The organism is Candidatus Symbiopectobacterium sp. NZEC135 (assembly GCF_025962695.1).
Genome location: NZ_JAGFPF010000005.1, coordinates 115,344 through 173,014, shown reverse-complemented (window position 1 = coordinate 173,014; position 57,671 = coordinate 115,344). Strand labels below are relative to the sequence as shown.

Sequence of the window (57,671 nt, the reverse complement as noted above, 5' to 3'; positions counted from 1 at the left end):
CCAACCGCCATCGATGAACCGGCACAACACTTCCCGGTGATTTACGTTTCCGGCGGCAAACGCGGGCTGGATATCGGGCTCGCCCCCTCCGATTTGGCAAAACTGCTGAAAGCCTCATTTAGTGATATTGCCAAGCGGGATTAGGGAAGGAATGCGAAATAATTCGCGTTGTGGCAAGGCAGCAAGTGAAGGGCAAATTTGTCTGGAACAAATTTGAACAGCGCCTGCGCTGGCCCGTAGGGTGAACCTCAGGGATGAGGTTCATTCATCCCGATGAGCTTACATCAGTAAGTGATTCGGGGGACTGAGCGCAGCCAACGCCGCCACAGCGTGAAGTATGAAGCGTAAAAGAAGCTGATGGCAGAGGACTCCACGGCCAGTGTGTCCCCTGCCACCGCTTCAAAACGGGTAATTAATCGACCTTGGCCCCTTTTTCGACCAACAGCGTCGGCCCTTGCTTCACGTTAAGGGTTAAGCCTTTGGTTTGCACTTCGGCGTTACGCACGCGGATCCCCTGATCGGCATCGATACGCACGTTATCAAAGTGGAAACCGCTCAAGGGTGCTTCTGGTACACCAATGATGTACGCAGCGGCTTTGCTTTTGCCGGTGGATTCCAGATTCTCGATCGTCACATTGCTGAAATGCGGCGTCTTGTATTTATCAAACGGCTGTTTGGCATCGGTATCTGGCGGGTAAATTTGTTCACCCATGGTGAAACCGCCTTCTGCCAGCAGTTTGTCCACTTCGGCTTGCACAATGGGAGCCGCCTTGTAGTAGCCTGCAAACACCAGCGGAATATCAACATCGACCATTTTGGTGTTGCGATAAGTGATGTTTTTCACCTCGCCGCCTTTACCGCGCAGCGTTTTGATACGAATACCGTACATCGAACCTTCGAACTGGTTATTTTCCACTAGCACGTTATTCACGCCGCCGGAGGTTTCGCTGCCGATAGAAATACCGCGTCCTTGACGCAATACGTTGTTCGCAATGTAGATATTGTCGACGACGCCTTCAGGGAAACGCTCATCGGGCTTCTCGGCCTTGATGGCTATATGGTCGTCGTTACAGTCGATAAAGTTATTGGTGATACGAATGTTCTGGCTGTCGATAGGATCGATGGCATCGGTGTTCGGTGCGTGCCAAGGCGACAGGATCTTGGTGTTGTTGACGTTAACGTCATGCGCGTAACGCATCACCACGTGGAAACTCGGCGAGTGCGTCAAGGTAACGCCATCCACCAACACATTGCTGGAACGGGTGATGTAGATCAAACGCGGACGATCGGTGCCGCCTTTCTTACCCGTAGCACGGATATTGGCACGCCAGCGCTCCCACCACACGGCACCTTGTCCATCAATGGTACCTTCACCGGTGATAGCGACGTTCTTGGCATCAGCAACGCTGATAAACGGCAACCAGCCATTTTCCGCCTCGGCGTATTTGGTCTGTTCTGTGGCACGATAGGCAGCTTCTTCTGTCGATGCCACAATGGTGGCGTTCTTCGCCAGATTCAGACGCACATTGCTTTTCAGGAACAGTGGGTTGACCAGATAGTTGCCTTCCGGCACCAACACCGTACCGCCGCCTGCAGCCGAACAATCATCGATAGCGCGTTGGAATGAATCCGTATTCAATGCAATTTGCAGGCGATGACCTTCCGCGCCATATTGCGTGACATCGCACACTTTGCCATTATCGGTAAAAGTGACAACGGCAGGTAAGGCTGCGGCACCCGCCTGAGAACTGACCGCAATACATGCGCCAAGCAATGACAAAACAAACCCCTTCTTCATTCCAACTCCCTCTATTGAAAAGATGTTTTAATAAAATATCAAAGGCTTTTCAATAAAAAACAACGACAGATCACGTTTGCAACGATAAGCACTGTAAAAATGTTAGCGCTAACAATTTATCTTTAGATCATGCACAATGGCAGGGCAAAAGCAGAAGATTACAATCCCTTAACATATCACAAACCTTATATTAGATAATTTGATATGTAACATAGAAATCCATGTGAAATATTATATATCCCTCATAAAGATTAGATAGAATGACACAAACATTTGCATTTGTACAAAAAACACAGTCAACACATCAAAGTTCATTATTGATTTTAATTAATTTTAATTTTCAAAAAAACATTATTAAACAGTGTAAATAATTAACAAAGAAATCATTCAGATTACATTTATTATAAAAAAATAATATTTTAAGAAAAAGAGCACACGCACAAAAAAAACCAATAAAAACAACAAAACCACACAATAAAAACATTTTTATTGCCAAGGGATTCATTTATACAAATTGACATAAAAAAAATAAATCTACATTGAAACTGAAGTTAAAAAAAATAACCATTGAAGTCTGGCTTATGTTTTAAATATATTTAAAGACCAAAAGAAAAGCGTATTCATCAATACATATAAAACCAGATGAATTCATTCCCATAAAAAATAGCTCAAACACCAATCCCAGACATAAAGTCAGGCAATCCCTACCATCAAATGAGGATATTAACATGAGCACTACACATCCAGTAATACCCGCATCATCTCCATTTAATTCTGACGCACCAGGACCTCGCGTCACATCAAGTTTTAGTAATGAATATGCAAACTTGCTCTACGTGGAACAATTAATCCCACAACAGGGGAAAATAGATGTTCCAACTTGGGCTGGATGTTCCTTCGAAATGCGAGGTCTTTATGGAACCGCCAGTCTTCGCTATGGACCTAATCCTATAGATAAATTGCCTGATCCTATAAACAATACACCTTATAGTTATTTATCATTTTCTGGTCAGATATACATAACTCACTCGCTACCACTTTCAAAATATTCCTCTAGCACGGATGCCGATGGGACACAGCATGTTATCGTAGAAACCCCTTATGCATGGACGCCTAACAGTTGGTATACAACCGTCATCCGTAGTTGGGTTTCTGACCTATTACCTGAGAGATATATTGCTGTTTTTATATATTCATACAGTGCGAACAAATGGACGCATTGCCTATCTGGGCAATCTCCATCAATAGAGGATGAAAATCCTCTTCTAATAGGAAAAAATTGCACATCTGCAATTTTTAATGCTCCAGAGGGAAATTCCACCACTGGTGTATTCGGTCAGCATTATTTCATGGACATGAATGGCTCTTGGGTAAGACCGAATTATTACACTGCATGGGCAAATACAGAACCACAAAATTGGAATGCTGAACTTTATCAAAACGTGAATATTTTATTAAAATCAGAAGAAAACAGTGGGAATAGTGAGCATCAAAAAACATTTTTCCCAAATCAATATAACTCCAAACCAAAACCTGTTGTTTCTCCACACTTACAATCACTTGAAAGTTGGTATGATTTTACTACTGGAAAAATAGAACTTAAATGGAAAATTTCAGAAAACACTCCTCCACAATTTAAGGTATTCATAAAAATACACAAAGATAGTGTTTATGGGCCTCTTCAATTTGAAACTTCAAGTTATTCAATTGATGCGCGAGAGACATCTATCCACGTCGGGAGCATTGAGGCCGGCCAGTATTTCGCAACGCTTGAATTCATAGACATATTCAACAACAAATCAAACTTTGGATATAATGGATTCACCGTACCTTAAAATCATCAAATCGATCATCATAATCACAATCTGAAGTGGAAAATTAATACCACATGTGAAAAAAAGCTGCATTCTTTTTTTGTAAAATAAAAGTAATGCAGCTTTTTATTTTTAAACCATTACTTATAAATGATTTCGCCTTTTGGCGCATAGGCCGCTGCATCAAGCGGTGAATGCTGCTCGATATACTGCTTCAGCACCTCGGCATCGACAAAACCGGTGTTAACGTAGGTGGGTAATCCATCCAGACGCGGATAACCATCACCGCCCATCGCATTGAAGTTCAGCGTAGCCATACGGTAGGTTTTATCCGCCTGCAACGGTTCGCCCTTGATTTTCACATCCTGCACGCCTTGTCCATCCGCCACCAGGCTGACGTTCAGGAATTGGGCATAGGCACCGGAATCCACTTTCTTGTTCGCCACCGCAGCCAGGTATTTCTCAACCTCGCTACCTTTCATATCGACATAGACCAAGGTATTGGCGAACGGCTGCACTTTCAGCACCGTTTTATAGGTGATATCACCGGGCTGAATAGAATCACGTATGCCACCACCACTCATCACAGCAAAATCCGCATTGGCACGTTCGCGCTGGGCAGATAGCAGCAGATGCCCCAGATTGGTTTGATAGAAGCGCACCTGTTTGCGATCGCCATCCAGCGTGCCATTGACGCTTCCCACCTTCACCTCTAACTGCGCCTGGCCTTTCTCCTGGAACGGCGTCAGCATTTTCACCACGCCATCATCCTGTTTGATCTCCTGGGTGTAATAGACGCGCTCGGTGCCGCCACCGGTCTTCTCCACCTTTTTCTTCAGGTTGACAGGGATAAGTTGGTAATGGGCCAGCGTCAGCGTGCCATTTTTGAACGTGAAATCAGCGCGCCCAACATATTTACCCCATTCGTGGGCCTGAACAATCCAGGTGCCATTTTGCCGATCCGGCGCACAGGGTGTACCCGGTACATAATCCACCTGTTTCTTGTTTTCACTCGCCATGCAGACCGGGTCTTGTGAGTGACCGCCCACAATCATATCCAAATAGCCCGCCGGCAAGCTGCGCGCCATTTCGACATCCCCTGGCGCGTTGGAGCCGTGCTGACCATCGTCATAGTGTCCCATATGGGTTGCGGCGATAATCACGTCGGGCTTTTCGGTGCTACGCAGTTGATCAACCACCGATTTCACTTCCGTCGACGGTTTGCGGAACTCGATATCGGTGAAAAATTCCGGGTTACCCAATTTTGCCGTGTCATCCGTGGTCAGGCCGATAACGGCAATCTTGACACCTTGCTTATCAAACAGCGCATAGGGTTTGAACAGACGCTGTTGTGTACTCTTTTGATAGATATTGGCGGACAGCAACGGGAATGTTGCCCACTTTTCCTGCTGGCGCAGTACCGAGAGCGGATTATCAAACTCATGGTTGCCAAGCGCCATGGCATCATAGCCCACCATATTCATGCCACGAAAATCGGGCTCTGCATCCTGCAAGTCTGATTCCGGCACCCCGGTATTGATATCTCCGCCGGACAGCAGCAGCACGCTACCGCCTTTAGCGGCCACTTCCTGACGAATCTGATCTACCAGCGTTTTCTGCGCCGCTAGCCCATATTCACCGTATTCGTTATGCCAGAAATGGCCGTGGTGATCGTTGGTGTGGAGGATAGTGATGTCATAGGTTTTATCTTTTTCCCACGCCAGCGCCCCTGCCGAGGTAAAAACCAGCGACATCGCAATAGCACGTCCTAACGCTTTCGTTGCAAAACGCATGGAAATTCTCCGTTAAATAAACAACCCTTGTTAAAAGAATGCGATAGCAGCCCTCCACCCGTCCTGGTCTTAGTCAGGTACGCGCAGATTGAGATCTTCCTCCAGAATAGCGCACTTTTGCTCAACGCTCGATTTCATTTGCAACCTGTGACTTATATCACAAGTAAAATCGGCGTTATGCGCATGAATCCCGAGAGAAAGCTGATGAAAATGGTCAGTTCATTTGATTCTGTTGTATTTATGTCATTTACCCCCGCTATTCTAGGGTTTTTAACACAGAGAAACCGGTCCCCCTCAGCGCACAGGATAAAAATGCGGCATAACAGGCATGAGAAAGTATCTTCATGAGAGCAATAACGTTGGTTTATCAATGCTTATCTGACGAAAGTATCATGAAATCTATGTTAGACTTAGATTCAATGAGTAAACGAAGATTTTTACTAGAATACCCTCATTTTTCCAAGCAGGATTTCTTTAAATGAAATAGAATTTGTTCAAGAAGTCTGCTCATGAACGTTTTTCAACAATGGTAAAAGGAGTCGGGATGCATGCAACCACACCACTAATATCCACCATTGCCGTAGGGCTGGTCCTCGCGTTCTTGCTGGGGATTCTGGCCAATCGACTACGCATATCCCCTTTAGTCGGCTATCTGGTCGCTGGGGTTCTGGTGGGGCCGTTTACCCCAGGTTTTGTCGCGGATACCGCGTTAGCGCCTGAATTGGCTGAACTTGGGGTTATTCTGCTGATGTTTGGTGTCGGCCTGCATTTTTCGCTAAAAGACCTGATGGCGGTGAAATCCATCGCTATACCCGGTGCCATTGCGCAAATCGCCGTTGCTACGCTGCTGGGGATGGGCCTTTCCTCTCTGCTCGGCTGGAGCCTGGCAAGCGGGTTGGTGTTTGGGCTGTGCTTATCCACCGCCAGTACCGTGGTGCTGCTGCGCGCCCTGGAAGAACGGCAACTGATTGATAGCCAACGTGGACAAATCGCCATTGGCTGGCTGATCGTAGAAGATTTGGCGATGGTGTTGACGCTGGTATTGCTGCCCGCGTTCCGTGACATGATAGGCGCAGAGCATGCCGATCCCGGTAAGCTGATTCGTGACCTGGCCTGGACCATCGGCAAAGTGGTCGCCTTTATCACACTGATGATTGTGGTGGGCCGTCGTCTGGTGCCTTGGGTGTTGGCAAAAAGCGCCGCCACCGGCTCACGGGAACTGTTCACCCTCGCGGTGTTGGCGATGGCGCTTGGTATCGCCTTCGGTGCCGTGAAACTGTTTGATGTTTCATTCGCGCTGGGTGCCTTCTTTGCCGGTGTGGTGCTGAACGAATCAGAACTCAGTCAACGCGCCGCCCACGACACACTGCCGCTGCGTGATGCCTTCGCCGTACTGTTCTTTGTTTCAGTAGGTATGCTGTTCGATCCGATGATTCTGGTGAATGAGCCGATGGCGGTCATCATTACGTTGGCCATTATCGTGTTCGGTAAATCGGCTGCTGCTTTTATGCTGGTACGGTTGTTCGGCCACTCCAAGCGTACCGCGCTGACCATCTCGACCAGCCTGGCGCAAATTGGCGAGTTCGCCTTTATTTTGGCCGGATTGGGCGTTGTGCTCGGTCTCTTGTCCGAGCAGGGGCGTAATCTGGTGCTGGCCGGGGCGATTCTCTCGATTATGATCAACCCGCTGCTCTTTACGCTGCTGGAACGCTATCTGGAGAAAACAGAGACCATTGATGAGCAAATCGTGGAAGAAGCTATCGAAGAAGAGAAGCAGATCCCGGTTGATATGTGTAACCACGCACTATTGGTCGGCTATGGCCGCGTTGGCAGCCTGATCGGTGCCAAACTGCATCAAGAAGGCATTCCTATCGTGGTTATAGAGAATTCGCGTGCACGGGTGGATGCGCTACGCGAGCAAGGCATCAAGGCCGTGCTGGGAAATGCCACTAAGGTGGAAATCATGGAGCTGGCTCGATTGGATTGCGCCCGCTGGCTGTTATTGACCATTCCTAACGGCTATGAGGCAGGGGAGATCGTGGCAGCGGCGCGTGAAAAACGCGCTGATCTGGAGATCATTGCCCGCGCGCATTATGACGATGAAGTCAGCTATATCACCGAACACGGTGCCAATCAGGTCGTGATGGGTGAACGCGAAATCGCCAATAGCATGATTACCCTGCTACAGCTTGAGCAGGTAAAAGCCGAAGAATTAAAAGAGTGCCCGATTTGATACCGATGCGCAGCGGTAACCCCGCTGCGCGCTTTTAGCAGTACTGTTTTACCTACTCGTCACGCACCAGCGTTTCAAACAAATCAATGTGCCGCGCATCATCATTTAACGCCGAAATATAAGCAAACCGCTCACCACCAGCATGCAGAAAAATCTCCCGGTTCTGTTCCTGAATCTCTTCTAACGTTTCCAGACAATCGGCTGCAAATCCCGGGCAAATAACCTGAATATGTTTGATCCCGTGCGCAGGTAATCCCTTTAATGTTTCATCCGTATAGGGTGTCAGCCAGGGTTCACGGCCAAAACGCGATTGAAAGGTCATTTGCGCCTGTTCCGGTGCCAATCCCAACGCCGCAATCAGTGCCTGTGCCGTTGCCTGACAGCGCAGCGGATAGTCATCCCCTTCTGTAGCATACCGCACTGGAATGCCATGAAACGATATCATCAAACGGTCTGGCACGCCGTGCTCTGCAAATGACGCTTCCACACGCTGCTTTAGCGCGTCGATATAGACCGGGTGCGTCGCATAATCACGGATAAAACGGACACCTGGCACTTGACGGCGCGTGCGCAGTGCGTCAGCCAACCCATCCCATACGGCACCCGTGGTGGAGCAGGAGTATTGCGGATAGAGCGGCAGCACCACCAGTTGCGTGACACCTTGTGACAACAGGCTATCCAACGCCGATGGCAAGCTCGGCGAACCATAGCTCATGCCAAGCGCCACCGGAATATCGTCGCCTAAACGGGCGGAAAGCGCGCACTCCTGACGTCGACTGAATGCCAACAATGGGGAACCGTCAACCGTCCAGATAGACTGATACAGTTTGGCGACACGGGGGGAACGAAAAGGCAGGATCACACCATTCAACAACGGCCACCAGAGCCAGCGCGGCGTATCCACCACGCGCTTATCACTAAGAAACTGTGCCAGATAGCGTTTCACCGCCTGCGTCGTCGGGGCTTCGGGCGTCCCCAGGTTCACCATCAGTACGCCCACTTTTTGTTGACTCATCGTCTGCCCTCATAAAAAGTCTGCTCGCCGTACACATAGGGTACAGCGGGAAGCGATTATCGTTACCAGCGCTGAGTGTAGCGAAAATGTTGCCCGGACGGGATAGGAAAAGCGATGTTATTACCGATACTTGCCATTGAAGTCGCGAATGGCAGACGATAACACCGGATGCAGATAAAAAAAAACCGGCACATACTGTACCGGCATTTTCAGGCAACGCAGCGAGAGATTAACCCAGGATGGATTCCAACTCAGCGCGCACTTGTGCTACCTGACGGGTTCCGTCTACTTTGTGGTAACGGGTGTTGCCTGCCTTGGCTTCTTTCTGGTAGTAGTCCACCAGCGGCGCCGTTTGCTGATGGTATTCCACCAGACGTTTACGCACAGTATCTTCGTGATCGTCTTTACGGATGGTCAGCTCTTCACCCGTGACATCGTCTTTACCTTCAACCTTTGGCGGGTTGTACTGCACATGGTAAACACGACCTGATGCGGCATGCACACGACGGCCAATAATGCGATCGACAATCAGTTCGTCAGGCACGGCGAACTCAATAACGTTATCAACCTGAATGCCCGCGTCTTTCATGGCATCCGCTTGCGGAATGGTGCGAGGAAAACCATCCAGCAGGAAACCGTTACGGCAATCATCCTGGGCGATACGCTCTTTTACCAGGGCAATAACCAATTCATCCGTGACCAGTTTACCTGCGTCCATGATTTCCTTGGCCTGTTTACCCAGTTCGGTACCGGCTTTCACCGCCGCACGCAACATATCACCCGTGGAAATTTGCGGAATGCCATACTTTTCCATAATGAATTGTGCTTGAGTGCCTTTGCCTGCGCCCGGAGCGCCCAGCAGAATAATACGCATTGCGTAAATCCCCTTGCTATGTAGATTTTTTAAAATAAAGTTGAAAACGCTCAACCATACCATTCCAGAGGCTTATCCTCAAGGAACGGGCTCGCTTCAGCGTGTCGCAAAACGAAAAAAAACCCGGTTAAAAACCGGGTTTTCGGGAAAGTGTGAGCGGTTATGCACTCAGCAGTTGGTTCATACGGCGGATAAACTGGTTAGGATCTTCCAGCGTGCCGCGTTCAGCCAGCAGCGCCTGTTCCAGCAGCAGTTCAACCCACTCACCAAACTGCACGTCATCGCCGGTGTTTGCGGCGCGTTTCACCAACGCATGCTCCGGGTTGAGTTCAAAAATATATTTCACTTCCGGCGCATTCTGCCCGGCGGCGGCAAACAGCTTCGCCATCTGCGTGCTCATGTCATTGGCATCGGTAGTGACGATGGCGGGGGTATCGGTCAGGCGATGCGTCAGGCGCACCTCTTTGACGCGTTCACCCAGCAGCGTCTTCACGCGCTCAACAAACGGTTCCAGGGATTTTTCCGCTTCTTTGCGCGCTTCGTCATCGCTGGCATCATCCGCCAGCTTATCCAGCGCTTCATCCGCTTTGCTGACGGATTGGAAGGACTTACCGTCAAACTCGGTCAGGTAGCTCATCATCCACTCATCGACGCGGTCAGAAAGCAGCAGCACTTCGATGCCTTTCTTGCGGAACAACTCCAGATGCGGGCTGCTCTTCGCCGCGGCATAACTGTCGGCAGTGATGTAGTAAATCTTCTCCTGCCCTTCAACCATACGGCTGACATACTCTTCCAACGATACCGTCGGGGCGGAGCTGTCGCCGTGGGTGGAAGCGAAGCGCAGCAGTTTGGCAATGGCTTCACGATTGCCACCGTCTTCCGCAGGCCCTTCTTTCAGCACCAGACCAAACTGTAGCCAGAAGGTTTGGTATTTTTCGGCGTCGTCTTTTGCCAGTTTTTCCAGCATCTGCAACACGCGTTTGGTCAGCGCATTACGCAGATTCTGGGTAACGCGGCTGTCTTGCAGGATTTCACGCGAGACGTTGAGCGGCAGATCGTTGGAATCGATCAAACCACGCACAAAACGCAGGTAGTTCGGCATGAACTGCTCGGCATCATCCATGATGAACACGCGCTGAACATAGAGTTTCAGGCCATGTTTATGATCGCGGTTCCACATGTCCCATGGTGCCTGAGAAGGGATATAGAGCAGGCTGGTGTACTCCTGTTTCCCTTCCACGCGGTTGTGGCTCCAGCTCAGTGGGTCGCTGAAATCATGGGCAATATGCTTGTAGAATTCTTTGTATTCCTCTTCGGTTACATCCGCTTTACTACGCGTCCACAACGCCTGCGCCTTGTTGACCTTCTCCCAAGTGACTGTCGGCTCACCGCCCTCTTCTTCACTCGGCGTATGGGTTTCAATTTCCACCGGCAGCGCGATGTGATCGGAGTATTTGCCGATAATGGAACGCACGCGCCACTCATCGAGGAATTCATCTTCCCCTTCGCGCAGGTGCAGGGTGATCTCGGTGCCGCGATCGGCCTTGACCACATCCGCTACGGTGTACTCACCTTCACCCGCCGATTCCCAGAATACGCCCTCTTCTGCCGCCGCGCCCGCTGCACGGGTACGCACCGTCACTTTATCCGCAACGATAAACGCCGAGTAGAAGCCTACACCAAACTGGCCGATAAGCTGGCTGTCTTTGGCCTGATCGGAGCCGATAGACTCCAAAAACGCTTTGGTACCCGATTTAGCAATGGTGCCCAGATTATCGATAACTTCATCGCGGCCCATCCCGATGCCGTTGTCCGCGATGGTCAGGGTACGTTGCTCTTTATTGGTGGAAACGCGCACGCGCAGTTCCCCATCCCCTTCATAGAGCGCTGGCGAAGATAAGGCGCGAAAACGTAACTTGTCGGCCGCATCGGAGGCGTTGGAGATCAATTCACGCAGGAAAATTTCTTTATTGGAATACAGTGAATGGATCATCAAGTGCAGCAATTGCTTCACTTCAGATTGAAAACCGCGCGTTTCTTGGCCCTTCATGTTCATTGTCACTTACCTCAATCCTAATAGTTAGTCAGGCTGATAATGTTCAATCCCTGTAGCGGGTATGGGAATGGTGCCGATATTTCCGGCCAGTAGGCAAAAGGTGGGGATAAGACGAGGGATTTTCAAGAGCAAAAAACAATTTATCCCCAGCGCAGCGTCAGATGAAGACGACACCGCACTGGAGAAAAGGCTGCACAGCCGCCGCTACAAACGGATAGGATGACGCCCTGCCAGCGAATGGGAGAGCGTGGTGCCATCGACCATTTCCAACTCACCGCCGACCGGCACGCCATGCGCGATACGGCTCGCCACCACGCCGTGCTGGGCACACAGCTCAGCAATGTAGTTGGCCGTCGCATCGCCTTCCACCGTCGGATTGGTGGCAAGAATCACTTCTGTCAGGGTTTCCTGCTCGAGGCGCTGTTCCAGCAGATCGAGCCCGATATCATCCGGCCCGATGCCGTCCAACGGCGACAGGTGCCCCATCAACACAAAGTAACGTCCGGCAAACTGTCCGGTCTGCTCAATCGCGTGGATATCTGCGGGGCTTTCCACCACGCAGATCTGCCCTGTTTGCTGACGACGCGGATTGGCACAGATCGCACAGCGTTCCTGCTCGGTAAAGGTGCGGCAATCCACACAGTGACCGATTTCAGACATGGCGCGCGTCAGAGCCTGCGCCAGACGCATACCGCCGCTACGATCGCGTTGCAGCAGTTGAAACGCCATGCGCTGTGCTGATTTTGGCCCCACGCCCGGCAAGCAGCGCAGCGCCTCCATCAATGACTCAAGGAGCGGACTGGTTTGCATCAGAACGGCATCTTGAAGCCCGGCGGCAACTGCATGCCGCTGGAAACTGACGCCATTTTCTCTTTCTGGGTTTCGTCGATGCGGCGCGCTGCATCGTTGAATGCGGCAGCGATCAGATCTTCCAGCATCTCTTTGTCATCTTCCAGCAGGCTGGGATCGATTTCGACACGGCGGCAGTTGTGTGCACCGTTGATGGTCACTTTGACCAGGCCTGCGCCTGATTCACCGGTCACTTCCAACTGCGCAATCTCTTCCTGCATTTTCTGCATTTTGTCTTGCATCTGCTGGGCCTGCTTCATCAGATTGCCCAAACCACCTTTACCGAACATATGCTTCTCTCTATTGCATGGCTGCAAGAATTGCAGCGGTTAAACGGGGCGGATACTCTCTTCGTCCAGTTCCGCATCAAAGAAACGCCGCAGCGTTTGAATCGTTTTGTCGGTCATCAGAGACTCGCGCGCCTGCGCCAGTTTCTCTTCATAAATCGTCTGACGCCACTCCAGCGGTGTTAACGTGCTGGGGTCGTCATCCTCTACCACCACCAGGGTGATAGGCTTTCCATAATGTGCTGCCAATGCATCCATCAGCGTTTTTTGGGCCGACGGCGAATTCAGGTGACGCTGCGATGAGCGTAAATGCAGCGTCACGGTTTCGTTATCCGTATCGACTTTGAACGCGTTAAGCGCCAGTTGCTGAACCAGTTTCGGTAGCGGTAAACGCTGAACCTCTGCCGCCCAGGCATCGCGCGCTTGCGCTTCTTCCGTCAATTTAGCCGCTAATTCCGGCGTTTTTTCATATTCCAGCACCGTGCGTAACGCTTTCGGCGTGGCGGTGTTTTCTGTCACAACGGTCTGCTGTTGCTGCGCGCGCCAGCGGTACGCCTCAGGCTTTTTCTGCGCCTCGCCGTTCTTATCAGCCGTCTGACGCTGCTGACTGCGTTCCGTCACCGAAGCCAGGCGTTCCAGTGCCGATACCGCCGTGCCCGGCCGAGCGCCGTCCTGCGCTGCCGGTTCAGGCTTTTTTGGCGGCGGCGTACCCTGTCGCTGCAATAACTGGCTGCGCGCTTGCAACAATTGCGACGTCGCGTCCGGCAGCGGCGCGGCGGGCGCAACAGGTTCCTCTGGCGCCGAGACCAGCGATGATGGCGCAACCGCAGGCGATGGCGGCGCAACGGGCGCCGTTGCCTGGCGCGCTGGCGCAATGTGCGCCTGCGGCGCGGCAGGTGCACTCGCCGCCACGGGCACGCTTGCCATAGGCGCAATCACCGCCTGCGGGTGAAATGCCAAGGCTCTGAGCAGCGTCATTTCAACGCCCATACGCCGGTCTGGCGCATAGGATAATTCTTTTCGTCCCACCAGCAGCGTCTGATAGTAGAGCTGCACATCGGCAGGCGGAACGGTACGCGCCAGATCGCGCAAGCGCGACGCAATGGGGGAATCTTCCGGTCCGAGCGCCGTGGGCAGCAACTGTACCATCGCAATACGATGCAATAGCGTCAGCATCTCAACCAACAGCGCTTCCCACTCAACGCCGCGCGACGCCGCTTGCTGAAGCAACGTCATGGTCTGCTCACCGTTAGCATTAACGATAGCTTCAATCAGCGCCAGCGGTTGTTCATCATCCAACGTACCCAGCATACGCGCGACCGCGTCGGTCAACACCGCGCCCTGCCCCATGGCAATCGCCTGATCGGTCAGGCTCAGCGCATCACGCAGGCTGCCCTCTGCCGCACGCGCCAGCAGTTGCAGGGCGCGCGGTTCGGTTGCAATCGCTTCGGCTTGCAGCACCTGCTCGAGGTGGTGACGGATTTGCTCCACGTCCAGCGCTTTGAGATGGAATTGCAGGCAACGAGAAAGAATGGTGACCGGCAACTTCTGTGGATCGGTGGTCGCCAGCAGGAATTTAACGTGTTCGGGGGGCTCTTCCAGCGTTTTCAATAGCGCATTGAAGCTATGGCGGGAGAGCATGTGCACTTCATCGATCAGGTAGACTTTGAACCGACCGCGCGCAGGGGCATACTGCACGTTATCCAGCAGTTCGCGGGTGTCTTCTACCTTGGTGCGTGAAGCCGCATCAATCTCTATCAGGTCAACAAAACGCCCTTGCTCAATTTCCCGGCAATTCGCGCACTGTCCACAGGGCGTGGCGGTAATACCGCTCTCACAGTTCAACCCTTTCGCCAACAGACGCGCAATACTGGTCTTCCCCACGCCACGCGTGCCGGAAAACAGATAGGCGTGGTGAACCCGCCCCATAGAGAGACCATTGGCTAATGCAGTCAACACGTGTTCTTGACCGACAACATCAGCGAAAGATTGAGGACGCCACTTACGGGCCAGTACCTGATAGCTCATCAATACCGCAACGGTTGTGTGATTGAGGAGGCCATGCTAACACAGCCTCGCCGGACACGGCGAGACTGTTTATTAGGATGGCCAACAGATTAACGGCGGAAAAAAGGCAGGATCAATGGCCTGGGAAATTCACCAGACTGTAGCAGTTGATACCGAGGTTGTTCAAACGCTGCTCGCCGCCCAGATCGAACAGATTAATGATAAATGCCGCATCGGTGACCTCTCCGCCCAGACGGCGAATCAGCTTAACCGTGGCTTCAAGGGTGCCACCGGTGGCCAGCAGATCGTCGATGACTAACACTTTGTCGCCAGCGCTGATGGCATCGGTGTGGATTTCCAGGCTGTCAGTGCCGTACTCCAATTCATAGCTTTCTGAAATCGTCGGGCGCGGCAGCTTGCCAGGTTTACGCACCGGCACAAAACCCACACCCAATGCCAGTGCCACTGGAGCACCGAACAGAAAACCACGCGCTTCCGTACCCACCACTTTTGTTACGCCGGTGTCACGAAACCGATTTGCCAGCATCTCGATACTGGTCGCATACGCAACGGGCGCTTCCAGCAGACTCGTGACATCACGGAACAAGATCCCCGGTTTGGGATAATCGGGAATGCTTTTAATGCTGTTTTTGATTAATTCTGACTGCTGTGCGGTTACGCTCATCATCTTTTGCCTGATAGTACGCTTTAAAAATCTTACCCATGACCGCTGCTGCTCCTTTCCTCTCATCAATACTGAGAGAGCCGGAGGCAAACGGCACACGAAAACGCTCAAATCTAGTCAAACTGACGATCAAATGCAACAGCCTGCGGTGGGTTTTATTGTCGCGGATCAACAACCGGCAGGCGCAACATAAAGGTGAGCAAGACCGCCATTATCGTTAACAGCAGCACTCTGACCCACACCATATCCACCAGCCACAGCGAAACGGCGAAGGTCAGCACGATCATCGCCACCGCTTTGCCTTTCGCGCCGGGCGGCAACGCCCGGTGATCCTGCCAGTGCCGCAAATAGGGGCCAAACCAGGAACGGTAGAGTAACCAGGCATGAAAACGCGGTGAGGAACGGGCAAAGCACCAGGCGGCCAGCAGCAAGAAAGGGGTGGTTGGCAACAACGGCAACACAACGCCTAACGTCGCCAGCACAACCGCTAACCATCCCAATACCACCAACCCGATACGATACATCACCGATCATCCTCTTTACATTACGCCCTGGCACTCTAGCATCCCGCCCTTCACTGACGTTAGTTAAGATGCGCTCATCTTTCTTCGCCACGCGCAAAAGGCTTGTACCTGCTGACAATCCCGTGCAAGCTTGGCTTTATCATTTCATTATGTGGGTCAATTCGTGAACCGCCACCATTTTCTTCAGGCGTTGGAACACCAACTTGCCCTGTTGGCGCAGGCGGTCGCTCCGCTGGCAGACAGGCCGTTGGCCTATTCCCGTTTTGACAGGCAGCTGTTTCAATCACATGGCACGCGTTTACGTGATTACCTGAGTGAAGTGGAGCAAAACTTTCAGTCCTTGCGCCATCTGGTCACAGAAAACCGTACCGAACGCGTCGCGTTCATGACGGAAAAGCTGGTCGCGCAGATCGGCGCATTACAGCGAGAACTCTCCACACAAGCACTACGCCGTCAGGAGGAGAAGACGCCCGTCGCCATCGCCAGCGATTTGTATCAAAAGCTGGCTGAGCACCAGGACTATGAACGACGCTTGAACCTGATGATTCAGGACCGGGAAAGTCAACTCGACAGAGCGGCAACGTTGAGCGCACAGCAACAGTTACAACGAGAGATAGCCGCGCTCGAAGGCCGCTTGGCGCGCTGTCGTCAGGCACTGGCGCGCTTAGAACGTCAAGTGGAAAGGCGTGAACAAGGGCAGTAACCGCAACAAAAGGACCTAATGCATGTCGCTGGAAAATGCCTCGCCAGAGGTCAAACTGGCAGTAGACCTGATTATGCTGCTGGAAGAGAGCGCTATCGCGCCCGATGTGGTGCTGGCTGCATTAGCCATTGTGCGACGTGATTATGAATCCAAAGCGCATGCTGCAACCCAGCATGCGCCCAACAAACAATGAACCCGCTTAGGCGGGTTCACCTGCCGCGTTACCGCCCAACGCGCGGTTGATCTCCTGCACTTCACTGCCCTGTTTGTTATGCAGGTAGACTTCAAGCTGATTAAACGCGATATCAATATTATTTTCCCGACACAGCCTGTCGATACTGCGGTTTAACTCATCCACCGTATAGCTGCGATCGCGCAGTTCACGCACGTAAAGCCGCAGTTCGTGATCCAGCGAGCTGGCACCAAACGCCAGGAAGAACACCTGCGGCTCAGGATCGGTCATCACGCGACTGTTCTCATGCGCCGCCTGCAACAGCACCGCTTTCACCTTGTCCAGATCGGAGCCATAGGCCACGCCAATTTTAATCAGCACGCGCGTGATGGTGTCCGACAGAGACCAGTTGATCAGCCGCTCGGTCACAAAGGCCTTATTGGGAATAATCACTTCTTTGCGATCGAAATCCGTAATGGTGGTGGCACGAATACGAATTTTGCTCACCGAACCGGAGTAAGTGCCAATGGTGATGGTATCGCCAATGCGCACCGGACGTTCGAACAGGATGATCAGGCCAGAAATAAAGTTAGCGAAAATTTCCTGCAAGCCGAACCCCAACCCCACCAACAACGCGGTGACCAGCCACTGTAACTTGTCCCATGACACCCCGATAGAGCTGAGCGAGGTGGTGGTGCCTACTGCCATGATCAGGTAGCTCAACATGGTGGTGATGGCGTAAGAGGTCCCCTGACGCAATTGCAAACGCGACAGCACCAGCACTTCCAGCAAGCCCGGCAGGTTGCGCATTAGCACATAAGCCACCACCGCGACAACAATAGAAAGCATCAGATTGCCCAGCGTCACCGCCTGCAACACGGCATTGCCCGCGACGGTGGCGTTGTAATGCCACAGCGTAATGCTGTCCAGATAGGACATCACCGTGACCAAATCGGACCAAATCCAATAGAGCACGCCGGAGAAAATCAGCAGCAGCACCATGGTCGTCAAACGCAACGATTGCTGACCAATCTGATCCAGCGCCAACGGCGGTTCCGGTGCCGGTTCGCTGCCTTCAGCCCCTTCTTTATTCAGGCTCTGACGCCGCGCTACCGCACGACGGTATGCCAATCGACGCGCCGCCACGCTCAAACCGCGAATAGTGGTGAGATAGACCAGGTTCCACACCAGTAACAAATACAGGCTTTCCACCCAGCGCCCCAGCAGTCGCAGCGTGGTGTAGAAGTAGCCGCACACCATCAATCCCAACAGCACCAACGGCAGGATCGCCATCACGGTAATCACAATCAGCCGGATAGTGTGCGTCTCTTTTTCCCGCCAACTGTCACGACAGAGCGGAAACACCAAAATGCCCAACAGGATCAGGTTGCAGAAAATCACTATCTGCCCAATAACGTCATCCACCAGATAGAGCGGCGCTTTCTCACCGATAACCGACCAGAAGATCAACGGCAGCAGCGCGCCCCCCAGCCGCAGCGCTTGACGGCGGTAATGCGCTGCAAGTGAAACGCTAAAATTGAAGTGCCGTTCACCGATACCGCCGGGTTTCATCGCCCGATAGAGTAAACCGAATACCAGCCACAGCAGCGCAAACTGCTGGCTCATGCCCCACACCGCATCCCCGACGGCATTTTCGGCGTAGTGAAAGCACAGACCAAACGCCAAGATCAGCATAATCCCCGGCAGCACCATCACGGTTTCCAACAGCAATGCCTGTGGCGTGTGACGCTGCGAGTCCCGTTTTAGCTGCCCGACATCATTCGACAAGCGCTCGACATAACCAGCGATAAGACGTCGCCGCCAATAGATAAGCCCGCTCAGCAGCAGCATCGGTATGATAAAAATGAGCGCCCGTAAGGCGCCCTGACGCCAGTCATCCCACTGGAAAGTCAGGCTGGAGTGACGCACTTGCTGTTTCAATCCCCCGGGCAACTCTTTCAACCAGGTCCAGTCCATTGGTTTATTACTGCTGACCCAGAAAATCTGCTGTGTCAGCGTATGCTGCAATGACGCTGTGACGCTGACTAACTGCTGGCGGTTGATTTGCAGGTTAATGGCCAACATCAGTTGGTTGCCCAGTTGCTTATTAAGCTGGTCGAGCAGTTCACGTCGCGTATCCAGAATCTGGTTCAGCGCATCGTGTACTTCGTCATCCAGCACAACGCCCTTGTTGGTCGCCATCAGTTTGCTGATATATTCGTCGCCACGAAACAGCACATCACGCTGCTGATTGATCTCAAACTGCTCCAGACGCAGATCGGCAATCTGCGTGCTCATATCATTCATGGAAGAGGCGGAGGGCAGGTTAAGCTGCTGCTGATAGAGGATGCGTGACAGCAACAAACTGCCTTTGAGCACAGTAACTTGCTCTTTAAGGTTACGTTCGGATTGCAGGGTGCGATCGAGCCAGTTCTTCACCTGAATGCTTTCCTGCACCAGGGTATTGCTCGACTGCGTCGCCGTAACCAGGCGCTGGCTGAGCTGATGGTTGGTTTCCATCTCCGCTTTCACCAACGGATTATCCTGAATGCGCTGCGTGTCTTCCGAGGTTTGCGCCTCTTTGGCGGTTTTCTCCGACAGCGTTAGCCGTTTGCCGTTGAGCACCCCTTGTAACGCCTGCACCGTTTTCTCTAACTGATTAATCTGGGCAGAGGCATAGTCACGCTGCTTCTGTAGCAAATCTTGCAGCGTGGTGTTCACTTCCAGGCTTTTACGCTGTTGCTCCATTTGCAAACCCACCAAGGCCTGCTCGGTTTGCAGCAGCGCTTGCTGGCTGGAACGCAGCGCATTCTGGCTGGCTTCCACACCGTTAAGCTGATTACGAATCTTCTGGCTGCGCTGTGACAGCGCGGTTAATGCACTTTGTACGCGCTCCGGCTGGGTTTGCAAAGAGATCAACTGACTGTTGTAGGTAGAGAGGTTTTCCTGCGCCGACTGCAAGTTATCCAGCGATTCATTAAGGCGGGTTTCCAATTGGCGCAGTGAGAGTGCCTCCAGCGACGCCGTGGCCACAGCGTTATTGCTTAACGCCGCCAGATCGTCTGCCGCCTGACGCAGTTTGGCAGGCGCTTGCGTCGCCTGCTGCTTTAATTGCGCGGTCTCCTGACGTACCCGATCAATGGCATCCAGATACTCAAGCGTGTGCGTGAGATCCTGCTGCGTCAGCTTATCGACTTCCGTCAGGCTTTTCTGTTTGCCCAGTGTGTCCAGTCGCCCCTGAATCTCACTGCGCGTGGGAATGTCATTGCTGGTCGCAGCCTGTACAACAGATGAAAATCCAATGAAAAATAGCACTAAAAGGGCAACGCAGCGGGAAACAATCGATAGAATACGCGGGAAATCAAGGCCGCGAGAAAGGGACTTGCAGTACATGATACGTCGTCAGGCATAAAAAGAATGACGAAGAATATCACGGTTCTGCACGCTAACGCACGGCGCAAACCTGACAAAAAAGTAACGATTCATTATAACAGACAGTGTGTTATAACAGATTGAATCTTAGTCCGCGTTTTCTTGTGCCGGCGTGGCAAGCGGCAGCCGCAGCGCCGGGCTGAAACGCAGCATATCAATAAAGCTGTCCACCAGGGTGGACGCCTCCTGATGGATATCAAAGCTTTCAGGCAGAAACAGCCAGTTCTCCAGGATACCGGAGAAATAGGCGCGCAACGTCACGGCGGCACGACGCAAATGCAGATCGGACGGCAGGAAACCCAGTTGAACACTGTGATTGAGGCTGGCTTCAATCTGTTCATAGCAGGAGAAATAGAGCGCCTTGCGGGCGTTATACGACGGTAACATTTCACCGACAAACTCACACTTATGGAAGATGATTTCCATAATCGAACGCCACTGTGTGTCGGTCGTCGTCAAACGTAGCATATAGATCAGTAGCTCACGCATCACATGCAGTGGATTATCAGGGAATTTTGCCTGATACTCAGATTCGAAATCGGAGATTTTTGCATCTGAAAGCGTCCATATTTCGTCAAACAACTCAGCCTTGTTTTTGAAGTGCCAATAGATCGCGCCGCGCGTGACGCCTGCGGCGGTTGCGATACCCGCCAGCGACGTGGCGGAGACGCCGAACTCGGAGAAGAGGCGTAAGGCCGTATCAATAATGTGTTGTCGTGTTTCCTGGGCCTGCTGTTTGGTTTTTCGTGCCATGGCGCTGTTTTTTAAGGTAAGCGTGATTTACATACATTCGCGAATGTATGTAACATAACACGCTTGCAGGATTATCGCAGCAATGGGTTTTAGGGCTTGTGATCCATTGGTCAAATTCAAATCGGACACTTGAGGTTTATTTATGAACAAAAACAGAAGGCTTATGCCTCTGGCGGCAGTCCTGATGCTTTCTGGCGGCTTAGCGCTCACCGGGTGTGATAATAAAAATGAAGGTCAGCAGCAAGGCGGCGGACAGCAAGCGCCTGAAGTCGGCATTGTGACCCTCAAAACACAACCGCTAAACGTGATTACCGAACTTCCAGGGCGCACTAACGCATTCCGCATTGCCGAGGTTCGGCCTCAGGTGAGCGGTATTATTCAGAAACGCCACTTCGTCGAAGGGAGCGATGTAAAAGCGGGCACCTCTCTGTACCAGATTGATCCGGCAACCTATCAGGCGGCTTACAACAGCGCGAAAGGGTCGTTGGCACAAGCACAGGCTCAGGCAGAAATCGCCCGTTTGACCGTGAACCGTTACAAACCGCTGGTTGGCACCAATTATGTCAGCAAGCAGGATTACGATCAGGCATTGGCCACACAGCGTCAGGCAGAAGCCAGCGTACAAGCGGCGCAAGCTTCTGTGGATTCAGCGCTGATCAACCTGAACTACACCAAGGTGCTCTCCCCGATTTCAGGCCGCGTCAGTAAATCGACAGTCACCGAAGGGGCATTGGTGGCTTCCGGTCAGGCGACAGCGTTGACCAGCGTGCAACAACTCGATCCTATCTATGTTGATGTGACGCAATCCAGCAATGACTATTTGCGACTCAAGCGTGAGCTGGAACAAGGCACGCTGAAGCAAGCCGGAGGCAAAGCGACTGTGCGTTTGCTGCTGGATAACGGCACCGAGTATGCACAAAACGGTACGCTGGAGTTCTCTGATGTCACGGTAGATGAAACCACGGGGTCTATCACCCTGCGCGCTATCTTCCCGAACCCGCAACACGATTTACTGCCGGGCATGTTTGTGCGCGCGCGCCTCGATTCAGGGGTGAACAATGACGCACTGCTGGTGCCGCAACAAGGCGTGACGCGTAATCCGCGCGGCGAAGCCACCGCCATGGTGGTTGGTGAGGGCGACAAGGTTGAAGCACGTACGCTCACCACAGCCCAGGCTATCGGCAGCAACTGGCTGGTGACCTCCGGCCTGAAAGCAGGCGATCGTCTTATCGTGACTGGGTTGCAGAAAATCAGACCGGGCGCGCCCGTCAAAGCAAAAGAGACGGCACCTGGTAATGGTGAAGAAAAACCTGCGCAGTCTCAACCCGCGAAGTCTTAACAGGAGCCTGTAATTCATGGCTAAGTTTTTTATTGATCGTCCCATCTTTGCATGGGTGCTCGCCATTATGGTGATGCTGGCGGGGGCGTTGGCAATTATCAAGTTGCCTATCGCCCAATATCCGACCATTGCGCCACCGTCCATTGAGATAACGGCGAACTACCCGGGCGCGGATGCTTCTACACTGCAAGACTCCGTGACGCAGGTTATCGAACAGAACATGAATGGTATCGATAACCTGCTCTACATGGCATCCAGCAGTGATTCATCGGGTACGGTTCAGATTACGCTGACGTTTGACTCGAAAGCGGATCCGGACATTGCTCAAGTTCAGGTACAGAACAAACTGCAACTGGCGATGCCACTGTTGCCGCAGGAAGTACAGCAACAGGGTGTGAGCGTACAGAAATCAAGCAGCAGCTTCCTGATGGTGGCAGGCTTTATTTCTGAAGAAGGTTCACTGACCCAGCAAGATATCGCTGACTATGTGTCTGCAAATATCAAAGACCCGCTTAGCCGTACCAACGGTGTCGGTGACGTGCAGTTGTTTGGTGCCCAGTATGCGATGCGCATTTGGATGGACCCGAACAAGCTCAACAGCTTCCAGATGACCACGGGCGATGTGGTGGCTGCCATTAAAGTGCAGAACAACCAGATTGCCTCTGGACAATTGGGGGGTACACCGCCGCTGCCGGGGCAGAAGCTTAACGCGTCTATCATTGCCCAAACGCGACTGAAATCTGCCGATGAGTTCGCTAACATTCTGCTGCGCGTCAACGCCGACGGTTCGCAGGTGCGCCTGCGTGATGTCGCCCGCGTCGAGTTAGGCGGTGAAGATTACAGTGTTATTGCCCGCTACAATGGCCAACCGGCAGCCGGTCTCGGTATCAAACTGGCAACCGGTGCTAACGCGCTGGATACCGCCTCAGCAATAAAAGCCGAGTTGAGTAAGTTACAGCAATTCTTCCCAGCTGGGTTGAAAGTGGTTTATCCCTACGACACCACGCCGTTCGTTAAGATCTCGATTAACGAAGTGGTTAAAACGCTGGCGGAAGCCATCGTGCTGGTGTTCCTGGTAATGTACCTGTTCTTGCAAAACTTCCGCGCCACGCTGATCCCGACGATCGCGGTGCCGGTGGTACTGTTAGGTACGTTCGCCATCCTGTCTGCGTTCGGTTACTCGATTAACACCTTGACCATGTTCGCCATGGTGTTGGCTATCGGCCTGTTGGTGGATGACGCCATCGTGGTGGTGGAGAACGTCGAGCGTGTCATGATGGAAGAAGGGCTACCGCCCAAGGAAGCCACCAAGAAATCGATGTCGCAGATTCAGGGCGCGCTGGTCGGTATTGCGCTGGTGTTGTCTGCGGTATTTATTCCAATGGCATTCACGGGCGGTTCTACCGGTGCCATTTACCGTCAGTTCTCCATCACTATTGTATCTGCGATGGTGCTGTCGGTACTGGTGGCATTGATTCTGACGCCGGCCCTTTGTGCCACGCTGCTTAAACCGATCGCGAAGGGCGACCATCACGAGAAAACGGGTTTCTTCGGTTGGTTCAACAAGCTGTTCGAAAAGAGCACCACCCATTACACCGATAGCGTTGCCAATATTTTGCGCAGTACCGGCCGTTATCTGGTGGTCTACCTGCTGATTGTGGTGGGTCTCGCAGTGCTTTTCACGCGTCTGCCAAGTTCCTTCCTACCGGAAGAAGACCAGGGCGTACTGTTGACCATGGTACAACTGCCCGCCGGGGCAACGCAGGAGAGCACCGAGCGCGTGCTGGAACGGGTGACCAAGCACTATCTGGAGAATGAGAAAGACAACGTTAACTCAGTGTTTACTGTTAACGGTTTCGGCTTCTCCGGTCGTGGGCAGAACGCCGGTCTGGTCTTCGCCAGCCTGAAAGATTGGGGTGAACGCCCGGGTGCTGCAAACAAGGTTGGTGCCATTGCTGGCCGTGCTAACGGCGCATTCTCACAAATCAAGGAAGCGATCGTTATCGCCTTTAACGTTCCCGCCATCATTGAGCTGGGTACCGCAACCGGTTTTGACTTCCAGTTGCTGGATCAGGCTAACCTGGGGCACGAGAAGCTAACCGCGGCACGTAACCAACTGCTGGGAATGGCTGCACAGCGTCCTGATACCGTGGTCGGCGTGCGTCCAAACGGCATGGAAGATACCCCACAGTTCCGTATCGATATCGATCAGGAAAAAGCGCAGGCGCTGGGTGTGTCCCTGTCGGATATCAACGCCACGCTGGCAACCGCGCTGGGCGGCAGCTACGTCAATGACTTTATTGACCGTGGCCGTGTGAAGAAAGTGTATGTGCAAGCTGATGCGCCGTTCCGCATGCTGCCAAGCGATATTGAGCGCTGGTATGTTCGGGGCAGCAACAACCAGATGGTGCCGTTCTCTTCCTTCTCACAAAGCCACTGGACGCACGGCTCACCGCGTCTGGAACGCTATAACGGACAACCGTCGATGCAGATTCAGGGTGAAGCAACGCCGGGTAAGAGTACCGGTGAAGCGATGGCCTTGATGGAAGAGTTCGCCAAACAGTTGCCGGAAGGTATTGGCTACGACTGGACCGGGATGTCTTATCAGGAACGTCTGTCGGGCAACCAGGCACCGGCCCTGTATGCCATTTCACTGATTGTGGTGTTCCTGTGTCTGGCTGCGCTGTACGAGAGTTGGTCTATCCCCTTCTCTGTCATGCTGGTAGTGCCGCTCGGGATCATTGGTGCGCTGCTGGCTGCCACCATGCGCGGGCTGGAGAACGACGTCTACTTCAAGGTCGGGCTACTGACCACCATTGGTCTATCGGCTAAGAACGCGATTCTTATCGTTGAATTCGCCAAAGACCTCATGGAGAAAGAAGGCAAAGGCTTGGTGGAGGCTACGCTTGATGCAGTACGTATGCGTCTGCGCCCCATCCTGATGACCTCATTGGCCTTTATCCTCGGCGTCGTGCCGTTGGTCATCAGTTCCGGTGCCGGTTCCGGCGCGCAGAACGCCGTAGGTACTGGCGTAATGGGCGGGATGATTACCGCAACAGTGCTGGCGATATTCTTTGTTCCAGTCTTCTTTGTGGTGGTGCGCCGCCGCTTTAGCAAGAAAAATGAAGATATTGAACACAACCATATCGTTGAAAAACCGTAACTGAGTTATTCCCCAAAGGCCGCGCAAGCGGCCTTTTTTTTGCCTACCTGTTTTGACCCTCGCCCTGCCCTCACTGCGCCCCTTAGACACAAGAGGGTTGATCTTGTGCCCGAACAAGCGCACAATGAGTTATGTTATAACATAACAATGAGGTTTTTAATGAAAGCGAATATCCACCCGCACTACCGTACCGTGGCCTTTCACGATACCAGTGCTGATGCGTATTTTATGGTTGGCTCAACCATCCAGACAGACCGCACCATAGAACGGGACGGCGTAACCTATCCCTATGTCACGATTGATGTATCGTCAGCATCGCATCCCTATTACACCGGGAAACAAAAAGAGTATGCCAAAGAAGGAAGTACGGCACGCTTTAACAAGCGTTTTGGCCATTTCATAAAATAGCGAAATATGTAATTTCCAGCGGGAGAAAGTATGCAGGTTCTCAGTTCATTACGTTCGGCAAAGAAACGCCATAAAGATTGTAAGGTTGTTCGTCGACACGGGCGAGTTTATGTTATTTGTAAGACAAATCCACGTTTTAAGGCCGTGCAAGGCAGAAAGAAAAAACGTTGATAATGAGAGCAGCACACCGTTCAAGCCCTAGACCTTTCCAGGGCTTTTTATTACATATCAACACCTTAATAAAAGCCCATCCCCCATCACTCACACAATTAATTTCCTTTCTGCGCATGATGATATAGCCCCCCCAGGTAGCCTTTATAAGGTAATTCTCGCTCTCATTTGTAAGAGAATTTAATAAAGTAATATTATGAAACACTGTGTCACCTATTATATATATATCGTCGATACCACGGGCCTATCTGATTAAATAGGGTCAAAAACCTTACTTATTTTTTGCGATAATCTGTGATTCTTTTGCTATAGTTAGCGTAAGGGTGATACGGCATGTTGTGTAATCCGTACTCTCGATCAGGATAAATGTGAGCTTATTTCATCACTTAACCCAAGGAGTCACCAACTGTTGTCAGGGTTTTCTATTACGTTCCATCAGCGTTGCAGCTTTCAAAGGCAAGCTGGGGTAATGTGGAATAACAGCATGACGGAGTGAACGATATGGATGAGTACTCACCGAAACATTATGATATTGCCCAACTCCGATTCTTGTGTGAAAATCTCTATGACGAAAGCATCGCCACATTGGGGGATAGCAGTCACGGCTGGGTCAATGACCCAACATCTGCGATCAATCTCCAATTAAATGAATTGATTGAGCATATAGCTACATTTATTCTGACATTTAAAATAAAATACCCCGATGAAGACGAGCTTTCAAAACGGGTCGAGCAGTATTTAGATGACACCTATGCTTTGTTCAGTAACTATGGAATTAATGGTGCTGAGCTGCAACGCTGGCAACGATCTAAAGCCACGTTATTAGGAATGTTCTCACAGGAGAACGCCTGTTCATCTGCTAAATCTTAAGCAATAGATGCTTTTATATTAATTAACCACCAGGTGCTGGTATTGTTTTGATAAAGGTCGCCATGAAAAAAATTGATTATTTGATGCGCTTACGCAAGTGTACAACGATTGACACGCTTGAACGCGTTATCGAGAAGAACAAGTATGAGTTGTCCAGCGACGAGCTGGAAATGTTTTATTCCGCTGCCGATCATCGTTTAGCCGAGCTAACGATGAACAAGCTTTACGACAAGGTCCCTACCGCCGTTTGGAAATACGTACGTTAAATCATTGTGCTTATATACCCAAAATAATTCGAGTTGCAGGAAGGCAACAGGGGTTACAGCATACTCAAGTAAGTGATTCGGGTAAGTGTATGCAGCCAGCGCAGAGGCAAATTGAAGTATCGCAGGTATATATCTAAATGATTTAGGATGAATATCTAACGCCAGCCTCATCGCTGGCGTTTTACTCTCTCTACGCCCTTTGCTTACGTAAATATCACAATTGTAAATCACAGACCTTGATCTCAATATAGATTTCTTTTATTGCCTTTTTTTGGTGCAATTCTATTTTACTCGCGTGAACGCCCTCTTCTTATCCCTACGCACTTTAATACCAATTAGAGCACATTATCAGCGACGGGATATCGTCGATAAACGTATCCAATACGTAGAACAGAAAGAAAAGAATGAGGGTAAAAAGCGCGGAAAATAAAGGACAAGTGCTAAAAAGGGTGGAGGCCCTGCCAGCTACATCCCGGCACACACGTCTCCTGCTGCGGCTGCTTCCTTCCGGACCTGACCGAGTCCACAGGGTAATGTTGCGGGAGAACCGACAGGGCCTCCATTGATTCGTTGGCTCTGCGTGGTACAGAGCGTGGGCATTATCGGGTATGCGCCCCTCAATTGCAAGTTGACCGCAGCCAACCGTTGTTTTCTTATTCGATTTCCGTTTCTCACCCGCCGAAACGCCCATTTGCAAGCCTGCGCTGCTGTGCCACTATATCGGATGATCGTAATATTTACTGGAGCAGCGATGGAGCAGGATAACTTTCGCCAGCGCGTTTTTCATATCGTAGCCGCCATCCCCTGGGGCAAGGTGACCACCTACGGGGAGGTGGCCCGACTGGCGGGTTCCGCACGCGCTGCCCGCCAGGTTGGTGGCGTATTAAAAAAGCTGCCCGAAGGCAGCTCGCTTCCCTGGTATCGGGTAATAAATCGTCATGGTGAAATTTCGCTGACTGGCCCGGATTACATTCGTCAACGCGAAGCGCTCAGGGCCGAAGGGATAACCTTTACACGTCAGGGCAAAATCGATCTCGCACGCTATGGCTGGCAGGGCGAAACGCCTTGAGAGCCACGAGGTGTTACCCCTGAGTGCTGAGCGGTGCTTGTGCACTGGGTGTCAACATACCTCCCTGCGAATGGGTTGGCAGTGCCACTGACTCCACGGGAATCAACAGCAAATCCGCGCGCGTCACACCGTTGGTGATCACCGCAGGGATGTCCTGCGTCGCCATCACCACGCGATTATCAATGGTCACCGCTGCGCTGAGCAAAATACGCGCATTCGGCTGAATGTCGGCAGGGTTATACGGCAAGGAGAAGATAAACGGCGCCTGTTTCCCATCCGTCCATGCTACCTTTTGCGCCACCACGCGCGACGGCGCATCCGATACGCTGGCATCAGAAACCGTAACCGTTAAGGCAGCATTGGGCGGCAGCGCGATGCGCTGATGCAGATTAATGGTACCGCTGACAGCAGGCATGGCAAGCTGGGTTTGTGCAGCGGTCGGCGAATCGGTGACGGTTGTCGCGGCTAGCGCCGCGCCAGTCAACACGACAGATAACGTGATACCACCTAAGATATGCCATAATTTCATTGGCGAGTCTCCTTTCGTTATTGTCTGTAACGACGTCAGGCATTAGCTGCAATGCATAACACAAACGTTTTGCGCTGCATGCTTACACTGACGCGATAATGAAAGTATGACCTACATTAGCCATTTGGCAGCGTTCAACATTCTGAATTTATCATTTTTCGAAAATACCGATGCTGAAGCTTACTGCCCGCCCTTATAGGCTTGATGACTTACCGTTATACATTAACGACACTTATTTCCACCAAGGGAGAGTATCCATGAGCCATGCACTACAGCATCTTCTCGAATTGCTGAAGTTGGAAAAGATCGAGGAAGGACTCTTCCGGGGACAAAGCGAAGATTTAGGGCTACGCCAGGTGTTCGGCGGGCAGGTGGTCGGTCAGGCACTGTATGCGGCCAAACAGACTGTCGAAGCGGGCCGAGGGTTGCACTCCTTTCACAGCTACTTTTTATTGCCGGGAGACAGCCGAAAACCCATTGTCTACGATGTGCAGAACCTGCGTGATGGCAACAGTTTTAGCGCACGGCGTGTCAGCGCCATCCAAAACGGTAAGCCTATCTTTTTTATGACCGCCTCTTTTCAGCGCCAAGAGAACGGCTTTGAACATCAAAACACCATGCCGGAAGTCCCTGCGCCTGAATCCTTGCCTTCAGAACAAGAGATTGCGCAGAGCATGGTACATTTACTGCCTGAACAGTTCCGTGACAAATTTCTGCAACAGCGCGCCATCGAAATGCGGCCGGTAAAATTTCATAACCCACTCAAAGGTCACGTGGATGAACCCGTGCGTCACGTATGGTGCAGAGCCAATGGCACCATGCCCGATGACGAACGCATTCATAAATACCTGCTGGGTTATACATCGGACTGCAATTTTCTGCTCACTGCGTTGCAACCGCACGGCGTTGGATTCCTTGAGCCGGGTATGCAAGTCGCCACCATCGACCACTCGATGTGGTTCCACCGTCCTTTCCGCCTTGATGACTGGCTGCTCTACACGGTGGAAAGCACATCAGCATCAGGTGCTCGCGGTTTTGTTCGCGGGCAATTCTACACGCGCGAAGGGGTGCTTGTCGCTTCAACAGTACAAGAGGGCGTGATGCGCCAGCATAGTGCGCCCTGAAAAACGGTGTAGAACTCCTCGCTATCAGCGATTAAGCAAAAAAAACGCGGACCGAAGTCCGCGTTTTTCCTATTTTAGACCATTTACTGGTTGTAAGCGTTTTCGCCGTGGCTGTTAACATCCAGGCCTTCACGCTCTTGTTCTTCAGGAATACGCAGGCCAACGGCCAGGTCTGCCACTTTGAACGCGATGAACGCAGCAACACCGGACCAAATGAACGCGATGATCACGCTAAACAGCTGCACCCAAACCTGATGCGCCATGGTGACGCCTTCTGCGTAGCCAACACCGCCCAGAGAAGCCGAAGTGAAGACCCCAGTCAGGATACACCCTACGATACCGCATACGCCGTGAACGCCGAACACATCACACGGGTCATCAACGCGCAGCCATCTTTTCAGTACCGTCACACCCCACAGGCCTGCAAAACCGCCTATCAGGCCAATAATCAACGCACCACCCACACCCACAGTGCCCGCCGCTGGCGTAATAGCAACCAAGCCCGCGATACAACCGGAACAGGCACCTAACAAAGAAGGTTTGCCGCGCGCCATCCACTCACCGATAACCCACGCCAGAATCGCACCAGCAGTAGCCACTACGGTATTCAGGAAAGCCAAACCGGCGATTTCGTTAGCGGCAGCAGCAGAACCGGCGTTAAAGCCAAACCAGCCGACATAAAGGATAGCGGTACCGGTAAACACCATCGGCAGGTTGTGCGGTTTGAAGGCTTCTTTACCGAAACCGGCACGTTTGCCCAGCAGATAAGCACCGGTCAACCCCGCAACCGCGGCATTGATGTGCACCACAGTACCGCCTGCGAAGTCCAGCGCGCCATCAGCCGCCAGGAAGCCGCCGCCCCAGACCATGTGCGTCAACGGCAGATAAGAGAATGTCAGCCAGATAGCAGCAAAAATCAGTACCGCAGAGAAACGGATACGTTCAGCAATCGCACCAACCACCAGCGCGACAGTAATGCACGCGAAGGAAGCCTGGAACGCGACGTGAATCAGTTGGTAAATCGTGCCAGATTGCGATTTCAGCTCGATGCCTTTAAGCATGAACATATCCAGTCCGCCAAAGAAGGCATTACCGGTCGCAAAGGCCATGCTGTAACCGTAGATAACCCACAGCACGCACACCATGGCAAACGTTACGGTAACCTGGGTCAACATGGAGAGCACGTTCTTGGAGCGAATCAGGCCGCCGTAGAACAGCGCAATGCCGGGCAGCGTCATGAACAGTACCAGCGCGGTACAAATCATCATAAAAGCGTTATCCGCTTTATCGATTGCCGGTGTATCAGCGGCCATTGCCAGCGACGGAAGTAGCGCTGCGGCGGCAAGGCCTAATAATGAAGAGACACGTATTTTCATTTTCATCCATCCCAATTTTTCGTCAGCCAGGCATTACAGTGCGGCGTCGTCAGTTTCGCCCGTACGAATACGGATAACGCGTTGCAGTTCAGCAACAAAAATCTTACCGTCGCCAATTTTACCGGTGTAAGCCGCTTTACTAATCACATCAACGACTTCATCAACCTGATCGTCAGCGATGGCAATATCAATTTTCACTTTCGGCAAAAAGTTGACGCTATATTCAGCACCGCGATACAGCTCGGCATGGCCTTTCTGGCGTCCAAATCCCTTCACCTCAGTGACGGTGAGCCCCTGGATGCCGACAGAAGATAAGGCTTCACGCACATCTTCCAGCTTGAATGGTTTTATCACCACAGTAACCAGTTTCATTATCTTCCCCTTACCAATTAAGTTCAGACTTACGCCCGCCACCATTTCGAATAACCTTCACGACAGGGATAAAGCAAAGGCTGTGCCATAAATGAAAGGAACCGATAATTGCACAGGGAAATAACGTGGAACCTGCCTGGAGAAGTAAAAGGAAAGGATAAAGATGTGATGTTGCGCACACGCAGTGCATCAATTTGGTGCGTCGCGCGTAATTGCGGTGCACGAGACGGAAAAATGAAAATCATCTGCCTGTTGATGGTGCGCGGATAAAAACCAGCGCAACAGGCAGTACACCTTTTATCCAATGACGGAAACGGGTTCATCCTCGCTGGCAGCCAACTCCTGCCCCGCCAGTTGCAGTTGATACATCTGGTAGTAACGCCCGCGACGTTGCAGTAATTGCTCGTGCGTCCCCTGCTCTACCGTTTCACCATGATGTAGCACCAGTATATTGTCAGCCTCGACCACGGTGGAAAGACGGTGCGCAATCACCACCAGCGTGGTGTGACGACGGATAAGACGCAATGCACGCTGAACCGCCTGCTCAGTGCCAGAATCAATATTGGCCGTCGCCTCGTCAAGAATCAGTATTTTGGGTGGTTTCACCAACACACGGGCCAGAGAAAGAAGCTGCTTTTGTCCCACAGAAAGCGTATTGCCTTGCTCGCCAATGGCGCTGTGTATGCCTTCAGGCAGTGCCGTTGCCAACGCGGTGAGCTGAACAATCTCCAAGACGCGCCACACTTCATCTTCAGGAATTTCGCGCCCCAGCGTAACGTTGGCATAAAGTGAATCCGCCAATACCATAGGGTCTTGTTGCACCATTGCGACATTTTGTCGTAATACCTGATGGGATAACGACGTCAGCGGACGCTCATCCAGCCGAATTTCCCCTTCATCCGGTTGATAATATCCCATCAACAAACTCGCTAACGTACTCTTGCCACTGCCGGTATGCCCAACCAGCGCCACAAAGCCGCGCGCTGGCACCTGCACGCTGATATGGTTCAGGACGCGCTGATTATCCCGGTAGGCAAAAGACACGTTCTCCATCTCGATGCTGCCCGCCGCTAATGGGCGCGAATCATCGCCATAGGACTGCTGCACCGCATCCATCAGTTCAAAGATACGCTCACCGGCGACTACTGCCTGTTGTAACATAGACTGCTGGGTGGTCAACGCAATCAACGGCTCGTTGAGACGACCCAGATAGCTGATAAAGGCGTAAAGCACACCAACACCGACCGTTCCCACCGAGCTAAAACCAAACTGAATCAACAGCCCACACAGCACCATGGCAGAAAATAGGCTCAATAGCGGGCGCAGTAGTACGCCATCGAGTCGCAGCGTTTTCATTCTTGCCTGAAAATGCGCGCGGCTTGAAGCACCCAGCTTGTCACCAAAACGCGCCTGTTGGCGGAATTGCTGGATCACGGACATGCCCGAGATCGCCTCATTAAAACCATCGTTAATATCTGCCAGATAGCGGCGCAGCCGCCGCACAATCGGCGTACTGAAATGCTGATAGATCGCCATCACAATAGCCACTGCGGGGAAGATCATCACGGCAATCAGCGCCATGCGCCAATCGAGCGTGAACATCGCTACCAGCATGGCTCCGATTAGCGCCATACTGCGCAGTACGGTGGACACCACGGTGACATACAGATCGCGCACCACCTCGGTGTCATTGGTAACGCGGGAAATCAGTTGCCCCACGGGTTGCGTATCAAAGGTACTTAACGGTTGACGCAACGCAGCATCCATCACATCAATACGCAACTGTTGTACTACGCCTACCGCAACGCGGTTGAACAGTAGCGATTGCACGTAATGCAACAGTGCAGCGGACAATTGCAGCAAAATATAAACCGCTGCCAAGCCCCCCGCCAGTGCCAGAGGAATATTGCCTTTTGCCACCAGATGATCGATGAAATAGCTTACCAGTGCCGGCCCAGCCACTTCGGCAACTGCTGCCACCCAGAGCATCACCACGCCCAAGATCAGGGATTTCCGCCAAGGAGAACCATACGCCAATAGCCGTTTTAACGTCGGCCATAACTGCTTTGCGTTAGCCAATTGTCATCTCTCTCTTGACCGGCTCTTCATCCAGCGCCGCCTCTAACTGCTGATAGCGAAACATGTCGCGATACCATCCGACTTGCGACGCCAATGTGCCATGGCTGCCACGTTGCGCCACGCTACCCTGCTGTAAAACCAGAATTTCGTCGGCTTCAGTGAGGGCCGAAAGACGGTGCGCGCTGATAATCAACGTGCGTTTCTCACCCCAACGTTTCAGGTTTTGCAAAATACGGTGCTCGGTGCGCCCATCAACCGCCGACAGCGCATCATCAAGGACCAAGATCTCCGCGTCCAACAGCAGCGCGCGTGCAATGGCAATACGCTGTTTTTGTCCACCGGAGAGCATTACGCCGCGCTCACCCACTTGGGTTTCATAGCCTTGCGGTAAGCGCGTAATATCATCATGGACGCTGGCCAGACGTGCGGCGTGCTGAATCTGCGCCAGCGTGGCGCTGGGGTTCCCGAGCGCAATATTGTTCGCCACGGTGTCGGAGAACAAAAAGGGCGTTTGCCCGACCACCGCGAAACGTTGACGCAGACTATCCAGATTCAGCGTTGCGAGCGGAAGGCCATGAAAGCGAATCTCGCCGTCATCGAGATCGTAATGGCGCAGGATCAAAGCTAAAAGCGTACTTTTACCGGAACCGGTAGGGCCGCACAGTCCCAGCATGTTGCCCGGCGCGAGCGAGAACGCCACCCGATCCAGCACCGGGCGCGATTGCTGCGGATAAGCAAAGGCGCAAATATCGACATCCAAATTACCGCGGCCCGGTGGCAGTGGTGCATCGCCGTCTGCCACCACCGGTGCTTCATTCAACAGTTGTCGAATCCGCCCGTAAGCCGCACTGCCGCGCTCCACGATGTTGAACATCCACGCCAGCGCCAGCATCGGCCAAATCATCAGGCCCAGATACATCACGAAGCTGGTCAGTTGCCCTAACGTCAACGTCCCCTGAACAATCATCCAACTGCCACCCCCGACGGCAAGCAGGTGTGAGAAACCGACGGCGATATAAATCGTCGGGTCGAAACGCGCATCGACCCGGGCCACGTGCATGTTTTTTTGCCCCGCATCCTCAGCCACTGCCGCGAACCGGCTTGACTGGTAATCCTCCAACCCAAAGGCCTTGATCATACGAATGCTGGTCAGGCTTTCTTGCGCCTGATCGTTCAGTGAAGAGAATGCCGCCTGTGCGCCCTTAAAGCGCTGATGCAACTGTGTACCATAGTGTTTGATCACCAACGCCATAATGGGCATCGGCAACAGCGCCAACAGAGTCAGTTGCCAACTGATTTGGGTACTCATCACCACCAACACCGCGCATCCCATTACCATGGAATCCACCAGCGTCAACACCCCTTCCCCAGCGGCAAACACCACGCGATCGACATCGTTGGTGGCACGAGCAATCAGGTCGCCAGTACGATGACGCAGATAAAAAGCAGGATGCTGGAGGCTCAACTGGCGATAAAAACTGTCCCGCAGCTCCACGGCCAACTGGTATGAAGCGCCAAACAAAAAGATGCGCCATACATAACGCAACAGATAAACCATAACCGCGATCAGCAGCATCACGCCGATCCATTTCATTACCGCCGCTGCGGGCATCGCATCGCGCGTAACGCCATCCACAATCACACCAACCAGCTTAGGTGGCAGCAGTTGCAGGATGGCGATAATGATAAGAAGAACCACGGCCCCGAGGTATCGCCGCCATTCTCGACGAAAATACCAGGCCAATTGAGCAAAAAGTCGCACGCTGTTGTTATTCCATTTTCCAGAAAGGGCTGCAAAACATCACAGGGCCATTATACAGAAAGCTTATGCGCGTCATCATTTATACCCGAAATAATTCGGGTTGCAGCAAGGCGGCAAGCACTGCCCCAAGGCAGAATCTCACAGAGGAGATTCATCACGGAGCGATCGGGAGTGCGGTGGTGTACTTTATCCGCTCCATGGCAAAGCTGGAGGTCACATCAATCAGACCAGGAATGCCGCTAACCAGACGTTTGTAAAAATTATCATAGCTTTTCATGTCGGCGACCTGGACCTGCATCAGGTAATCGTACTCTCCCGCCATGCGATAAAATGACAACACTTCGGGCATATCCGATACCACCTGGGAAAATTTTTCATACCAGGCACTGTTATGCTGCTGCGTTTTTAATAGCACAAAAGCCGTCAACCCCAACCCCAGACGTTCGTTATCCAGCAGCGCAACGCGAGCACGGATATAGCCCTCTTCTTCCAGACGTTTTAGACGTTTCCAGCAGGGGGTCGATGTCAAATGCACCGCATCGGCCAGCGTTTGCAACGACAAGGTGCAGTCGTGTTGCAATAGGTTTAGCAGCGCACGATCGATTTTATCCAGCATAGCGGCATTCCAGAATCATTTTCCCCCTATTTCACGCGCAACAGAATGAAAAGGCAACCAACGTGCGGAAAAACCCGCCGTTTTCCTTTTATCATCCCACGCCAGAGCCATAAGACAAATCAATTTCCATAAAAATCGAAAACAGAAGAAAAAAAACCCATATAAATGAGAATTTAAAGAAAATAATTACCCAGAAGCCCTTAATTGAAGTTAAAAAAACAATCTTTTTTTCCACAAAACCAGATACGCTATCCCTATAAATGCAAAACGGGTAAAGAGAGCAAGATCATGACAACGGCATGGGTGAAACAGGCCATTAGCGCTATTGATGCGGATTTTCAGCGTTCTGCCGATACCCATCTGATTCGCCTGACATTACCGCACTATCCAGGGATTTACTTCTATCTCAAGGATGAAAGCACGCACCCAAGCGGCAGCCTGAAGCATCGCCTGGCGCGTTCGCTGTTTCTGTATGGCTTGTGCAACGGCTGGATTAAGGAAGGCACACCCATTATTGAAGCGTCTTCCGGCAGCACCGCCATCTCGGAAGCCTACTTTGCTCGCCTGCTGGGCCTGCCTTTTATTGCCGTTATGCCCAGTTGTACTGCCAAGCGTAAAGTGGAACAGATTGCCTTCTACGGTGGACACTGCCACTTCGTTGAGCAATCCAGCCAGATCTATGCGGCATCGGAGCAACTGGCGCGTGAACTGAACGGCCACTATATGGATCAGTTTACCTACGCTGAGCGCGCTACCGATTGGCGTGGCAATAACAATATTGCTGACAGTATTTTCCGCCAGATGGCGCGTGAACCCTACCCGGTTCCCGATTACATCGTGATGAGTGCAGGCACCGGCGGCACTTCCGCCACTTTAGGGCGCTATATCCGCTATCAGGGTATCGACTCACAGTTGATGGTGGTCGATCCACAGAACTCGGTGTTTTTTGATTACTACCATCAGCGTGACCGCGGCCTGACGGGGCACTGCGGCAGTAAAATTGAGGGGATCGGTCGCCCACGCGCAGAGCCCTCGTTTATTCCTGACGTGATCGACAGCATGATGCAGGTACCGGATGCCGCCAGCATTGCCACACTGTATTGGCTGGAGAGTATTTTGGGACGCAAGGTCGGCGCATCCACCGGTACTAACGTCTGGGGCATGTTACAACTGGCTAATCAGATGCGCGCGCAGGGTAAACAAGGGGCGATCGTCACCCTGCTGTGTGACAGCGGGGAGCGTTATCTGGATACCTATTACAATACCGACTGGGTAGCGCAAAACATCGGCGATATCAGCCCGTATCTGGCGCAACTCAACGCGGGGCAATCACAGAATCAACGAGAGCTGATTTTGGCCTGATACCGCGTTAACGCTGAAAACGGCACGGTTTTGCTATAGCATGTACCTTTTACGTCACACGGGGCGCATCGCCCTTGAGCATCAAAGGTAGAGCAATGACAAAACGCGCGGTTGTCGTTTTTAGCGGCGGGCAGGATTCCACCACCTGTTTGATTCAGGCACTCAGCCTGTATGATGAAGTGCACTGTGTCACTTTCGACTACGGTCAGCGCCACCGGGCAGAAATCGATATTGCGCGCGCGCTTGCAAATAAATTGGGGGCCAAAGCACACAAAGTGCTGGATGTCGGTTTACTCAATGAATTGGCTGTCAGTAGCCTGACGCGCGACAATATTGCCGTACCCGATTACGACCCCTCTGCGTCCGGTATTCCCAGTACGTTCGTGCCCGGACGCAATATTCTGTTTCTTACGCTGGCGGCCATTTATGCCTATCAGGTCGGCGCGCAAGCGGTGATCACTGGCGTCTGTGAAACCGACTTTTCGGGCTATCCTGACTGCCGTGATGAGTTTGTCAAAGCCTTAAATCACGCTATCGTGCTCGGCATCGCCCGTGACATTGCGTTTATTACGCCGCTCATGTGGCTCAACAAGGCCGAAACCTGGGCATTGGCTGACCATTACCACCATCTGGATACGGTGCGCAACCAGACGCTGACCTGCTACAACGGGATTCAGGGCGACGGTTGCGGCCAGTGTGCGGCGTGTCATTTGCGTGCAAATGGCTTAACGCAGTATCAGCAAGATCGGGTCGGCGTGATGGCGTCAATGAAACGTAAAACCGGTTTGCAATAAGGTCAGCGAATAGCGGGGTAAGCTGGCTAGCACCTTACCCCACGTTCACTACGCTACTGATGAACCATCGGAGGCTGGTGGCTGCATAAACGCCTGCAAATGCGCCAACAACTCGCCTTCCAACGGCAATGCCTTTTGCGTCGTTAGATCGATACAGACAAAGGTTAAGGTGGCATCGACCACTGCAGCTTCATCCGTAGTACGCACCATCTTTTGGCTAATCACGCCACTTTTGGCATTGAGGTGCAACAAAGCGCTCTCAATACGCAACACGTCCCCTAATACCGCCGGGGTACGATAATTGATGTTGATATTGACCACGATAAACGCAATGTCATGCTGTTGCATCCACTGAAAAGCGGGCAAATTCTCCAGCCATTGCCAACGCGCCTCCTCCATAAACTCCAGATAGCGTGCGTTGTTGACATGCTGATAGACATCAATGTGAAAGCCGCGAACAGTAATAAAGGTATGCACCACGTAATGACTCCTCAACAAATTAACGCCACAAACTGGTTGGACCTGCTGCTAAGGTTAGCAGAAAATAACGGCAGTGAATAACCGCACTGCCGTGCAGGCGTAGCACCAGAGATCGGGATTACAACGAATCGGACGCTTACAGCACGAGGCGCGCTCGGTTATTCTCAATCAGCATCGGTCCGATGCCGGGCACCTCCTGCAACTGTGCAATGTCAGTAAAAGGACCGTTCTCATCGCGATATTGCACGATCGCCTCCGCTCTACGCATGCCTATCCCTTGTAGCTGGGTCAATTGCTGCGCGGTCGCCGTATTGATATTCACCGTTTCCTGTGTCGACGCCGTTGACTGTGACGGTGATGATGAGGCTCCACCGTTTGCTGCCGCCTCTCCCGTTTGAGCCAGTGTCCCGCCTGTGAAAGCAGATAAACCCAAGGCCAGACACAAACACAGCGCTGACATTCCTTTCCTTTTCATACGGTATCTCCCTCTTGATTAATTGGCAGGAACAGGGTGCCGAAATCAGGGACATTGCACAAACCACGGCGTTGAAATGTGGAAAAGGCCGCGAAAGCGGCCTTTTGTTATTACAGCGGATTACAAATTAATGCATATACCCTTCATACTTCAGGTTGCAGATGCATTGGCTGCGCTTACTGCGGTTGCTGCTCCTGAGCAGCGGCACCTAACTTGATGGTCGCTTCGGTACGCAGGCTGGAAACCAAGGTATCAAACAGCGTTGTCACTGCGCTCTGCTCAACCTGACTGGTAAACTGTGCTTTCTGCTCATCAGTGATGGTGTGGGGTTTCACGCTATCCAGCGCAACCAGCACCACATTACCCGCCTGATCGCGTGCAACACCGTAACTTACCTTGTCCTGTTGCGGCACTGGCAAGGCAAACACGCTTTCTGCCAACACGTTGCCCTGAGAAACCGAGGACAGCGTCTCTGGCGCACCAAAGCTGAGGTTAGCAGCTTTCAGCGAGTCCTCTTTGCCTTGTTTCAGGTCAACCAGAATTTTTTCAGCCTGTAGGTTAGCCTGCTGCTGTGCTTTCTGCACTTTCAGCACCTGTACAATCTCGTCACGCACCTGCTCCAGAGGGCGAGGCGTTTCTGCACGGTGATCGGTAATACGCAGCACGATCGCCCGATCGCCATCGACACTGATCACATCGGAGTTGCTGCCCGGAGCACCGCCATCGCCTAGCAGGGTGCCGCCGAAAATAGCCTGCGTCACCTGAGGGAAATTCAGCTCAGCAGGCACTTGATCGTGACTAAACCAGGCCGTTTCAGTGGCTTTTTGACCCGCAGCTTCTTCCGCTGATACCAACGATTCATTGTCATTGCTTGCCGCTTCGCTGACTTTACGTTGCAGGGCAAAGAATTCATCCAACGCTTTTTCACGTTTTGCTCTGACAGCAATGTCATCGCGCACCGCACTCAGCGGTTTAACCTGTGCGGCCTGAATGTCATCCAGACGTACAATCAGGTAACCCACAGAGGATTTTACCGGCTCGGAGAGTTGGCCTTTTTCGGTCAGTTTTGCCTGCTGCAATTCATCAACCGTGGCATTGGCATCCATCCAGCCCATATCGCCACCGTTACGACGCGATACCACATCCTGCGATTTTTCTTTTGCCAGTGCGGCAAAATTGGCACCGTTTTTCAGTTCATCCAACACGGCACGGGCGTCAGCCTCAGTTTTAAGCTGAATAACGCTAAAGCGCTTGCGCTCAGGTTGGGTAAACTCTTGCTTATTCTTCTCGTAAAACGCGGCGATATCCGCATCAGTGATTTTCACACTGTCCATAACGCGCGCGGCATCCAACAGCAGATAGCTGACCTTGAAGGCTTCCGGGTCGATAAAACGGCCTTTGTTGCTGTCGTAATAGCCCTTGATCTCTTCATCCGTCACGTTCAGCGTTTTGGCAATGGACGCCACGTCGATCGTTGCCGTCCTCACTACACGATCCTGTGCAGCCTGTGCCACCAGACTGTCGATTTCTTTTGGCAGAGAGAATTGCGTCGCGCCCAGCCCCTGAATCAGTTGCTGTGTGATCAGTTGCTTACGCAGCAATTCCGCGTAGCGATCCGGAGTCAGCCCCAAACGACGTACCTGATCCAGATACTTTTCGTTATCAAACTGGTTGTTGGTCTGGAAAGCGGGAACAGCGAAGATGGCCTGTTTGATCTGCGCATCGCTGATGCTGAGCCCAAGCTTACGGGCGTATTGGTCAATCAGTGCCTCATCGATCAGTTGAGAGAGCACCTGTTGACGCATCTGCTGCATATAACCGTCATTGCCTGCCAGCACGGAAAAGTTTTCTCCCAACTGTTCCTGCATGCGGCTACGCTCGTTTTGCACCGCTTGTTCAAACTGCGCACGACCGATTTCCTGCCCGTTGACTTTGGCGGCGTAATCTTTAGAGCCGCCGATAAGGTAATCACCCACGCCCGTCAATACGAAGGAGGCGACGATCAAGCCCAGAATAATTTTCAGCACGACGTTATTAGCGGCCGCGCGTAAATTGTCCATCATAATGTGACAACACTCCGCTGTAGTATGGATAACACGCCCTGCGTTGGCTAAAACCACGCTTCCCTGCGCGTCTGGCAAACCGTAATGCCAGAACATGACATGCCAGAGAGAGGAGCGGGAAAGACATTACGCCGCAATGCGACGCCCCGCAGGGTGATGGGCAGCGTTCGCCCGTCATAAAAAAGGCACATCATAAAATGATGCGCCCCTTATCTTACCTTACCGACACCGTGGCGTCAGGTAATGTTTGGTAACGTACTTGGATTACAGCACAAACCTGTGACGAGATAATCAGTTAACGGCGTCTTTCAGCGATTTACCGGCACGGAAGCCCGGTACTTTTGCTGCTGGAATGCTGATTTCCTTGCCCGTTTGCGGATTGCGCCCAGTGCGAGCAGCACGCTCACGCACGGAGAACGTTCCAAATCCCACCAGTGCAACGTCATCCCCTGCTTTCAGAGAATCGGTAACAGAACCAATAATTGCATCTAACACACGCCCTGCTGCCGCTTTGGAAATATCAGCATCTGCGGCAATTTTGTCGATCAATTGTGACTTGTTCACTCTCTCATCCCCTCTGAAATCCTGTTGTCACGCTGAATATCCCCAAAACGCGACACGTAGCTTTTTTCAATCCTGTCAAACCTTAGCACAGCGTACTGGCTAAGACTAACAGTGCCATAACTTAGCGGTACAAAAAAACGCTGGCAAGCGCCATTTCTGCTGCCAGCGTGATTTTTCTCAAGGGTTTTTGCGATAGGTCACTCTTTCGCGGCCTTGGCGGGCACCGCTTTCGCCTTGGCAGGCGCTCGCTTGGCCTTGACAGGCTCCGGCTGCATACCGTCCGGCGGATTTTGTAACGCTAACGCCAGCACTTCCTCGATACGTTTGACCGGGTGAATCTCCAGGTCCGCAATCACATTCGCCGGGATCTCTTCCAAATCACGTTTGTTTTCGTCAGGAATCAATACCGTCTTAATACCACCGCGATGCGCAGCCAACAGTTTCTCTTTCAAGCCCCCGATCGGCAAGACCAAGCCCCGCAGCGTGATTTCCCCGGTCATCGCGACATCAGCACGCACCGGGTTACCCGTCAGACAGGAAACCAGCGCGGTACACATGGCGATCCCGGCGCTTGGACCATCTTTGGGCGTTGCCCCTTCCGGCACATGCACGTGGATATCACGCTTTTCATGGAAATCGGCATTGATACCCAACCGTTCAGCGCGCGCGCGCACCACAGTGAGCGCCGCCTGGATAGACTCCTGCATCACTTCCCCGAGTGAACCGGTATAGGTCAATTTGCCCTTGCCCGGTACACACGCGGTTTCAATGGTCAGCAAGTCACCGCCAACTTCCGTCCAGGCCAACCCAGTGACCTGCCCAACGCGGTTTTCTTCATCCGCACGGCCATAGTCAAAGCGCTGAACACCAAGGAAATCTTTAAGGTTATCGCCCGTAATCTCAATATGCTTAACGGTTTTATCCATCAACAGCGTTTTTACCGCTTTACGGCACAGTTTGGAGATTTCACGCTCCAGACTGCGTACGCCCGCTTCACGCGTGTAGTAACGGATGATCCCGGAGATAGCACTGTCATCAACGGTCAGCTCACCTTTCTTCAGTGCGTTTCGTTCAATCTGCTTCGGCAGCAAATGGCGCTTGGCAATATTGAGCTTCTCATCTTCGGTGTAGCCAGACAGGCGAATCACTTCCATACGGTCCAGCAACGGCGCAGGAATGTTCATCGAGTTAGAGGTCGCAACAAACATCACATCGGACAGATCGTAATCCACTTCCAGATAGTGATCGTTGAAGGTGACATTCTGCTCAGGATCCAATACCTCAAGCAGCGCCGACGCCGGATCGCCACGCATGTCAGACGACATTTTGTCGATCTCATCCAACAGGAACAGCGGGTTTTTTACCCCGACCTTGGCCATTTTCTGGATCAGTTTACCCGGCAGTGAGCCGATGTAAGTACGACGATGACCGCGAATTTCCGCTTCATCACGCACGCCGCCAAGCGCCATGCGCACGTATTCACGCCCCGTCGCCTTGGCGATAGACTGCCCCAGAGACGTTTTCCCTACCCCCGGCGGCCCAACCAGGCACAGAATCGGCCCCTTGATTTTACTGACACGGCTTTGTACCGCGAGGTATTCAAGAATACGTTCTTTGACGCGATCCAGACCGTAGTGGTCGGTGTCCAGGGTTTCCTGCGCTTTGACCAGGTCTTTTTTCACCTTGCTGCGCGCATTCCACGGCACCTGAACCATCCAATCGATGTAGCTGCGCACCACTGTCGCTTCAGCGGACATCGGTGACATCATTTTCAGTTTTTGCAGTTCGGCTTCCGCTTTTTCCCGCGCTTCTTTCGGCATCTTGGCCGCTTCAATCTTGCGTTTCAGCGCTTCGTGTTCATCCGGCGCATCGTCCATCTCACCGAGCTCTTTTTGAATCGCTTTCATCTGCTCGTTGAGGTAGTACTCACGCTGGCTTTTTTCCATCTGCTTTTTCACGCGACTGCGAATACGTTTTTCCACCTGCAACAGGTCGATTTCCGATTCCATCATCGCCATCAGATATTCGAGGCGTTCCGTAATATCAGACATTTCCAGCACGGACTGTTTGTCAGCAAGTTTCAGCGGCATGTGAGCGGCAATGGTATCCGCCAGACGTGCTGCATCTTCAATGCTGTTTAGCGAGGTCAACACTTCCGGCGGGATTTTCTTGTTCAGTTTGATATATCCCTCAAACTGATTGACCGCCGTGCGCATCAGAACTTCCTGTTCGCGCTCTTCAATCGCTGGCGACGAGAGATATTCCGCTTGGGCAGCAAAGTGTTCACCGCCGTCAGACAACGTGGTGATACGCGCACGCTGCAACCCTTCGACCAGCACTTTGACTGTACCGTCCGGCAGTTTCAGCATTTGCAGAATGGAGGCGACCGTTCCTACCGAGAAAAGATCGTTAATACTGGGTTCATCCGTTGAAGCCTCTTTTTGTGCCACCAACATGATCTTTTTATCGTGATCCATCGCGGCTTCAAGGCAACGAATCGATTTCTCCCGACCAACAAACAACGGAATGACCATGTGCGGATAAACCACCACATCGCGCAACGGCAATACGGGGATTTCAATGCGTTCGGAACGCTCAGGGTTCATAGAGCTCTCTCTTAGTTTCGTTTCCGCCAGGTTAAAGGAATCTCGTGAAACGCGGATGTCACGGGTTTCGTCAACAAGTATTGGAGTATATGGGGATAAATATCCGACATTCAACGACCAGAACATGCGAAAAAAAAAATGGGAGATAAAATCTCCCATTTTCAACTTCGGTCAAGCATGCAATTGACGATTTATTCGCCAGATGCCTGCTGCGCTTCAGGTTTACCGTAGATCAGCATGGGCTCTGATTGACCGGCAATCACCGATTCATCAATCACCACCTTATCGACGCTCTCCATGGAAGGTAGGTCGTACATGGTGTCCAGCAACGCCGCTTCCACGATGGAGCGTAAACCGCGTGCACCGGTTTTACGCGCCATGGCTTTCTTGGCAATCGCCGTCAATGCTTCTTCACGGAATTCCAGTTCAACCCCTTCAAGATTGAACAGCGCCTGATACTGTTTGGTCAGCGCGTTTTTCGGTTCGCGCAGGATCTGGATCAACGCATCTTCGCTCAGCTCTCTCAGCGTCGCGACCACCGGTAAACGACCGATAAATTCGGGGATCAGGCCAAACTTGATCAAATCGCCCGGTTCTACCTGGCCCAGCAATTCGCCTTCGGTAGCCTTTTGCGCCGAGCCTTTCACCGTCGCGGCAAAACCAATACCGCGACCGGTATCAACACGCTGCTCGATCACTTTATCCAGGCCAGCAAATGCCCCACCGCAGATGAACAGGATCTTGGAGGTATCAACCTGCAAAAACTCCTGTTGCGGGTGCTTGCGCCCACCTTGCGGCGGAACCGCAGCGATGGTGCCTTCAATCAGTTTCAGCAACGCCTGTTGCACCCCTTCGCCCGACACGTCACGGGTGATGGAGGGGTTATCGGACTTACGTGAAATCTTATCGATTTCATCGATGTACACAATGCCGCGCTGGGCTTTCTGTACGTCGTAGTCGCATTTTTGCAACAGCTTCTGGATGATGTTTTCCACATCCTCACCCACGTAACCCGCTTCGGTCAACGTGGTGGCATCTGCCATAGTGAAAGGCACATCCAGGAAACGGGCCAGCGTTTCAGCCAACAGGGTTTTACCACTCCCTGTCGGGCCAATCAGCAAAATGTTACTCTTGCCCAGTTCGATGCCGTTACTGCTGTCACCATTACGCAAGCGCTTGTAGTGATTGTAAACCGCAACCGCCAGGACCTTTTTCGCCTGCTCCTGACCAATCACATAATCATCCAGGTGACGGCGAATTTCATGGGGCGTAGGTAACGCACTGCGTTCACGATGCGGAGCCACTTCCTTTATCTCTTCGCGAATGATGTCATTGCACAGATCGACACATTCATCGCAGATATACACTGACGGCCCGGCAATCAGCTTACGGACCTCATGCTGGCTTTTGCCGCAGAAAGAACAGTACAGCAACTTCCCTGAACCGTCTTTGCGCTTGTCTGTCATCAGTAAACCTCTTCTTTTATCTCTTGCCCGCAGGCCCAACAGCGATATCACTACAACCTGAATCACGCGCAAGCGTGCATTCGTGAACCACAGGTACGCTATGGCTAGCGGCGTTATTCGCGGTGTGTCATCACGGCGTCAACCAATCCATACTCTACTGCTTCATGGGCAGAGAGGAAACGGTCACGCTCAGTGTCACTCTCTATCACTTCGAGAGGTTTGCCCGTATGTTCAGCCATCAGCTCATTCATACGTTGCTTCACTTTCAGTATTTCACGCGCGTGGATTTCGATATCCGTTGCCTGCCCCTGGAATCCCCCCAGCGGCTGGTGAATCATCACGCGCGAATTCGGCAGGCAGAAACGCTTGCCCTTGGCACCGGCAGTGAGCAGGAAAGCCCCCATGGAGCAGGCTTGTCCCATACAGATGGTGCTGACATCCGGTTTAATAAATTTCATGGTGTCGTAAATCGACATCCCTGCGGTAATCACGCCACCCGGAGAGTTGATGTACAGATAAATATCTTTTTCTGGATTTTCGGCTTCCAGGAAAAGCATCTGAGCAACGATCAGGTTGGCCATGTGATCTTCCACCTGACCCGTCAGGAAGATGATACGTTCTTTAAGCAGTCGGGAAAAAATATCGTAAGAACGTTCCCCGCGCGAAGTCTGTTCTACCACCATCGGCACCAAAGCCATTTGCGGTGCTAATTTTTCTTGTTCGCCACTGTATAACATTCACCTCTCCTCGATAAAATGCTTTTGGTGCCATGTATCAGATTCTACTTGAGATAACGGTGGTTGACTATCACGGTAACCCCCCATGTTTCCCTTAAGAACGACACCGACTCGCCAAAATCCATGACCACGCGCCTCTGTTTCTTCTAGTTGGGGCATTGCGCGCTATTTCAAGCTTACACTATCCTTTATTTTAGATTAAAGGGTTATCGTGCCCACCGCGTTTACAATGCTTTGCACAGTAAACCGCGTTTTGCATGGAAAATAATAGGTTGCACGCTCAAGAGACAGTGCGGATTTTATCACTCGCGAAACGTTTCAACGCTATGCCTACACCCTTTGATCATAGTGCAATCTGGCACATCCGTGGCGATAGGACTTTTCAAACGTAAATCAGTGATAACAAAAAGCCCACGCCAGAGGCGCGGGCTTTTTTTGGCAAAGATAACCGACCGAAGCCAGACAGCGAATTACGCCGTAGCAGGCTGGTTCATCAGATCGTTGAAGCTGACGGCTTTCTCGACCACTTTCGCCTTAGACAACACCACTTCAACCGCTTGCTCTTCCAGAGCAACGTTGCGCATGTTGTTCATCAGCTCTTTGTTTTTGCTGTAGTAAGTAACGACTTCCTGCGGATCTTCGTAGGCAGAAGCCATCTCTTCGATCAGCGCAGTAACGCGGGCATCGTCCGCTTTCAGTTCGTTAGTGCTGATCACTTCGCCCAGCAGCAGACCCACGACAACGCGGCGTTTGGCTTGCTCTTCAAACAGTTCACGAGGCAGCTCAGCCGCTTGCTTGGCGTTACCACCAAAGCGTTGTGCCGCTTGCTGACGCAGAACGTCAATTTCGCCGTCGATCAGCGCAGCAGGAACGTCGATGTCATTGGCTTTCACCAGACCGTCGATCACCTGAGACTTGATACGGTTACGCACCGCGCCTTTCAGCTCACGCTCCATGTTTTTACGCACTTCAGCGCGCAAACCGTCAACAGAACCATCTGCCACGCCGAAACGTGCGATGAATTCTGCGGTCAGTTCCGGCAGTTCACGCTCTTCCACTTTCTTCAGAACGATAGCGAACTGCGCCGCTTTCCCTTTCAGGTTTTCAGCGTGGTAATCTTCTGGGAAGGTCACGTCGATAGTGAATTCTTCACCGGCTTTATGACCTACCAGTCCTTCTTCAAAGCCTGGGATCATGCGGCCCTGGCCCATTGCCAGAACGAAATCAGACGCTTTACCGCCGTCAAACACTTCGCCGTCGATAGTACCGGTGAAGTCAACGGTCACGCGATCTTCTGCGCCAGCGGCAGCATCGGTATCTTTCCAAGTGGCTTGTTGCTTGCGCAGCGTTTCCAGCATGGCATCAACGTCAGCATCAACCACGTCAACCAGCGGTTTTTCTACTTCGATGGTGTCCAGGCCTTTCAGCTCGACTTCCGGATAGACTTCAAACTCTACCGCGTAGGTGAAATCGGCATCCAGCTTGTATTCGCCCGGCACATAGTTCGGTGCACCAACGGGATTGATTTTTTCTTTAATGATGGCGTCAACGAAATGACGCTGCATCAGATCGCCCAACACGTCTTGACGCACGGAAGCGCCATAACGCTGAGCGATAACGTTCATAGGCACTTTGCCTTTACGAAAACCGTCAACGCGCGCTTTTTTAGCAACGTTAACCAGCTCTTTTTTTACCGCTTCTTCAATGCTATCAGCAGTGACGGTAATTGTTACGCGGCGACCAAGGCCTTGGGTGGTTTCAACTGAAACTTGCATCTTGTTACCTCAAAAAATCACAGTGCTCGGTCAGCTCCAAAACCATATACGCATGGGTGTCGGTTTGGACATAACCCCACAGAACCGGGACAGCAACAGCTGGTATCTGAACCCCGTTCCTTGTCGTCAGAAGCGTCCCGATGACATTTCCGGAAAATAAGACGCGGCATTATAGCGGCATAGAGGGAGTGAGTCGAGAACAGCGCGCAGACTATTACCACAAGATAAGCGCGCTTTGATGTCGGTCACCTCTTATCGGTCTCTTTTTGTACGTTTTGGCATTAATCAGGCATCAATGCCAGCGCCGCCACAGGCAGGCGATTTCGGTGCCTGCCCCTGCGCATCGGACCACTCTTGCGGCGTGTAAGTATGCAGCGCCAGCGCGTGTAGGCCATTTTCCAATTCCGTCGCCAGCGTGGCATAAACCGCACGATGTCGACCAATGGTGCGCTGTCCGGTAAAGGTTTCACTCACCAGCACCACCTTAAAATGGCTTTGCGAACCCGCGGGCACGCGATGTTGGTGGCTTTCATTGATGACATCCAGATGCGTGGGGGCGAAGGCAGCGCGCAATTTCGCTTCAATGGTGGCATGCATGAAGAAGTAGTCCCTTGTTGCTTGTTGATCTTGTCAAACAGTATATTCCACTGGCAGGGAAATGGGGCGACCGGGCCATCGAACAATCCAGTGATAGCGATTTCACACCCTATCGCGCCGAAAAAAAGGCTGTTTCCAGAGTATTTCCCCTGAATTCCTCCTTTAACCCGCTGCCGGCAATGGTATGATAACGGGAATTTTTTACCAGCGAACCACCCTAATCATTACTGAGAAAATGCACAATGTTAAAAAAACTGTTTTTTCCCGTATTGGCCGTGCTGATGCTCGCCGGATGCGCCAATCAAAGCAATACGCTCGACGTCTCTCCTAAAATTAACGTGCCCGCGCAAGACCCAACCCTGATGGGCGTGACTGTCAGCATCAACGGGGCCGATCAGCGTGCCGATCAGGCATTGGCTAAAATCAACCGCGACGGGCAACTGATCGTTCTCACCCCTTCACGCGATCTGCGTTTCCTGTTGCAAGAAGCGCTGGAAAAACAGATGTCTGCACGCGGTTACATGATCGGAACCGGTGGCCCGGTCGCGCTGCAAATCGTCGTAAACCAGCTGTATGCTGACGTCTCAGAAGGTAACCTGCGCCATAACATCACAGCACGTGCAGATATTTCGATCATCTCTCAGGCGGCCAACGGCAACAAACAGGTTAAAAATTACCGTTCAACCTATAACGTTCAAGGCGCGCTGACCGCGACCAACGAAAAAATCACCAACGCTGTCAATACGGTATTGGGCGATGTCATCAATGACATGGCACAAGACACCACTGTCAGCAGCTTCATTAAGGCTAACGCCCGATAATTCCCACGCTGTTTTCCTCTATCCTGCACGGTGGGATAGAGGAAAGGATCTGCCATGCTACATCGCTTTTTTACCCTTGTTCGTCAGCCGTATTCGCTGTCGCTGCTGCTGCTGGGTTTTGCGTCCGGGCTACCGCTGGCACTGACCTCAGGGACGTTGCAGGCATGGATGACGGTCGCTAACGTCGATTTGAAAACCATCGGTTTCTTCTCCCTGGTGGGACAAGCCTATGTTTTCAAGTTTATGTGGGCACCGATGATGGACCGTTACACCCCGCCCTTCCTTGGTCGTCGCCGTGGCTGGCTGCTGGTCAGTCAGGTGTTGCTGATTGGATTGATTGCCTCAATGGCACTGCTGGAACCCGGTAAGCATCTGTGGTGGTTAGCCGCGATTGCGGTTTTGGTGGCATTTTGTTCCGCCTCGCAGGATATCGTGTTTGACGCCTACAAAACGGACCTGTTATCCGCCGATCAGCGCGGCTCGGGCGCGGCAATTTCCGTATTGGGTTACCGTCTGGCCATGCTGGTTTCCGGTGGATTGGCACTGTGGCTGGCCGATCGTTATCTCGGCTGGCACACCACTTATGTGCTGATGGCGCTGCTACTGCTGCCGGGCATCATCGCCACCTTGCGTGCGCCTGAACCGGTGTTGGATGCCCCAGCACCGCGCACCCTGGAACAGGCCATGTTTGCCCCGCTGCGCGACTTCTTTTCGCGCAATAACGCCTGGCTGATTTTATTGCTTATCGTACTGTATAAGTTGGGTGACGCCTTTGCGATGAGCCTCAGCACCCCGTTCCTGATTCGCGGCGTGGGCTTCAATGCCGGCGACGTCGGGCTGGTCAACAAAACGTTGGGATTACTCGCCACCATTATTGGTGCCTTGTACGGCGGGTTGTTAATGCAACGCATGACCTTGTTCCGTGCGCTGCTGCTTTTTGGCATCTTGCAAGCCCTCTCTAACGCGGGCTACTGGCTATTAGCGATCACCGCCAAACATCTGGTTAGCATGGCGGGAGTCATCTTTCTGGAAAATCTGTGCGGCGGGATGGGCACTGCGGCGTTCGTTGCGTTACTGATGACCTTGTGCAACACATCGTTTTCCGCTACCCAGTTTGCGCTGCTTTCCGCGCTCTCTGCGGTGGGACGCGTCTACGTCGGCCCTATCGCAGGCTGGTTTGTTGAAACCCATGGCTGGGCCTGGTTCTATTTATTTACCATTGCGATCTCGGTGCCGGGATTGGTCCTGCTGCTGGTATGCCGACAAACCCTGGAGTACACCCAACGCACCGGCACGTTCATGGTACGCACAACCTATCCCCGCCATTACCGCGTCGCGCTACGTGTACTGGCCGCCGGATGTGCGCTGTTATTCATCTGGTTGACCTTGACCATCGCCCACGCGCTGGGTGTCAATGCGGTTGAAGCAATCAATGATAACCTTCTGATGATAGGGGGTATTTTGGTCATCTCGGGGGCACTTTTAGGTTGCGTGCTCGACTATTTATCGCTGCGTCATTCACCGTCATCTGAAGCCTGAAAATAGCGATAAACCTGCGTGGTTATCACCGCATCGTATTATTTTTTTTTCACTAGTCTGCTATCAGCCAACGTTATTTTTTACGTTGGCTCACTTTTTCCTGGCTATTTAATTGTTGCGAAAATGTGTGAGGGTCAATCATGTTGGTGCGATGGAAAATTCCCTTTCAGGCGGGTTGTAATTTTTTTTTATCCATCCATACTTCTCTACGGGATAAATTTTAATTCACTGTTTTTAATAAATTTTTCCTAACGACAAGGTAATTGTGACATTCAGGGCAAAAATCAGCAACAAAGCGCTGACATAACCTTAATCATGTTTACAGTACAGTAACCTTACCGTAAAATGCCCGCTCGCATGAAATGACAATAGAGCCCTTGTTATTGAGGTCGCTAGATGAGACTCAGGAAATACAATAAAATTTTTGGGATGTTGTCTTTATTCGCTGCCGCCGCACTACTGAGCGGTTGTGATATGGCATTGATGAACCCCAAAGGACAGGTCGGGTTGGAGCAACGGTCGTTGATTCTGACGGCAATCGGGTTGATGTTGATCGTGGTTATTCCGGTAATCGTGATGACCATCGCTTTCGCCTGGAAGTTCCGTGCTTCCAACACCAAAGCGAAATACACCCCGAACTGGTCGCATTCCAACAAGATTGAAGCGGTGGTATGGACAGTTCCCATCATCATCATTCTTATTCTGGGTACTATTACCTGGAAAACCACCCATTCACTCGATCCGTATAAGCCGTTGGTCTCCGAGGCCAAGCCGATTACTGTCGAAGTGATTTCACTCGACTGGAAGTGGCTGTTTGTTTACCCGGAATTGGGTATCGCTACGGTCAATGAGTTAGCGTTCCCGACCAATGTGCCGGTGAATTTCAAAATCACCTCCGATACCGTAATGAACTCGTTCTTCATTCCGCGTCTGGGTGGGCAGATTTACGCCATGGCGGGCATGCAAACCAAACTGCATCTTATCGCCAACGAACCGGGTAGATACGACGGTATTTCCGGTGGTTACAGCGGTAAAGGCTTTTCTGGCATGAAGTTTACTGCCATTGCCACGCCAAGCCAGCAGGAATTCGACCAGTGGGTTGCCACCGTGCGTGCCTCCAGCAAAACGCTGAACAGCACGGAGGAATTCAATGCGCTGGCCAAACCCAGCGAATTCCACCCGGTAGAGTACTTCTCCAGCGTGCAACCTGAGCTGTTCGAAAACCTGATTCGCAAATTCACGCAAAGCGGCGGTGCGCCTGCGCATCACCACGCTGAAAGCGAAACGCAGCAGGGCGGCATGCAACACGGTGACAATATGAACATGAGCGAGCACGCCTCGCACCAAGGCGCCGAGGGATAAGACGATGTTCGGAAAACTAACGCTTGATGCGGTTCCGTATCATGAACCCATTATTATGGTTACGGTGGCCGGCATTATCGTCGGCGGCCTCGCCCTGTTGGCGGCCATCACTTATTTCGGTAAATGGAAGTGGCTGTGGGCTGAGTGGTTCACCTCGGTAGACCACAAGCGCATCGGTATCATGTATATGATCGTTGCGTTTATCATGATGATTCGCGGCTTTGCCGATGCCATCATGATGCGCGGTCAGCAGGTGTTGGCGTCTGCCGGTGAGGCAGGCTTCCTTAATGCCCACCACTACGATCAGATATTTACCGCGCACGGCGTGATCATGATTTTCTTCGTGGCAACGCCGTTTGTGGTCGGTTTGATGAACCTGGCGGTGCCGTTGCAAATCGGCGCACGCGACGTGGCCTTCCCTTTCCTTAACTCGCTCAGCTTCTGGCTGTTCGTGGTGGGGGTTGTCCTGATCAACCTGTCGCTGGGTATCGGTGAATTTGCGCAAACCGGTTGGGTGGCCTATCCGCCGCTTTCTGGCAAGGAATACAGTCCCGGCGTAGGGGTCGATTACTGGATATGGAGCCTACAGATCTCCGGTCTGGGCACCACGCTGACCGGCGTCAACTTCTTCGCGACCATTATCCGTATGCGCGCACCGGGCATGACGCTGATGAAAATGCCGGTATTCACCTGGACGGCACTGTGCACCAACGTGCTGATCATCGCCGCCTTCCCGATTTTAACCGTAACCATCGCGTTGCTGACCCTGGATCGCTATCTGGGCACCCATTTCTTTACCAACGATATGGGCGGCAACATGATGATGTACATCAACCTCATCTGGGCCTGGGGCCATCCTGAGGTGTACATTCTGGTTCTGCCTATTTTCGGCGTTTACTCCGAAGTGGTTGCCACCTTCTGTAAGAAGCGTCTGTTCGGTTACACCTCGCTGGTGTGGGCGACCATCGCCATTACCGTACTGTCATTTATCGTCTGGCTGCACCACTTCTTCACGATGGGGTCTGGCGCGAACGTTAACGCCTTCTTTGGTATCGCCACCATGATCATTTCCATCCCGACCGGGGTGAAAATCTTCAACTGGCTGTTCACCATGTATCAGGGCCGCATCCAGCCGAACTCCGCCATGTTGTGGACCACCGGGTTTATCATCACCTTTACCATCGGTGGGATGACCGGGGTGCTGCTGGCGGTACCGGGTGCCAACTTTGTGCTGCACAACAGTCTGTTCCTGATTGCGCACTTCCATAACGTCATCATCGGCGGCGTGGTGTTTGGTATTTTTGCCGGTATTACCTACTGGTTCCCGAAAGCCTTTGGCTTCACGCTGAACGAAACCTGGGGCAAACGCGCGTTCTGGTTCTGGATTATCGGCTTCTTCACCGCCTTTATGCCGCTGTACGTGCTGGGCTTTATGGGCATGACCCGTCGTCTTAGCCAACAGATCGATCCGCAATTCCACTCACTGCTGGTCGTCGCGTCTGTCGGTGCCGCACTGATTGGTCTTGGCGTACTGTGCCAGTTGATGCAGTTCTACGTCAGTATCCGCGATCGCGACCAAAACCGCGATTTGACCGGTGACCCGTGGGGTGGCCGCACGCTGGAGTGGGCAACCTCTTCCCCACCGCCGTTCTATAACTTCGCTATCGTGCCGAATGTTCAGGAACGCGATGCCTTCTGGGAACAGAAAGAGCGTGGTGAAGCCTACAAGAAACCGGCCAGCTATGAAGAAATTCATATGCCGAAAAACACCGGTGCCGGCGTGATCATCTCAGCGTTCAGCCTGGTGTTCGGCTTCGCGATGATCTGGCATATCTGGTGGATGGCGATTGCCGGTTTCGTCGGCATGATCGTGACTTGGATTGTGCACAGTTTTAACCGCGATGTGGATTACTACGTTCCGGTCAAACAAATCGAAGAGATTGAAAACCAGCACTTCGACAATATCAGCAAAGCAGGTGTGAAACATGACAACTGAAACTCTGACGCATCATCACGCTGCTCATGACGCCCATGCCGAGCATGGGCACCACGACGCCAGCGGCACCAAGGTGCTGGGGTTCTGGGTTTACCTCATGAGCGATTTGATCATTTTCGGCTCGCTGTTCGCCACCTATGCCGTGCTGGTAACCGGCACGGCGGGCGGTCCGTCCGGAAAAGACCTGTTTGATCTCAAGTTTGTGCTGGTCGAAACCTTCGCGTTGCTGTTGAGTAGTATCACCTTCGGCATGGCGATGATCGCCATGTACAAAGGCAACGTGGCGCGCATCAACACCTGGCTGGCTATCACTTTCCTGTTTGGGCTGGTGTTTATCGGGATGGAAGTCTACGAATTCCATCATCTGATCGCAGAAGGATATGGCCCGGATCGCAGTGCGTTCCTGTCAGCCTTTTTCGCGCTGGTTGGCACCCACGGTGTTCACGTAACCTCAGGCCTTATCTGGCTGGTGGTGATGATGATTCAGGTTTCACGTTGGGGCATCACCCCTACCGTGAAAACCCGTTTGATGTGCCTGAGCCTGTTCTGGCACTTCCTTGACGTGGTGTGGATTTGCGTCTTTACCGTAGTTTATCTGATGGGGGCGATGTAATGAGTCATTCAACGACCGATCACGGCGCCAGCCACGGTAGCGTACAGTCTTATGTCATCGGCTTTGTCATGTCGGTCATTCTGACCGTGATCCCGTTTGGTCTGGTGATGGCGGGTGCCGCCTCCCCCAGCGTGATCATGACCGGTGTGGTTGGCTGCGCCGTGGTACAGATACTGGTCCACCTGGTCTACTTCCTGCACCTCAACAGTTCTTCTGAACAGCGCTGGAACGTGGTAGCGTTGGTGTTCGCCATTCTGATTATCGCCATCGTGGTAGTAGGATCCATCTGGATTATGCTGAGCGCGCACCACAATATGATGATTCCGTAATCGAGCCAGACATGATGATTAAGCAATACCTACAAGTCACAAAACCAGGGATCATTTTTGGCAACCTGATTTCTGTTATCGGGGGATTTCTGCTGGCGTCCAAGGGCAGCATTGATTACCCCCTCTTTATCGCTACCCTGTTTGGGGTGTCGTTGGTGGTTGCGTCCGGTTGCGTCTTCAACAACGTAATCGACCGTGACATTGACAAAAAGATGGAGAGAACCAAAAACAGAGTGATGGTGAAGGGGCTGATTTCGGTCAAGGTTTCACTGAGTTATGCGGCTGCGTTAGGTATTGCCGGTTTTGCGTTGCTCTACGTGGCGGCAAACCCGTTGGCCATGTGGCTTTCCGTCATGGGCTTTGCGGTATACGTTGGCGTCTACAGTCTGTATATGAAACGCCACTCGGTATATGGCACGCTGATCGGCAGCCTGTCCGGTGCCGCACCGCCGGTTATCGGGTACTGCGCCGTGAGCAACCAGTTCGATGCGGGCGCGTTGATCCTGCTGTTGATCTTCAGCCTGTGGCAAATGCCGCACTCCTACGCTATCGCCATTTTCCGTTTCAAGGATTATCAGGCGGCCAACATTCCGGTACTGCCGGTGGTGAAAGGCATTTCCGTGGCGAAAAACCATATTACGCTGTATATCGTGGCGTTTATGGTGGCTACGCTGATGCTGTCACTGGGTGGCTATGCCGGATATAAATATCTGATAGTAGCAGCCTCCGTGAGTATCTGGTGGTTAGGGATGGCGCTGTCGGGCTACAAAAAGCCCAATGATGACAAAGTGTGGGCACGCAAACTGTTTGTGTTCTCGATCGTCGCCATCACATCGCTGAGCGTGATGATGTCAGTCGACTCAATGACGCCAATGCAGGATGTGCTGATCACCGCACTGCGCTAACCTTTCACCGTTCGTACGTTGAAAAACAGACGATCCCCATCGTCTGTTTTTTTTTGCCCTTCCCCACCGTTTGCTGCATTTACTATGTCATTTTATGACGGTGCGCCAAATCAAGTAACAATGCAGCCATTTACGGCCCGCTGAGTAAGGCACTACAATAGCGCCAACGCGAATTTGAGGTTTTCATGAACGATACATCCCTCACAGACAATATCATGACGCCGCGCGAACGGCGCGCAACTTGGGGCTTAGGCGCAGTGTTTTCTCTGCGGATGCTCGGCATGTTTATGGTGTTGCCCGTGCTCACCACTTACGGCATGGCATTACAAGGGGCCAGCGAATCGCTGATTGGCCTTGCCATTGGTATCTATGGCCTGATGCAAGCGCTGTTTCAGGTGCCTTTTGGTTTACTTTCTGATCGCGTCGGGCGTAAACCGCTCATCGTTATCGGCCTGCTGATGTTTGTGCTCGGCAGCGTGATTGCCGCCCTCAGCACCACGATCTGGGGCATTATTCTCGGACGTGCGTTACAAGGTGCGGGGGCGATCTCCGCCGCCGTTATGGCATTGCTGTCCGATCTCACTCGCGAACAAAATCGCACCAAAGCGATGGCGTTTATCGGCATCAGTTTCGGCATAACCTTTGCCATCGCCATGGTGCTTGGACCGATCGTTGCGCACGCCTGGGGATTACAGTCCCTGTTCTGGTGCATGGCTCTACTCGCATCGCTTGGTATTGTGATAACCCTGACGCTGATCCCCAATGCCGCTGACCATGCCCTCAACCGTGAATCTGCCATTGTGCGCGGCAGCATTCGCCAGGTACTCGGTAACAGCCGACTGATAAAACTCAATATCGGCATTATGTGCCTGCATATCCTGCTGATGTCGAGTTTTGTCGCCCTGCCGCGCGTGCTGGAACAGGCTGGCCTGCCCGCAGAATCACACTGGAAGGTGTACCTGTACACCATGCTGATTTCCTTTGTCTGCGTGTTGCCCTTTATCATTTACGCCGAAGTGAAACGGCAGATGAAGCGGGTGTTTGTCGG

51 protein-coding genes and 1 other RNA gene (2 of these 52 cut by a window edge) are annotated in these 57,671 nt (G+C 52.3%); 24 read left to right on the top strand and 28 right to left on the bottom strand.

Going from position 1 to position 57,671, the window contains the following annotated elements; all coding sequences use genetic code 11:
• Positions 1-144 carry the 3' portion of a Cys-tRNA(Pro)/Cys-tRNA(Cys) deacylase YbaK gene (ybaK, locus tag J5224_RS05270; RefSeq protein WP_264624346.1) on the top strand. The gene continues 336 nt to the left of window position 1, outside the view, so only the last 144 of its 480 coding nucleotides appear in the window; the start codon falls outside the window, past its left edge; it ends in the stop codon at positions 142-144.
• Between the two features lie 268 nt (positions 145-412).
• Here ybaK and J5224_RS05265 read toward each other — a convergent pair whose 3' ends face one another.
• Entirely contained in the window at positions 413-1,798 is a 1,386-nt protein-coding gene (locus J5224_RS05265) for a glycoside hydrolase family 28 protein (protein ID WP_264624345.1), read from the bottom strand.
• A 728-nt stretch (positions 1,799-2,526) separates the two neighbouring features.
• Here J5224_RS05265 and J5224_RS05260 point away from each other — a divergent pair.
• Positions 2,527-3,633 carry a hypothetical protein gene (locus J5224_RS05260; RefSeq protein WP_264624344.1) on the top strand — a complete coding sequence of 369 codons (1,107 nt, stop codon included), beginning with the start codon at positions 2,527-2,529 and terminating at the stop codon, positions 3,631-3,633.
• 119 nt (positions 3,634-3,752) lie between these two features.
• Here the strand turns inward: J5224_RS05260 and ushA are convergent, their stop codons facing one another.
• Complete coding sequence (gene ushA / locus J5224_RS05255; RefSeq protein ID WP_264624343.1) at positions 3,753-5,405, bottom strand: bifunctional UDP-sugar hydrolase/5'-nucleotidase UshA; 1,653 nt, start codon at positions 5,403-5,405, stop codon at positions 3,753-3,755.
• 544 nt (positions 5,406-5,949) lie between these two features.
• On the opposite strand from ushA, the gene ybaL reads away from it, so the two are divergent.
• On the top strand, positions 5,950-7,638 hold the full coding sequence (ybaL, locus tag J5224_RS05250; RefSeq protein ID WP_264624342.1) for a YbaL family putative K(+) efflux transporter: 1,689 nt from the start codon (positions 5,950-5,952) through the stop codon (positions 7,636-7,638).
• A 52-nt stretch (positions 7,639-7,690) separates the two neighbouring features.
• On the opposite strand, the gene hemH is transcribed toward ybaL, so the two are convergent.
• The 8 genes from hemH to J5224_RS05210 all read right to left on the bottom strand — a co-directional run bounded on the left by hemH (position 7,691) and on the right by J5224_RS05210 (position 15,935).
• On the bottom strand, positions 7,691-8,653 hold the full coding sequence (hemH, locus tag J5224_RS05245) for a ferrochelatase (RefSeq protein ID WP_264624341.1): 963 nt from the start codon (positions 8,651-8,653) through the stop codon (positions 7,691-7,693).
• A gap of 229 nt (positions 8,654-8,882) precedes the next feature.
• Positions 8,883-9,527, bottom strand: coding sequence for an adenylate kinase (gene adk, locus J5224_RS05240; RefSeq protein ID WP_264624340.1), 645 nt, complete (start codon positions 9,525-9,527; stop codon positions 8,883-8,885).
• Between the two features lie 160 nt (positions 9,528-9,687).
• Complete coding sequence (htpG, locus tag J5224_RS05235; protein ID WP_264624364.1) at positions 9,688-11,577, bottom strand: molecular chaperone HtpG; 1,890 nt, start codon at positions 11,575-11,577, stop codon at positions 9,688-9,690.
• Positions 11,578-11,787: 210 nt separating this feature from the next.
• Positions 11,788-12,393, bottom strand: a complete 606-nt coding sequence (gene recR, locus J5224_RS05230) for a recombination mediator RecR (RefSeq protein ID WP_264624339.1) — start codon at positions 12,391-12,393, stop codon at positions 11,788-11,790.
• The gene (locus tag J5224_RS05225; protein WP_264624338.1) at positions 12,393-12,722 is read right to left on the bottom strand and encodes a YbaB/EbfC family nucleoid-associated protein; all 330 of its coding nucleotides are present in this window, start codon (positions 12,720-12,722) and stop codon (positions 12,393-12,395) included. Before J5224_RS05225 ends, recR begins: the two co-directional genes overlap by 1 nt.
• A gap of 39 nt (positions 12,723-12,761) precedes the next feature.
• Positions 12,762-14,747, bottom strand: a complete 1,986-nt coding sequence (gene dnaX, locus J5224_RS05220) for a DNA polymerase III subunit gamma/tau (RefSeq protein ID WP_264624337.1) — start codon at positions 14,745-14,747, stop codon at positions 12,762-12,764.
• A gap of 112 nt (positions 14,748-14,859) precedes the next feature.
• On the bottom strand, positions 14,860-15,411 hold the full coding sequence (gene apt / locus J5224_RS05215) for an adenine phosphoribosyltransferase (RefSeq protein WP_264624363.1): 552 nt from the start codon (positions 15,409-15,411) through the stop codon (positions 14,860-14,862).
• Positions 15,412-15,566: 155 nt separating this feature from the next.
• Positions 15,567-15,935, bottom strand: coding sequence for a DUF454 family protein (locus J5224_RS05210; RefSeq protein WP_264624362.1), 369 nt, complete (start codon positions 15,933-15,935; stop codon positions 15,567-15,569).
• 163 nt (positions 15,936-16,098) lie between these two features.
• Between J5224_RS05210 and priC the strand changes: the two genes are divergently transcribed.
• Together priC and rsmS are read left to right on the top strand one after the other, a co-directional pair.
• Complete coding sequence (priC, locus tag J5224_RS05205) at positions 16,099-16,638, top strand: primosomal replication protein (protein ID WP_264624336.1); 540 nt, start codon at positions 16,099-16,101, stop codon at positions 16,636-16,638.
• 22 nt (positions 16,639-16,660) lie between these two features.
• The gene (gene rsmS, locus J5224_RS05200) at positions 16,661-16,831 is read left to right on the top strand and encodes a pleiotropic regulatory protein RsmS (protein WP_264624335.1); all 171 of its coding nucleotides are present in this window, start codon (positions 16,661-16,663) and stop codon (positions 16,829-16,831) included.
• Positions 16,832-16,837: 6 nt separating this feature from the next.
• Here rsmS and mscK read toward each other — a convergent pair whose 3' ends face one another.
• Positions 16,838-20,203, bottom strand: coding sequence for a mechanosensitive channel MscK (gene mscK, locus J5224_RS05195; protein WP_264624334.1), 3,366 nt, complete (start codon positions 20,201-20,203; stop codon positions 16,838-16,840).
• Between the two features lie 126 nt (positions 20,204-20,329).
• Positions 20,330-20,995, bottom strand: a complete 666-nt coding sequence (acrR, locus tag J5224_RS05190) for a multidrug efflux transporter transcriptional repressor AcrR (protein WP_264624333.1) — start codon at positions 20,993-20,995, stop codon at positions 20,330-20,332.
• 142 nt (positions 20,996-21,137) lie between these two features.
• Here acrR and J5224_RS05185 point away from each other — a divergent pair, with 142 nt between their 5' ends.
• The 6 genes from J5224_RS05185 (at position 21,138) to J5224_RS05160 (ending at position 27,212) form a co-directional block, all read left to right on the top strand.
• Positions 21,138-22,334 carry an efflux RND transporter periplasmic adaptor subunit gene (locus J5224_RS05185; RefSeq protein WP_264624332.1) on the top strand — a complete coding sequence of 399 codons (1,197 nt, stop codon included), beginning with the start codon at positions 21,138-21,140 and terminating at the stop codon, positions 22,332-22,334.
• Positions 22,335-22,350: 16 nt separating this feature from the next.
• Positions 22,351-25,497 (top strand): efflux RND transporter permease subunit, encoded by a 3,147-nt coding sequence (locus J5224_RS05180; RefSeq protein ID WP_264624331.1) that lies wholly within the window; start codon positions 22,351-22,353, stop codon positions 25,495-25,497.
• Between the two features lie 159 nt (positions 25,498-25,656).
• Entirely contained in the window at positions 25,657-25,905 is a 249-nt protein-coding gene (locus J5224_RS05175; RefSeq protein WP_264624330.1) for a type B 50S ribosomal protein L31, read from the top strand.
• A 30-nt stretch (positions 25,906-25,935) separates the two neighbouring features.
• On the top strand, positions 25,936-26,076 hold the full coding sequence (gene ykgO / locus J5224_RS05170) for a type B 50S ribosomal protein L36 (protein WP_264624329.1): 141 nt from the start codon (positions 25,936-25,938) through the stop codon (positions 26,074-26,076).
• Between the two features lie 501 nt (positions 26,077-26,577).
• Positions 26,578-26,946: an Hha toxicity modulator TomB gene (gene tomB, locus J5224_RS05165; RefSeq protein ID WP_264624328.1), complete on the top strand. Its 369-nt coding sequence runs from the start codon at positions 26,578-26,580 to the stop codon at positions 26,944-26,946.
• Positions 26,947-27,008: 62 nt separating this feature from the next.
• Complete coding sequence (locus tag J5224_RS05160) at positions 27,009-27,212, top strand: HHA domain-containing protein (protein ID WP_195315224.1); 204 nt, start codon at positions 27,009-27,011, stop codon at positions 27,210-27,212.
• A gap of 456 nt (positions 27,213-27,668) precedes the next feature.
• Here J5224_RS05160 and ffs read toward each other — a convergent pair.
• An RNA gene (gene ffs, locus J5224_RS05155) (signal recognition particle sRNA small type) lies at positions 27,669-27,765 on the bottom strand.
• A 198-nt stretch (positions 27,766-27,963) separates the two neighbouring features.
• On the opposite strand from ffs, the gene J5224_RS05150 reads away from it, so the two are divergent.
• Positions 27,964-28,281 (top strand): MGMT family protein, encoded by a 318-nt coding sequence (locus J5224_RS05150; RefSeq protein WP_264624327.1) that lies wholly within the window; start codon positions 27,964-27,966, stop codon positions 28,279-28,281.
• Between the two features lie 13 nt (positions 28,282-28,294).
• Here J5224_RS05150 and J5224_RS05145 read toward each other — a convergent pair whose 3' ends face one another.
• Positions 28,295-28,810: a YbaY family lipoprotein gene (locus tag J5224_RS05145; protein ID WP_264624326.1), complete on the bottom strand. Its 516-nt coding sequence runs from the start codon at positions 28,808-28,810 to the stop codon at positions 28,295-28,297.
• 257 nt (positions 28,811-29,067) lie between these two features.
• Between J5224_RS05145 and tesB the strand changes: the two genes are divergently transcribed.
• Positions 29,068-29,934 carry an acyl-CoA thioesterase II gene (gene tesB / locus J5224_RS05140; protein WP_264624325.1) on the top strand — a complete coding sequence of 289 codons (867 nt, stop codon included), beginning with the start codon at positions 29,068-29,070 and terminating at the stop codon, positions 29,932-29,934.
• Positions 29,935-30,017: 83 nt separating this feature from the next.
• On the opposite strand, the gene amtB is transcribed toward tesB, so the two are convergent.
• The 5 genes from amtB to J5224_RS05115 form a co-directional block, all read right to left on the bottom strand.
• Positions 30,018-31,310, bottom strand: coding sequence for an ammonium transporter AmtB (amtB, locus tag J5224_RS05135; RefSeq protein ID WP_264624324.1), 1,293 nt, complete (start codon positions 31,308-31,310; stop codon positions 30,018-30,020).
• Between the two features lie 33 nt (positions 31,311-31,343).
• Entirely contained in the window at positions 31,344-31,682 is a 339-nt protein-coding gene (gene glnK, locus J5224_RS05130; protein WP_195315229.1) for a P-II family nitrogen regulator, read from the bottom strand.
• A gap of 297 nt (positions 31,683-31,979) precedes the next feature.
• Positions 31,980-33,761 carry a SmdB family multidrug efflux ABC transporter permease/ATP-binding protein gene (locus J5224_RS05125; RefSeq protein ID WP_264624323.1) on the bottom strand — a complete coding sequence of 594 codons (1,782 nt, stop codon included), beginning with the start codon at positions 33,759-33,761 and terminating at the stop codon, positions 31,980-31,982.
• On the bottom strand, positions 33,754-35,523 hold the full coding sequence (locus J5224_RS05120) for a SmdA family multidrug ABC transporter permease/ATP-binding protein (protein WP_264624322.1): 1,770 nt from the start codon (positions 35,521-35,523) through the stop codon (positions 33,754-33,756). The genes J5224_RS05125 and J5224_RS05120 overlap by 8 nt, the downstream gene beginning before the upstream one ends.
• A 154-nt stretch (positions 35,524-35,677) precedes the next feature.
• Positions 35,678-36,139 (bottom strand): Lrp/AsnC family transcriptional regulator, encoded by a 462-nt coding sequence (locus J5224_RS05115; protein ID WP_264624321.1) that lies wholly within the window; start codon positions 36,137-36,139, stop codon positions 35,678-35,680.
• Between the two features lie 288 nt (positions 36,140-36,427).
• On the opposite strand from J5224_RS05115, the gene J5224_RS05110 reads away from it, so the two are divergent.
• Entirely contained in the window at positions 36,428-37,501 is a 1,074-nt protein-coding gene (locus J5224_RS05110; protein ID WP_319802418.1) for a PLP-dependent cysteine synthase family protein, read from the top strand.
• A 95-nt stretch (positions 37,502-37,596) separates the two neighbouring features.
• Complete coding sequence (queC, locus tag J5224_RS05105; RefSeq protein WP_264624320.1) at positions 37,597-38,295, top strand: 7-cyano-7-deazaguanine synthase QueC; 699 nt, start codon at positions 37,597-37,599, stop codon at positions 38,293-38,295.
• A 48-nt stretch (positions 38,296-38,343) separates the two neighbouring features.
• Here the strand turns inward: queC and J5224_RS05100 are convergent, their stop codons facing one another.
• The 9 genes from J5224_RS05100 to bolA all read right to left on the bottom strand — a co-directional run bounded on the left by J5224_RS05100 (position 38,344) and on the right by bolA (position 49,058).
• Positions 38,344-38,772, bottom strand: a complete 429-nt coding sequence (locus tag J5224_RS05100) for an acyl-CoA thioesterase (protein ID WP_264624360.1) — start codon at positions 38,770-38,772, stop codon at positions 38,344-38,346.
• Between the two features lie 139 nt (positions 38,773-38,911).
• A complete protein-coding gene (locus tag J5224_RS05095; RefSeq protein ID WP_264624319.1) occupies positions 38,912-39,250 on the bottom strand; it encodes a ComEA family DNA-binding protein in 339 nt (112 codons plus the stop codon).
• A gap of 176 nt (positions 39,251-39,426) precedes the next feature.
• Positions 39,427-41,313, bottom strand: a complete 1,887-nt coding sequence (gene ppiD, locus J5224_RS05090; protein WP_264624318.1) for a peptidylprolyl isomerase — start codon at positions 41,311-41,313, stop codon at positions 39,427-39,429.
• 291 nt (positions 41,314-41,604) lie between these two features.
• Positions 41,605-41,877 (bottom strand): nucleoid-associated protein HU-beta, encoded by a 273-nt coding sequence (hupB, locus tag J5224_RS05085; protein ID WP_195315237.1) that lies wholly within the window; start codon positions 41,875-41,877, stop codon positions 41,605-41,607.
• 197 nt (positions 41,878-42,074) lie between these two features.
• Positions 42,075-44,483, bottom strand: a complete 2,409-nt coding sequence (gene lon, locus J5224_RS05080; protein WP_264624317.1) for an endopeptidase La — start codon at positions 44,481-44,483, stop codon at positions 42,075-42,077.
• 191 nt (positions 44,484-44,674) lie between these two features.
• Complete coding sequence (gene clpX / locus J5224_RS05075; RefSeq protein ID WP_264624316.1) at positions 44,675-45,949, bottom strand: ATP-dependent protease ATP-binding subunit ClpX; 1,275 nt, start codon at positions 45,947-45,949, stop codon at positions 44,675-44,677.
• A gap of 113 nt (positions 45,950-46,062) precedes the next feature.
• Complete coding sequence (gene clpP / locus J5224_RS05070; protein ID WP_195315240.1) at positions 46,063-46,686, bottom strand: ATP-dependent Clp endopeptidase proteolytic subunit ClpP; 624 nt, start codon at positions 46,684-46,686, stop codon at positions 46,063-46,065.
• A 470-nt stretch (positions 46,687-47,156) separates the two neighbouring features.
• Complete coding sequence (gene tig / locus J5224_RS05065; RefSeq protein ID WP_264624315.1) at positions 47,157-48,461, bottom strand: trigger factor; 1,305 nt, start codon at positions 48,459-48,461, stop codon at positions 47,157-47,159.
• Between the two features lie 285 nt (positions 48,462-48,746).
• Positions 48,747-49,058 (bottom strand): transcriptional regulator BolA, encoded by a 312-nt coding sequence (gene bolA / locus J5224_RS05060; RefSeq protein ID WP_264624314.1) that lies wholly within the window; start codon positions 49,056-49,058, stop codon positions 48,747-48,749.
• A gap of 14 nt (positions 49,059-49,072) precedes the next feature.
• Between bolA and J5224_RS05055 the strand changes: the two genes are divergently transcribed.
• The 9 genes from J5224_RS05055 to J5224_RS05015 all read left to right on the top strand — a co-directional run.
• Positions 49,073-49,246: a hypothetical protein gene (locus tag J5224_RS05055; RefSeq protein ID WP_264624313.1), complete on the top strand. Its 174-nt coding sequence runs from the start codon at positions 49,073-49,075 to the stop codon at positions 49,244-49,246.
• 54 nt (positions 49,247-49,300) lie between these two features.
• Entirely contained in the window at positions 49,301-49,879 is a 579-nt protein-coding gene (locus J5224_RS05050) for a lipoprotein (protein ID WP_222159884.1), read from the top strand.
• 54 nt (positions 49,880-49,933) lie between these two features.
• Positions 49,934-51,418 (top strand): muropeptide MFS transporter AmpG, encoded by a 1,485-nt coding sequence (ampG, locus tag J5224_RS05045; RefSeq protein WP_264624312.1) that lies wholly within the window; start codon positions 49,934-49,936, stop codon positions 51,416-51,418.
• Positions 51,419-51,814: 396 nt separating this feature from the next.
• A complete protein-coding gene (cyoA, locus tag J5224_RS05040) occupies positions 51,815-52,780 on the top strand; it encodes a cytochrome o ubiquinol oxidase subunit II (protein ID WP_264624311.1) in 966 nt (321 codons plus the stop codon).
• A gap of 4 nt (positions 52,781-52,784) precedes the next feature.
• Positions 52,785-54,776 (top strand): cytochrome o ubiquinol oxidase subunit I, encoded by a 1,992-nt coding sequence (gene cyoB / locus J5224_RS05035; protein WP_264624310.1) that lies wholly within the window; start codon positions 52,785-52,787, stop codon positions 54,774-54,776.
• Positions 54,766-55,389, top strand: coding sequence for a cytochrome o ubiquinol oxidase subunit III (locus J5224_RS05030; RefSeq protein WP_264624309.1), 624 nt, complete (start codon positions 54,766-54,768; stop codon positions 55,387-55,389). The genes cyoB and J5224_RS05030 overlap by 11 nt, the downstream gene beginning before the upstream one ends.
• The gene (locus J5224_RS05025) at positions 55,389-55,718 is read left to right on the top strand and encodes a cytochrome o ubiquinol oxidase subunit IV (RefSeq protein ID WP_264624308.1); all 330 of its coding nucleotides are present in this window, start codon (positions 55,389-55,391) and stop codon (positions 55,716-55,718) included. Before J5224_RS05030 ends, J5224_RS05025 begins: the two co-directional genes overlap by 1 nt.
• Positions 55,719-55,732: 14 nt before the next feature.
• Positions 55,733-56,623, top strand: a complete 891-nt coding sequence (cyoE, locus tag J5224_RS05020; protein ID WP_264624359.1) for a heme o synthase — start codon at positions 55,733-55,735, stop codon at positions 56,621-56,623.
• A 185-nt stretch (positions 56,624-56,808) separates the two neighbouring features.
• A protein-coding gene (locus tag J5224_RS05015; protein ID WP_264624307.1) for an MFS transporter crosses the window boundary here: on the top strand, positions 56,809-57,671 show its 5' portion. The gene runs 517 nt beyond the window's last position; only the first 863 of its 1,380 coding nucleotides appear in the window; its start codon is at positions 56,809-56,811; its stop codon lies off the right edge, out of view.

Coding starts and splice junctions, on each gene's coding strand:
- J5224_RS05265 (WP_264624345.1), bottom strand. CDS start 1,798: ATGAAGAAGGGGTTTGTTTTGTCATTGCTTGGCGCATGTATTGCGGTC.
- J5224_RS05260 (WP_264624344.1), top strand. CDS start 2,527: ATGAGCACTACACATCCAGTAATACCCGCATCATCTCCATTTAATTCT.
- ushA (WP_264624343.1), bottom strand. CDS start 5,405: ATGCGTTTTGCAACGAAAGCGTTAGGACGTGCTATTGCGATGTCGCTG.
- ybaL (WP_264624342.1), top strand. CDS start 5,950: ATGCATGCAACCACACCACTAATATCCACCATTGCCGTAGGGCTGGTC.
- hemH (WP_264624341.1), bottom strand. CDS start 8,653: ATGAGTCAACAAAAAGTGGGCGTACTGATGGTGAACCTGGGGACGCCC.
- adk (WP_264624340.1), bottom strand. CDS start 9,527: ATGCGTATTATTCTGCTGGGCGCTCCGGGCGCAGGCAAAGGCACTCAA.
- htpG (WP_264624364.1), bottom strand. CDS start 11,577: ATGAAGGGCCAAGAAACGCGCGGTTTTCAATCTGAAGTGAAGCAATTG.
- recR (WP_264624339.1), bottom strand. CDS start 12,393: ATGCAAACCAGTCCGCTCCTTGAGTCATTGATGGAGGCGCTGCGCTGC.
- J5224_RS05225 (WP_264624338.1), bottom strand. CDS start 12,722: ATGTTCGGTAAAGGTGGTTTGGGCAATCTGATGAAGCAGGCCCAGCAG.
- dnaX (WP_264624337.1), bottom strand. CDS start 14,747: ATGAGCTATCAGGTACTGGCCCGTAAGTGGCGTCCTCAATCTTTCGCT.
- apt (WP_264624363.1), bottom strand. CDS start 15,411: ATGAGCGTAACCGCACAGCAGTCAGAATTAATCAAAAACAGCATTAAA.
- J5224_RS05210 (WP_264624362.1), bottom strand. CDS start 15,935: ATGTATCGTATCGGGTTGGTGGTATTGGGATGGTTAGCGGTTGTGCTG.
- rsmS (WP_264624335.1), top strand. CDS start 16,661: ATGTCGCTGGAAAATGCCTCGCCAGAGGTCAAACTGGCAGTAGACCTG.
- mscK (WP_264624334.1), bottom strand. CDS start 20,203: ATGTACTGCAAGTCCCTTTCTCGCGGCCTTGATTTCCCGCGTATTCTA.
- acrR (WP_264624333.1), bottom strand. CDS start 20,995: ATGGCACGAAAAACCAAACAGCAGGCCCAGGAAACACGACAACACATT.
- J5224_RS05185 (WP_264624332.1), top strand. CDS start 21,138: ATGAACAAAAACAGAAGGCTTATGCCTCTGGCGGCAGTCCTGATGCTT.
- J5224_RS05180 (WP_264624331.1), top strand. CDS start 22,351: ATGGCTAAGTTTTTTATTGATCGTCCCATCTTTGCATGGGTGCTCGCC.
- J5224_RS05175 (WP_264624330.1), top strand. CDS start 25,657: ATGAAAGCGAATATCCACCCGCACTACCGTACCGTGGCCTTTCACGAT.
- ykgO (WP_264624329.1), top strand. CDS start 25,936: ATGCAGGTTCTCAGTTCATTACGTTCGGCAAAGAAACGCCATAAAGAT.
- tomB (WP_264624328.1), top strand. CDS start 26,578: ATGGATGAGTACTCACCGAAACATTATGATATTGCCCAACTCCGATTC.
- J5224_RS05160 (WP_195315224.1), top strand. CDS start 27,009: ATGAAAAAAATTGATTATTTGATGCGCTTACGCAAGTGTACAACGATT.
- J5224_RS05150 (WP_264624327.1), top strand. CDS start 27,964: ATGGAGCAGGATAACTTTCGCCAGCGCGTTTTTCATATCGTAGCCGCC.
- J5224_RS05145 (WP_264624326.1), bottom strand. CDS start 28,810: ATGAAATTATGGCATATCTTAGGTGGTATCACGTTATCTGTCGTGTTG.
- tesB (WP_264624325.1), top strand. CDS start 29,068: ATGAGCCATGCACTACAGCATCTTCTCGAATTGCTGAAGTTGGAAAAG.
- amtB (WP_264624324.1), bottom strand. CDS start 31,310: ATGAAAATACGTGTCTCTTCATTATTAGGCCTTGCCGCCGCAGCGCTA.
- glnK (WP_195315229.1), bottom strand. CDS start 31,682: ATGAAACTGGTTACTGTGGTGATAAAACCATTCAAGCTGGAAGATGTG.
- J5224_RS05115 (WP_264624321.1), bottom strand. CDS start 36,139: ATGCTGGATAAAATCGATCGTGCGCTGCTAAACCTATTGCAACACGAC.
- J5224_RS05110 (WP_319802418.1), top strand. CDS start 36,428: ATGACAACGGCATGGGTGAAACAGGCCATTAGCGCTATTGATGCGGAT.
- queC (WP_264624320.1), top strand. CDS start 37,597: ATGACAAAACGCGCGGTTGTCGTTTTTAGCGGCGGGCAGGATTCCACC.
- J5224_RS05095 (WP_264624319.1), bottom strand. CDS start 39,250: ATGAAAAGGAAAGGAATGTCAGCGCTGTGTTTGTGTCTGGCCTTGGGT.
- ppiD (WP_264624318.1), bottom strand. CDS start 41,313: ATGATGGACAATTTACGCGCGGCCGCTAATAACGTCGTGCTGAAAATT.
- lon (WP_264624317.1), bottom strand. CDS start 44,483: ATGAACCCTGAGCGTTCCGAACGCATTGAAATCCCCGTATTGCCGTTG.
- clpX (WP_264624316.1), bottom strand. CDS start 45,949: ATGACAGACAAGCGCAAAGACGGTTCAGGGAAGTTGCTGTACTGTTCT.
- clpP (WP_195315240.1), bottom strand. CDS start 46,686: ATGTTATACAGTGGCGAACAAGAAAAATTAGCACCGCAAATGGCTTTG.
- tig (WP_264624315.1), bottom strand. CDS start 48,461: ATGCAAGTTTCAGTTGAAACCACCCAAGGCCTTGGTCGCCGCGTAACA.
- bolA (WP_264624314.1), bottom strand. CDS start 49,058: ATGCATGCCACCATTGAAGCGAAATTGCGCGCTGCCTTCGCCCCCACG.
- J5224_RS05050 (WP_222159884.1), top strand. CDS start 49,301: ATGTTAAAAAAACTGTTTTTTCCCGTATTGGCCGTGCTGATGCTCGCC.
- ampG (WP_264624312.1), top strand. CDS start 49,934: ATGCTACATCGCTTTTTTACCCTTGTTCGTCAGCCGTATTCGCTGTCG.
- cyoA (WP_264624311.1), top strand. CDS start 51,815: ATGAGACTCAGGAAATACAATAAAATTTTTGGGATGTTGTCTTTATTC.
- cyoB (WP_264624310.1), top strand. CDS start 52,785: ATGTTCGGAAAACTAACGCTTGATGCGGTTCCGTATCATGAACCCATT.
- J5224_RS05030 (WP_264624309.1), top strand. CDS start 54,766: ATGACAACTGAAACTCTGACGCATCATCACGCTGCTCATGACGCCCAT.
- J5224_RS05025 (WP_264624308.1), top strand. CDS start 55,389: ATGAGTCATTCAACGACCGATCACGGCGCCAGCCACGGTAGCGTACAG.
- cyoE (WP_264624359.1), top strand. CDS start 55,733: ATGATTAAGCAATACCTACAAGTCACAAAACCAGGGATCATTTTTGGC.